Below are 57,671 nucleotides of genomic sequence, written 5' to 3' on the forward strand. Positions count from 1 at the left end.
ACGCCGTATCTTGACTTTTACGCAGGCATCGCCGTAAACAACGCTGGAAACAGAAACCCGAAAGTTGTTGCTGCAGCAAAAGAGCAGCTCGACGATATCATGCATACCTTCAACTATCCATACACCATCCCGCAGGCACTGCTTGCTGAGAAAGTCTGCGAGACCATCGGCATGGACAAGATCTTCTATCAGAACTCCGGTACCGAGGCGAACGAGGCCATGATCAAAATGGCAAGAAAGTACGGCATCGAGAAATACGGCCCGAACCGTTACCACATCGTAACCGCAAAGATGGGCTTCCATGGAAGAACCTTCGGTGCCATGTCTGCAACCGGTCAGCCGGGCAACGGATGCCAGGTTGGATTCGGACCGATGACCTACGGATTCTCCTACGCACCGTACAATGATCTGCAGGCCTTCAAAGATGCATGTACCGAAAACACCATCGCCATCATGGTTGAGCCGGTACAGGGCGAAGGCGGTGTTCATCCGGCAACGAAAGAGTTCATGCAGGGACTCCGGACGTTCTGTGATGAGAACGACATGCTGCTTCTGATTGATGAAGTACAGACCGGCTGGTGCAGAACCGGTGCGGTAATGTCTTACATGAACTACGGCATCAAACCGGATATCGTATCCATGGCAAAAGGTCTTGGCGGCGGAATGCCGATTGGCGCAATCTGCGCAACAGCTGAAGTAGCAAAAGCCTTTACCCCGGGATCTCACGGAACTACCTTCGGCGGCCATCCAGTCAGCTGTGCAGCAGCACTGGCAGAAGTCAACGAACTGATTGACCGCGACCTTGCCGGAAATGCAAAGAAAGTCGGTGATTACTTCGCAGAAAAATTAGCAAAACTGCCGCATGTCAAAGAAGTCAGACATCAGGGACTGCTGGTCGGCGTAGAGTTTGATGATACCATCAGCGGCGTAGAAGTCAAACATGGCTGCCTTGACCGCCATCTGCTGATCACCGCCATCGGAGCGCACATCATTCGTCTGATCCCTCCGCTTATCGTAACCGAGGAGGACTGCGACAAGGCAGTTGCTATCATCGAAGAAACCGTAAAAGCTCTGGAAAAATAAAGAATTCTTATAGAAACAAAGAAAATCTCATAGCGTGAAAAGAACAGGACAAGGACGTCAAAAAGCAAAGAACCATGCTTCGCCCCTGTCCTGTTTTTCTTTTCATTCTGTGAATCGGAAACAACAGGTAAAACAGAGAAATTAAATGTGAGAGGAAAACGGTATGGGACATCTGGTTATCACAATCGGCTGCGAGTACGGAGCCAAAGGAAATGCCATCGGCAGGAAAATTGCGGAGGATCTCGGAATTAAGTTCTACGACCGCGAGCTGGTGGATCAGATTATTGAAGAAGTCGGAATTCCGAAAGACATCATGAACCGTGTAGAAGAGGGCGGTACGATTGCCGGAAAAGGAGCCGAGGGCGATGTCCGTGGATCCTTCTCTAAATATGCGGACCTGACCGAGCGTGCGATTCATGTACAGAAGCAGATCATCCGGAAACTGGCAGAAAAAGAAGCCTGCGTCATCATCGGACGATCCGCGGATTACATCTTAAAGGACAGCAAAGATATCAAGCTCCTCCGGGCTTTTATCTATGCACCGGATGAGATCCGCATTCAGAATATCATGAAGAGCCACAGCCTTTCCGAGAGCGATGCAAAAATTCTGCTGCTCGAGAAGGACAAACGGTATCACAAGCGTCATCTGGCGCTGACCGGCAGCAATCGCGGAGACCGGCACAACCGAGACATTCTGATCAACAGTGCATTCCTTGGTGTGGAGGGCACAGCGGAATATCTCGAGGAACTGATTCAGAAGAAATACGGAAGCGGGGAGGAATAAGCCATGGAACAGAAAAAATCAGAATTTGACAAAGTATTAGGTGCATGGGATATTCTCGTCATCGCTTTCGGAGCCATGATCGGCTGGGGCTGGGTCGTATCCTCAGGAAGCTGGATTCAGAAAGGCGGCGTTGTCGGAGCTTCAATTGCGTTTGCGATCGGCGGTGTCATGATCTTTTTCATCGGACTGACTTACGCAGAACTGACTGCAGCGATGCCGCAGTGCGGCGGCGAGCACGTCTTCAGCTACAAGGCGATGGGCCCGAACGGTTCGTTCATCTGTACCTGGGCGATTATTTTAGGATACGTCAGTGTTACGTGTTTCGAGGCGTGCGCCTTCCCAACCATCATCACATATCTGTGGCCGGGATTCCTGAAAGGCTATATGTACAGCGTGGCAGGATTTGATATCTATGCTTCCTGGGTAGCCGTAGCCGTTATTGTAGCGTTCCTCATTACACTGATCAATGTACTGGGCGCAAAAACAGCAGCCGTTCTGCAGACGGTCCTTACCTGTATCATCGGCGGCGCTGGTATCCTTCTGATTGTGGCATCCGTGATCAACGGAGATTCCAGCAATCTGCAGGGACAGATGTTCGTCGGCGAGAGCACCGGAACGATGTTCCAGAACATCATCAAAGTTGCTGTTGTTACCCCGTTCTTCTTCATCGGCTTTGACGTTATCCCGCAGGCAGCAGAGGAAATCAACGTTCCGTTAAAGAAAATCGGTAAAATGATGATTCTCTCCGTTGTACTCGCTGTTGTTTTCTATTCCTGTGTTATCCTGGCTGTCGGCTATGTGCTGAACCCGTCCGAAATCCTGAGCTCGGAAGCAGGAACCGGACTTGTCACAGCAGATGCGATGGCGAAAGCGTTCGGTACAGCGGTTATGGCAAAAGTCATCATCGTCGGCGGTATGTGCGGTATCATCACATCCTGGAACTCCTTTATGATCGGCGGTTCCCGTGCTCTGTACTCTATGGCTGAATCCTACATGATTCCGCCGATGTTCGCAAAGCTTCATCCGCAGCACAAAACTCCGATCAACGCCCTGTTCCTGATCGGCGCGCTGACTATGCTGGCTCCGTTTGCAGGACGAGGCATGATGGTGTGGATCTGTGATGCAGGTAACTTTGGATGCTGTCTTGCCTACTGTATGGTATCTCTTTCTTTCCTGATCCTGCGGAAGAAAGAGCCGGATATGCCGCGTCCGTACCGTGTTCCGGCATACAAATTTGTTGGAACGATGGCAGTTCTGATGTCCGGATGCATGGTGCTTGTTTACTGCATTCCTGGTTCCGGCGGAACACTGGTATGGCAGGAGTGGCTGATGGTAGGCGGCTGGAGCCTCCTCGGTGTTGTATTCTTTGCAGTCTGCAAGTTCAAATATAAAGAGAAGTTCGGCAGCCTGATCGAGCTGATCTCCGACGAGGACGCAGCGTCCCTGATGCCGGAGGCAGACGATGCGGAACTCGACGTTGTTATCGATGCAGCAATCGACCGTGTTCTTGCCAAAATGGCTGGCTGAAGCTGAGATAGGATAAAACAAAGCGTGTCGGAAAGAAAAATTTTCGGCACGCTTTCTGAAAGAAAGGGGAAAAATAAGATGAATCCATTCGAATTTTCGATTCCACAGAATATTATTGTCGGAGCAGGAACGCTTGCCAAACTGCCGGAGTGTGCCAAGAAGATGGGCGGAACCCATGCGATGATTCTTTCCGGTCCTACCCTGAAAAAAATGGGCGTTGTGGATAAAGCAGCGGACAGCCTGAAAGCGGCAGGCATCGCAGCCGATATTTTCACAGATATTGAGGCGAATCCGTCTGTGACGACAGTAGAAAAAGCAACCGAGAGCTATCTTGCTTCCGGCGCAGACTTTCTCGTAGCACTCGGCGGCGGTTCTCCGATGGATGTAGCAAAGGCCGTCGGTGTGACGGCAAAATACGGCGGAAGCATTACGGAATACGAAGGCGCACACAAAGTGCCGGGAAAAATTGTCCCGCTGATTGCCATTCCGACGACTGCGGGAACCGGCTCCGAGGTGACCGCATTTTCCGTGATCACCGACCACAGCAGAGATTACAAGCTGACCGTATTTAGCTATGAACTTCTTCCAGAGTACGCGATTCTCGATCCGGAACTTTTAACTTCCGCTCCGGCATCCGTTGCGGCAGCGTGCGGTATTGATGCTTTTATCCATGCGGAGGAGGCTTATATTTCCACAGCCGCATCTCCGTTCTCCGATGCCATGGCAGAAAAAGCGATGGAATTGATCGGTAAAAATATCCGCCGTTTCGTGGCGCGCAGAACCGATCTCGAAGCCGCAGAGGCGATGCAGACCGGTTCGCTGTTCGCGGGTATTGCATTTTCCTACGCAAGACTTGGAAATGTCCATGCAATGAGTCATCCTGTGAGCGCCTTCTTCGATGTGCCGCACGGCGTGGCAAATGCCGTTCTGCTTCCGGTCATCGCAGAGTACAATGCACTGGCAGACCATGGAAGATATCTGAAGATCTACAACTACATCAGCGAAATCCCGGCATACGCCGATGAATTTGAGCCGATGATGCTGGTCGGCGCGATCCGCGAGCTGACCGCAGCCATCGGAATCCCGGCCAGCCTGACCGATGCGATCCGCCAGGCGGCAAAGGGAAAAGAAGTGACAGCAGAGGAGATCGAGAGCAAAATCGTGCCGATGGCGGTAGATGCGATGAAGAGCGGAAACATCGCCGTCAACCCGAGAGCGTCCCGTCAGCAGGACATCGAGGCGCTGTACCGGAAAGCACTGTAGGAGAGAAATCTAATATAGATATAGAAGAAACCGTAAAGGGCGATGCTGTGAAAAGTATGTACAGCATCGTCCTTTTTCTGCTTGTATTCCGAAAATATGTGCTGTAAAATAAATTTATCGTGCTGTTCTTACAAAACAGAGCAGCGAGGGGTGGATTTTTTTATTAAATCTTACTATTGGAGGAAGCAAAACATGGAAAATAATGTATTGCAGCAATTAAAAGAAAATATCGCAAAGGTCATGATCGGAAACGAGCGCACGATCGAGCTTGTCCTGACCTGCCTTGTTGCCAAAGGTCATATCCTGCTCGAGGATGTCCCAGGGACAGGAAAAACGGTCATGGCGAAATCCCTTGCGAAATCCGTCGAGGCAGAGTTCGGCCGCATCCAGTTCACACCGGACTTACTGCCGTCCGATGTTACCGGTCTCAATTATTTTGATGCCAAAAGCGGAGAGTTCGTCTTTTCGAAAGGCCCTGCCTTCTGCAACATTCTGCTTGCCGATGAGATCAACCGTGCAACGCCGAAGACGCAGAGCAGCCTTCTCGAGTGCATGGCTGAACGCCAGATCACCGTGGACGGTGTGACACGGCCGCTCGAGGAGCCGTTCCTCGTCATCGCCACGCAGAACCCGCTCGAGACGCTCGGAACCTTCCCGCTGCCGGAGGCGCAGATGGACCGTTTTTTAATGAAACTTTCGATGGAAGCATTAAGCCCGGCGGAAGAGACGCAGATGATCGCCCGTTTCCTGACCGAGGAGCCGCTCGCCGAGCTGTCGTCTGTCTGCCCAAAAGAAGAAATCCGTACCCTGCAGGAGGCGTGTAAAGAAGTCTACCTGCATCCGGAACTGGTACAGTATCTCGTCCGCATCGTACAGGAGACGAGAGTCAACAGCAAGATTGCAAGCGGTGTGAGCCCGCGTGGAACACTCGCATTTTTACGTGCCGTACAGGGCCACGCGCTGGTGCAGGGACGAAACTACGTTGTGCCGGAGGACTTCAAGACCGTGGCTGTTCCGGTACTCGCACACCGTCTCACCATGCAGATCGGCGCAGACGACGGAAGAGCCGCAGAATCGGTGATCGAGGAAATTTTAAACCGCATCGATCTGCCGACCGAAAACTGGTCAGGAAGGTAACGGACTATGCTTCTTTTATTACTATTTGGAATGGCGCTCGCCTGGTTTCTGCAGAAAAAGCTGTACCAGAAAAACTGGCAGAAAAATCTGAAAATCCAGGTCAGCTTCCAGGATTCCGCGATCTATGAGGGCGAGGAGAGTACGTTAAAAGAGGTCATCGTAAACGACAAACTGCTGCCGATTCCGGCACTCGAGCTTGGCATTTCGATGAGCCGCAATCTGGAATTCGACCGCGAGGCAAAAGCAAACGCGAGCATCACCGACCAGAGCTACAAACGCGATGTCTTTTCGTTCCTGTTTCATCAGCAGATCACGAGAACACTGCCGTTTCAGGCGAAAAAACGAGGATTCTACGAGATCACCGGTGCGCATGCCGTAGCGTACGATCTTTTTTTCCGGGAGGGTCTTTACAGCGATTACCCGCAGCAGACACAGATGTACGTTTACCCGCGCCAGGTCGATACTGCACGGATTCAGATGATCTGCCGTGCCGTGTCGGGCATGGTTCTGTCACGGAATCGCCTGTACGAGGACCCGTTTGAATTTTCCGGTATCCGCGATTACCGGAAAGAAGACCCGATGAACCGCATCAACTGGAAATCGTCGGCACGGATGGGAGATCTGATGGTCAACCAGTTTGACGCGACGACGAGCGTGGAAGTTACGGTGCTTCTCGATATCGAGGACGCCAACATTCTGCGCGAGGAAGCGCAGGTCGAGGAGAGCATCCGCATCACGTCTTCGCTTGCGGCGCGGATGGTGAAAAACAAGATGAATCTGTGGGTGAAGAGCAATGCGAAAGATGAGGAGACCGGCGAGGAGCTGCGTGTCCATCTGGCAGCGGGCGCCGGAAAAACAGCGGAGCTGAACCGGAAACTGGCGTGCGTGCAGCTTGGGGGCAATCTCACAGGCAGCGCGGAGTTTCTGCACAAAGAGGCGGAAAAAGAGCTCACCGGCCACACCTACGTTGTCGTATCCAAAAACAGAACCGATGAGGTCCGTGAGGCGCTTCATCTGCTCTCCGGTGCGCAGAACCAGGTGCTGTGGGTGATTCCGTATCTGCCGGGCGAAGAAGTTCCGTCGGAGCAGAACCGTGCGTACACCGCAATCGGCTGGGAGGTGAAACCATGGAAATAAAAAAGACACCGGTACAGATCCCGCTGACCTGGCTTCATGTCTGGCTTTTATTCGCCGGCATCTATGGCTTTGCCGCCGGTTTTCTGGAGCTGACGGGAAGGGAGGCGCTGTATTTCTGCGCCATATCCTTATTGCTGCTGATTCCGGCCGCCGCAAGCTGGATTCTGATCCGGAAAACGAAAGCACTCTGGCAGTTTCTGCTTGGCGGAATTGCGGTCTGCGCGGTGACGTATCTGGCAGCGAAATTTTTCTGTTCCCTGTTCAGTGTGCAGGCGGCAGCGGTAATTGAAGCGGCTGTGGCGGCAAACGATGGAAAAAACAAGTTTGAGAACGGTATTTCTCCTGCATTTCTGGAGAGCCTTTCCGGCGTGATGACGGGTCTTATGGCCGCTGTGATTTTCCTGATCCGCGGCTATGTCAGAATCCGCAAAGGCCAGTTAAAGAAAGCAGCGCAGGAACTGCCGGCCGGCTCAATGCCGCTGGCGGATATGGAAGTGTGGGAGATCCCGACGCTCCTCGATGAGCCAAAGCCCCTTCATTTTCTCTGGTTTATGATACAGTATGTGATCGGTGTGCTGATGAAAATGCCGTTCTACTGGCATCTGATCTACTGGTTTTTCTTTGCAGATGTATTCCTGTGCTTCTTCTGCCAGTACCTCGACGGCATGCACGGGTTCATCCGTGACCATCAGAAAATCGCCAATCTCCCGGTGGAGATGATGCAGCGGACGGGAAAACTGATCCTGAAAATTGCAGTACTCCTTCTGGTACTGTTCGTGCTCCCATCGGCGCTCTACGGAAAGGATCCGATTGCGGAGGCGATCGCAGGTTATGAGCCGAAAGAGCTGGAAAGCGATCTTACGATCGAAACACCGGAGGTCGAGGCGCCGCAGGGCATGGAGCAGGCCGATCTGTCCGATATGCTGGGGGACAAAGAGTACAAACCGATGCCGCAGTGGATCCAGAATCTTTTTACGGCGGTCATGTATCTTGTGATGGTTGCCGTCGGAATCGCGGTTCTGCGGGCGATTTACCAGAGCGTAAAAAATGCGGGAAAAGCCTTCTCAGAGGATGAGGAGGACGAAGTTCTCTTCCTGCATCAGGGAAACGACGAACGGGAAAATCTGCCGTGGCGGCGGGAAAAGAAAGAGGGCTATCTCTCCCCGAATATGCGTATCCGCCGGCAGTATAAAAAAACGATCAAAAAAGCCGGAAAATACCAGCCGACCGGAGCCGAAACCCCGGCGGAGCTGGAAGAGAGAAACGAGCTTTCCGGCGACAGCATGAGACGGCTGCACGACGGCTATGAAAAAGCCCGTTACAGCCGCGAGGGCTGCACAAAAGAAGAGGCGGAAGCGCTGCGGAACTGATTTAAAACCAGTTCCCGGCAGCGGTCCACAGCCAATAGAGAAAGCCGAGCAGCCAGCTTGCAAAGACACCGTACAGAATGACAGGTCCGGCGATGGTGAAAATTTTCGCACCGATGCCGAAGACCTGTCCTTCTTTTTTATATTCAATCGCAGGAGCTGCAACCGAGTTGGCAAAGCCGGTGATCGGGACGAGCGCACCGCAGCCGGCAAAGGTGACGATTTTCTGATAGATGTTGAGGCCGGTTAAAATCACACTGCTAAGGATCAGAATCAGCGAGCACCAGGAGCCGGCGTCATCTTTGCTGAGCGAGAACTGCGTTTTGCCGATATGGAGCAGAATCTGCCCCACGACACAGATCAGACCGCCGACGATAAAGGCTTTTGCCATATTGCAGAAGAGATTCTGCTTTGGCGTCACCTCTTTGACAAACTGTTCGTATTCTTTTTTTGCCCGTTCACTTTTTAAACTCTGCATCACATCTTACCTCCAGTTCTTATTGAAATCCATTTGCAAAATAATAGAGAGAGCCCGCGATTTTCCCTGCCGCCATGCAGAGAATTACAAACGACAGTCCGCGCGTCAGTCCGATCCGGCGGCAGAGGATCGAAAACAGGTTGACGACTTCGCCGAGCGCGATGATCCAGCTTCCCAGATAAATGCCCGCAAAAAGCCAGAACACACCGGCCGTCCAGGAGGGCAGGGAAAACGAGAAGGTGCCAAGCGAGAAAAGATCGCCGAACAGCGCCCCGGCCATACAGCAGCATTCGTAAAAACGCAGGCTCTCTGCTGTCTTTGTGATGCCGGCGTACCGTGTCACGATGCCAAGGCCGATCACAAGCGCGACAAGGCCGCTCGCGATGAAAAAGCCAAGGCTAAGACCGGCTGTGATCAGCAGGATCTCTGGCAGGATTCGCATGAAAAGCCTCCTTTCCTTTACCGGAGCGGTCGTTCTGTTCGATAATGGTCGTATCGATATCATCCTCGTAGACCCGCATTTCCACCTCGAGCGGCGTCGGGTCCTGCGTGAATTTCCGCCGTCCGAAATGGTTGAAATAGAGCACGACGCCAAGGCCGATGCCGATGGAATATGAAATTTCCAGCACCGAAAATCCGGGCGTCATCTGCGGGAGAAAACGGGTGTAAACATCCAAAAACAGCTCGCGGACGCCGATGTCGGTGTGGAAGGTCATAATGGAAAACGCAGTTCCGATAAACGTAAGGATGCCGACCAGAATCGTTTTGCACCAGCTGATCCAGGTGTTTTTCTGACGCGGATCCTCGTACGTTAAAATAAAATTCGGCTCGCCGATGTGGGTGACATCGACGTGCTCCTCGGCCTCCGTGACGAGGCGGACGAGGGTGGAGGCGGAGCAGACGTAGCGTCCGTATCCGTCATCGGGAAGATGCGCCACGCGGCGGACCTGATTGCGGGCGAGGACAGCGCCGTCTGAACAGGAAAGCTGCGCCACATCGCCGAGCGTCACGACGGGACTGGTGATTTTGATATTCCGCTCCGTCTGAAGATACAGCATTTCACTCATGAAAAACATTCCTCTAAAAGTTTCTGAAACAGGATTTTTGTGCTACAGCGTACAGAGTTCCCTAAAACAGGAAAATCATGCGTAAGAATGGAAAAAACGGAAATACTGAAGGTCAGAAATGGTAAGACGCAAAATAAGAAAACGGAGGAATTTGCCGATGAGACAGATGACAGGAAAGCAGAGCATCTCGTTTGCCAAAGCCGTCTATATCGAGGGCAGCGCGGCGATTGTAGGAGAAAAGGAAAAGGATGGACCGCTGGGCGAATACTTTTCGCACACGCTTTCGGACCCGATGTGCGGGCAGGAGAGCTGGGAGGAGGGCGAGAGTGAACTGCAGCTTGCCACCGCGAAGCTGGCAATGCAGAAAGCCAATGTGAGGCCGGAGCAGATCCGCATGATTTTTGCGGGCGATCTTCTGGCACAGTCAATCGCATCATCGTTCGGCCTGGTGGATCTGAACTGCCCGCTCTACGGCCTGTTCGGTGCCTGCTCGACGATGGGAGAGGCGCTTTCGCTTGGCGCGATGGCAGTCGCGGGAGGATACGGTGACCGGGTGCTGGCGGTGACATCGAGCCACTTTGGAACGGCGGAGAAGGAGTTCCGTTTTCCGCTCGCCTACGGAAACCAGCGCCCGCCGTCCGCGAGCTGGACGGTGACGGGAAGCGGCGCGTGTGTGCTTGGAAAAACGAAGAGCAGAGTGAAAATCACGGGCGCTACGACGGGAAAAATCATTGATTACGGGCTGAAAGACAACCAGAACATGGGCGCCTGCATGGCCCCCGCTGCGTGCGATACGATTGCACAGAACCTCGTCGATTTCAACCGGGAACCGGCCGATTACGACCGCATTGTGACGGGAGATCTCGGCGTTGTGGGGCGGGAAATTCTGCTGGAGCTGCTGAAGAAAAAAGGATACGATATCTCGGAACAGCACAGTGACTGCGGCATGCTGATCTTCGATCCGGCAAAACAGGACACCGGTGCGGGCGGAAGCGGCTGCGGCTGTGCGGCATCGGTGCTGGCGGAGTATCTGCTGCCGAAGCTGGAAAACGGAGAGTGGAAGAGGATTCTGTTTGTACCGACTGGTGCGCTGATGTCGAAGGTCAGCTTTCAGGAGGGCAGCAGCGTGCCTGGTATTGCACAGGCGGTTGTAATCGAGCGGGAGGAGGATGTGTAAAATGGGAACGTTTATGGAATATTTCAATGCCTTCTGGGTCGGCGGCCTCATTTGTGCCCTGTGCCAGATTCTGCTCGACCGCACGAAAATGCTACCGGGAAGAATTATGGTAACGCTTGTGTGCACGGGCGCGGTGTTGAGCTTTCTGGGACTCTACGATCCATTTGCAGAATACGCCGGGGCAGGCGCGTCGGTGCCGCTGCTCGGATTCGGGCATCTTTTGTTTCAGGGAGTAAAAGATGCCGTAAAAGAAAGCGGATTTTTAGGATTGTTCCAGGGCGGATTAAAGGCGGGGGCTGTCGGAACATCAGCGGCGTTGATTTTCGCGTATCTTGCAAGCTGGATTTTCCAGCCGAAGATGAAAAAATAGCAGGTGAAAAATTGCGCAGAAGCAGGCGGAATGATATAATAAAGAAAAATGCCGCAGAAAAAAGCAGAATCGCAGCGGCAGGACGAATACAGAAAAAGCGGGTGTTTTGCGGAAAAAACATCAAAACACCCGCGACAGGAAGAAAGGAAGTCTGCAATGAAGACAAGAGAAGAAGCGCTATCCTATGGCCTTTCCTTCCCGGACACATATCAGGAAGCGCCGTTTCACGATGACAACTGGCAGCTCATCCGCGTGAAAGGAAGCAAAAAGGCATTTCTGTGGGTCTATGAAAAGGACGGAATCATTCAGCTGAATGTAAAAGCAAACCCGGAATGGCGGGACTACTGGCGCGATGCATTCGCGTCAGTTATCCCGGGATATCATCAGAACAAAGAACATTGGAACACGATTCTCCTCGACGGAACCGTACCCGATGACGCTGTGCGTACCATGATCGCCGAGAGCTACGACATCATCACGGACAGCCCGACCAAAAGAATCTATGAGGCGGTAAAGCAGATTCCGCGCGGAAAAGTGGCGACATACGGCCAGATAGCAGCGCTTGCAGGCGAGCCGAAGATGGCGCGTGCCGTGGGAAACGCCTTACATAAAAACACAGATCCGGAGCACATTCCATGCTACCGTGTGGTAAACTCCAAAGGCGAACTGGCCGCGGAATTTGTCTTCGGCGGCGCCGGGAAACAGGCGGATATGCTGGAGGCAGACGGCATTGTGCTGGAAAACGGCCGCGTCAATTTAAAGAAGTACGGCATCAACGTGGAAGAGATGCTGGCACAGCGGGAGCTGGAGCAAAACTGAAAAAACAGGATGCACAAAACAGCGAAAGACCGGAACGGCAGAGGAAAATGTCCGTTTCGGTCTTTCATTATGTTTGGCTTATAAAATTAGAAAATACAATTATTTCGCATTGAATACATACTTATCCATACGGTCAAATGCCTCTTTCACAAGCACATGCGGCAGTGCCAGATTCAGGCGGATCGCATACGGTCTGTGGAACGGCCGTCCGTCCTGCCAGATCACGCCGACAGCAACACCGGCTTTCAGCAGCGTATCCATATCGGTATCATGCTCCTTGCACCACTCCTCGCAGTCGAGGTACAGCATGTACGTTCCTTCTGGTTTGGAAAGCTTCACGCCCTTGAAATGCTCGAGAATGTAGTTGTACGCATAATCCGCATTCGATTTCAGCACTTCGCGCAGTTCATCCACCCACTGGTATCCCTCCGGCCGGTAAGCGCCGATCAGCGCATGAACAGAGAGTACGTTCGGAGAATTGTAGTGAGAAAGGGACGAAGCCTTCTCCACACGGTCGCGCAGCAGGCGGTTGTAGATGATGTGGTAGGAGCCTACAAGGCCAGCCAGGTTAAAGGTCTTGGACGGTGCATAAAGTGCGATGGTGCGCTCGCGTGCATCCTTCGAAACGGACTGCGTCGGGATATGTTTGAAGCCCGGCAGTGTCAGGTCAGACCAGATCTCATCGGAGATGACAACGCATTCATTTGCTTTGTAAATTTCCATCGCCTTTTCAATTTCCTCGCGCTCCCAGACACGGCCTGTCGGGTTGTGCGGAGAGCAGAAAATCGCGAAATGAATGTTGTGTTCTTTTAACTTGCGGTCCATATCGGCGTAGTCCATACGCCATACGCCGTTCTCATCCTGAACAAGATCGGAGAGAACGATATTGCGTCCGCAGTTCTCAAGAACACCGGTAAAACCGATGTATGTCGGGGAATGCAGAAGAATGGATTCGCCCGGGGATGTAAAAGCGGCAGCAGCCGAAGCAACACAGCCGAGCACGCCGTTCTCATAGCCGATCGCCTCACGCGGCAGATCTTCCACACCGTTGCGCTCTTTCTGCCAGCGGATGATGCTGTCAAAATATGCATCCGGCAGATTAAAGTAGCCAAAATGCGGTTCGTTGACTCTCGCGTGAATTGCTTCCTGAATGGTCGGAAGAGACGGGAAGTTCATGTCGGCCACCCACATCGGGATGCGGGAGAAGCCCTCTTTGACTTCCGCACCCGGAATCGGGATCTGATCGACAGCGATCGAATCGTGGCCGCTGCGGTTCATCAGAGATGTAAAATCGTATTTCATTGGTAAAAACCCTCCTTTGTGTTTGCTGTGCTCTCGAAGTAAAACCAAAAGCACATGGAAAACCGGATGCAGCTTCCTTTCCTCGCTGAAAGAAAAACCTGCAGCCGGCTGAATACAAATATTATAACACGGAGGGGAATTTTCGTAAACAAAAGAATGCTTTATTCGGCACCATTTATTCCGCGCCGATCCAGTTATCGCGGTTGATTGCTTCCGTGTGGCTGGTGCTTTCGTTCATGATTTTCTGCAGATCCGGCCGGTCATAGTTGACAATGCCCTTTCCGAGATATTCATGGCTGCCGCGCCGGAAGACGCTGACGACATCGCCTTTCTTAAAATCGCCTTCGACTGCCACGATGCCTTTGGGAAGCAGGCTCTTTGCCTGAACAGCAAGTGCTTCTGCGGCACCCTCATCGACGTAGAGGTTGCCCGCACTCGGCGCATAGAATGCCATCCACTGCAGACGCGTTTTCATGTTGTGGCCGCTGGCGGTAAAGTACGTTCCTTTTGCGGTTCCTTTCACCGCACGCACAATGTTGTTTTCCTCCGCCGAGGAGCAGATCAGAACCGGCACACCGGCTCTTGTGGCAAGCGAAGCGGCGGAGAGCTTCGTTGTCATGCCTCCCGTTCCGTTGCCCGATCCCGCACCGCCTGCCGCAGCAGTGAGCTCCGGCGTGATCTCATTTACCACGTCGATATGGCGCGCATTCGGGTCACTCTTTGGATTGGCAGTGTAGAGCCCGTCGATATCGGTCAGCAGAATCAGAAGCGATGCATGCAGCATCGCAGCCACCTGGGCGGAGAGCGTGTCGTTGTCGCCGACCTTCAGCTCCTCAATCGCGATCGTATCGTTCTCATTGATGATCGGAATCGCACCGCGCCCGAGCAGGACGGAGAGGGAGCCGAAGATGTTTTTATAGCGGCGGCGGTCCTCAAAGTCACTGCGGTTCAAAAGAATCTGCGCACACGGAATCTGGTACGCCATCAGATTTTTCGTGTATTCCTCCATCAGAAGGCCCTGGCCGACAGCAGCGGCAGCCTGTTTATCGGCAATTTTCGTCGGCCGTTTTTTAAAGCCGAGACGGGAAAAGCCTGCGGCGATCGCACCGGAGGAAACGAGAATCACATGGTGGCCTGCCGTCTGCAGCGCGGCAAGCTGGGTCGTAATGTTCCGTATTTTTTCAGCATCCATGGTTCCGTCTGAGAGTGTCAGGGAGCTGGTGCCGACTTTCACAACTATCGTCTGTTTTTCCATCATGAAAACCTCAAATGTAAGAAATGATAAGAAACGTTGTTTACGGGTGACAAAACATCAATTACAGACACTTTAACACAGTACTGTGTGAGAGTCAAGAAGATGCGGAATGGTCGTTACATTTTTCGTGAAAGATCTGCAAAAAGATAGAAATTTGTTGCTGGAATTCTGAAAAAGTATGGTAGAATAGAAAACGAGAAAAAGGTGTGTGCAGAAATACATTTTTCCTGAAAAACAAAAGAAGCGGAAAGAAGTCCGGCACACGACGGAGGGAGTCAAAGATGGAGGAAAAAACAGAAGAAAGAGGCAGAGGCTGCATGACAACGTTGTGCTACATCGAAAAGGATGACAGCTATCTGATGATGCACCGCACGGTGAAAAAGAACGATGTCAACAAGGACAAGTGGATCGGCGTCGGCGGCCATGCGGAACTTGGCGAAAGCCCGGAGGAATGCCTGCTGCGTGAAGTAAAAGAGGAAACCGGCTACACGCTGACGAGCTGGCGTTTCCGCGGTCTCGTTACCTTTGTGACAGAGGCAGAAAACAGCAAAACGGTGGAGTACATGGAGTATATGTGTCTCTACACGGCAGACGGATTCACGGGAGAACCGACTGCATGTGATGAGGGCGAACTCGCCTGGGTGAAAAAAGAGGACGTCCTGCACCTGAATCTGTGGGAGGGAGACAAAATCTTTTTCCGCCTTCTGAATGAAGACGAGCCGTTTTTCTCCCTGAAGCTGCGGTATGTGGGCGACACGCTCGCAGAAGCGGTGCTGAACGGAAAACAGATGGAACTTTTTGAGGAGCGCTCAGGCGACGGCACGCCGACCGGAACCATCGTAGAGCGCGGCGTGGCGCACAGTGAGGGACGGTGTCACGGAACGGCACATATCTGGATTGCACGGGCGAATGAGAAGAGCGGCTGTGAGGTACTGCTGCAGAAAAGGAGTGCCTGGAAAGATTCGAATCCGGGCTGCTACGATATTTCAAGCGCCGGCCATCTCTCGGCGGGCGATACGTATTTGGAAGGGGCTCTGCGGGAAATCGGCGAGGAGCTCGGCATCCACGCAGAGGCAGAGGAGCTGAGGGATCTTGGCCTGCTGGAAAAAGTATCACACGGTGTTTTTTACGGAAAACCGTTCCACGATCATGAGGTCAGCGCCGTGTATCTTTACACGAAGCCGGTCGAGGCGGAAAAACTGCATCTACAGGAGTCGGAAGTAGAAGCAGTCCGCTGGATGGATCTCAAAGAGTGCCAGAAGGCGGTAAGAGAAGGAAGCATTCCCAACTGTATTGATATACGGGAACTGGAAATGATTGAAAAAGCGTGGTTCGCCGGAGAAAAAACAAAAGATGAGGCAGAAAAAGAGGCAGCAGCCACCGCTGAAAAATAAAAAGAAATGCATGAAAAAAGTCACCGGTTCGAAATAGAACATGGTGACTTTTTTAGATATCGCGTAAATGAAATTTGTTTTTTTATTTCGCTGCTGCCTTTACCTGGCTAAACAGTCCGGATTTCTGAAGAGCCGGACGCAGTGCCATGTAGATGACAACGGAAGCGATGGTGGAAAGTACGGCGTTGATGGAAGTTGCCGCTACGTTCCAGCTTAAGGTAACCTCTGCTGCCGGTTTTCCAAGAAGAACCAGTTTGTAGAAGTAACCGATGAGCGGATCGAAGATCACATTGAACAGAAGTCCGCCGATGGCTGCAAGCAGTGCCCATTTGAAGATCTGTTTCTGATCGGTCTGCTCGTTGATTTTACCGATTTTGTGTGCGATCAGTCCTGCGATGAGGCCGATGCAGAATTTTAAGATGAAGGTCTTTGGTGCGTATACCACATAGACCGGATCGAGAAGATCTCCGATGGTCATGCCGATCGCACCGCCGATTCCGCCGTAAACACCGCCGAGAATCAGTGCACCGAGCACACAGACAGCGTTTCCGAAATGGATCGAGGTGGCATCTCCGCCTGGCAGCCAGATTTTGAACTGCAGGAAGGTGAAGACAACGTAGGAAAGGGCTGCAAAGACACCTGTCATTGCGATTTTCCAGACTTTTTCATTTTTCATAACAACTCACTCCTTTGGTATCTGGAACTTTCGTTCCTTGATTGCACCCTATTATAGGGAGTGGTGGCATGAAGAAAAAGTTCCAATTCCGGATTTTTTGACCAGACCAGTTATTTCCGGTACGATTTCATTTTTTCGTGTTCTTCTTTTAATTCTCTGTAGAGCTGCAGCGAATTCCACGCCTGGTTCTGCGTTGTGACGATGGCTTTGAGGGCGATCGGCGGCACTTTTTTCCGGCGCATTTCGGTGAGAAAAAGATCGAGTTTCCGCTCGGAAAAGCCGGCCATGACCATCATTGGTTCATCAAATCCGGCGCCGTCATAGGCTTCGGGGGATTCTGCAAATGCTTTATTTCCGGCAAGAAATCCGATCGACTGGAGATACTGTTCCGGTTCCACAATGCGCACGCGGATACCGAGCTTTAAGAGAACCGGCTTTAAAAGCACAGCTGTTTTCGTTCCTTTGATCTGATATAAGAGTACGGTTTCCATGAGAAAAATCCTTTCCACGGGCAGATTTCCGGATCAAATGCGCGGATGCCCAGAACTATGATATAAGAAATGTTTTGGAAAAACAATACTTTTATGGTATCATAGGAACGTACAATTCAGAACACGATAAATTTTGAGATAAAAGAGAAAGGAAACCAATAAAATGTGGATAGCAGATGGATGGAAAGATTATGAAGTGCTGGATACGTCCGGCGGAGAAAAACTGGAGCGGTGGGGAGATTACCTTCTGGTAAGACCAGACCCGCAGGTCATCTGGAACACGAAAAAAGAAAATCCGGGCTGGAAAAAGAAAAACGGTCATTATCACAGAAGCAGCAAGGGCGGCGGAGAATGGGAGTTTTTCCATCTGCCGGAGCAGTGGGAGATCAACTATAAAGACCTGACCTTCCGCCTGAAACCGTTCAGCTTCAAACACACCGGCCTTTTCCCGGAGCAGGCAACGAACTGGGACTGGTTCGGCGATCTGATCCGCCGTGCCAACCGCCCGATTAAAGTGCTGAACCTGTTCGCCTACACGGGAGGCGCAACGCTCGCAGCGGCCGCAGCAGGCGCAAGCGTCACACATGTCGATGCATCCAAAGGCATGGTCAACTGGGCAAAAGAGAACGCTGCCGTGTCCGGCCTTTCGGACAAGCCGATCCGCTGGCTTGTGGATGACTGCACCAAATTTGTCGAGCGCGAGATCCGCAGAGGTAACCACTACGACGCGATCATCATGGACCCGCCGTCCTACGGAAGAGGACCAAAGGGCGAGATCTGGAAAATCGAGGAGTCGATTCATCCGTTCATCAAGCTCTGCACGCAGCTCTTAAGCGATGACCCGCTGTTCTTCCTTGTGAATTCTTACACGACAGGACTTGCACCGGCTGTCCTGACGTACATGATTTCCCTGGAATTAAAACAGTACAAAGGCCACGTAGAAGCACAGGAAATCGGCCTTCCGGTCAAGTCGACCGGCCTTGTTCTGCCGTGCGGTGCATCGGGAAGATGGCAGTCTGACAACGTTTAAAACATCTTTTGGCAGCGGACGTATGTCCGTCATACGAAAAACATTTGGCTGAATTGCAGGAAATGAAGTATAAAACTGCAAAAAGTGGGATAAAATGCCGAAAAGTGCATAAAACATGCAAGTTCTCCTTGACAGAAACTCATGATCTGGTAAAATGGTCTTTAGTTGAGCAAGAAACCTGAAAAACGGGTAAGGAAAGTACAAGGGAGGACATTTCATGAAACCGTATATCGAATGGACCAAAGAAGAATTAGTTGCCGAGAAAGCCAGACTGGAGCAGGAATTTGCAGATGTAAAAGCAAAAGGCCTCAATCTGAATATTTCCAGAGGAAAACCTGCAGCAGCCCAGTTAGATCTCACGGAAGGAATGCTTACCGTTCTCTCGAAAAATGAAGACACCTTCGCAGAAGATGGAACCGACTGCCGGAACTACGGCGTGCTGACCGGTATTCCGGAAGCAAGAAAACTGATCGGAGATATCTGTGAGGTTCCGGCGGAAAACGTCATCGTTTACGGAAACGCCAGCCTTACCATTATGTTTGATACCGTAGCACGTTCGTTCCTGAAGGGCGTTGCAGGCTGCACTCCGTGGAACAAGCTGGACAAAGTAAAATTCCTCTGTCCGGTACCGGGCTATGACCGTCACTTCGGTGTAACCGAGTACTTCGGCGTTGAGATGATCAATGTTCCGATGATGCCAGAAGGACCGGACATGGACATGGTAGAAAAACTCGTTGCAGAAGATGACGCCATCAAGGGAATCTGGTGTGTACCGAAATACTCCAACCCGCAGGGCTACACCTACTCCGATGAGACTGTCAGAAGATTTGCAAACCTGAAACCGGCAGCCAAAGACTTCCGTATTTTCTGGGATAATGCTTATATCATCCATCACCTGTATGATGACAGACAGGATCACCTGCTGAACATCATCGAGGAGTGCGAGAAAGCCGGAAATCCGGATATGGTCTATGAGTTCGTATCCACCTCGAAAGTAAGCTATCCGGGAGCCGGAATTGCAGCTCTCATTTCTTCTGAGGCAAACATCAAAGAGGCACAGGAGTACATGAACTTCCAGATCATCGGTCATGATAAACTGAATCAGCTGCGCCATGTAAAATTCTTCCAGAACCTGGACGGCGTGATGAATCAGATGAAAAAGCATGCTGAGATCTTAAGACCGAAATTCGAGGCAATTCTGCAGGTAATGGATCAGGAGCTGAGCGGCCTTGGCATCGCTTCCTGGACAAAACCGAACGGCGGATACTTCATCTCCTTCGATGCGATGGAGGGATGCGCAAAGAAGATCGTTGCAAAGGCAAAAGAGGCCGGTCTTACCATGACAGGCGCGGGCGCAACGTATCCATATCACAACGATCCGCAGGATTCCAACATCCGTATTGCACCGTCCTTCCCGACACCGGAAGAGCTGGAAATCGCAGGTCAGGTATTCGTGCTGAGTGTCAAACTGGTCAGCGTGGATAAGATTCTGGAAAGCAAATAACAGATAAGTAAAAATACAAAAGCCGGATTCTCCCGGGGGACACAGTTTTTGTGAACTCTGGTGTGGGAGTTCCGGCTTTTTTCTATATAGAAAGTTAAAAAGAAATTTTCTATGGGACAGAAAGGAAAAACATGAAAAAGAAAGTAATAGGAATTGCCGCAGGACTCATACTCCTTGCGGCCGCAGGCGGTTACGCGGGCGTGGGGCATTACTATGCATCCCACTTTTTCCCGAAAACCGCGATCAACGGACTGAACTGCGCAGGGCTGACCGCAGAGCAGGTCAAAGAGGAAATTCAGAAGCACATTGTGGATTATACACTTGGCATTACCGAGCGCGGTGGAAAAACAGAGACATTAAGCGGCACGGAGATCGGCCTCACGTATGTGGACGACCACGCGGTGGAAAAACTGCTGGAGTCCCAGAATACTCTTGCATGGCCTGCATTCTATTGGAAAGAGAAAGAAAACCAGGTGGCGGCGGACTCTGTCTATGACAAAGAAATGGTGCAGGAAAAACTGCAGACGATGGAAGGGTTTCAGGAAGAACAGCAGGAAGCGCCGACGGATGCGTATCTGACGGATGACGGAACCTCGTACGTCATTGTGCCGGAAACAGAGGGCGCGCAGGTGGACTATGAGAAGGCGGAGCAGGCTGTCATCGAGGCGCTGGATGCCGGAGCGGCGAGCGTGGATCTGGAAGAAAAAGATGTTTACCGGAAACCGGGCATTACGCAGGATGATGAAGCATTGAATAGGGAAATGGCGGAACTGAACCACCTGACAGCGGCGCGGATCACGTATGCAATCGGTGAAAACAGCTATGCCATAGACCGGGCAACCTTACAGAGCTGGCTCGTACAGGGGGAAGATGGAACCTACACGATTTCGCAGGACGAAGCGGCAGCTTTTGTGCGCCATATGGCGTATGAGACGGACACCTTCGGGCTGGCGCATACCTTCAAAACGAGTCTTGGCGCGACCATTAACCTGAATGCGGGCGGCGATTACGGCTGGTGCATCAATAAGGAGGAGACGATGCAGGCACTTCTGCAGGCGATCGAGGACGAAACACAGGGAAATCTCGACCCGGTTTACCTCTATACGGCCAATGACCGCTCGGCAAATGATATCGGAAATACATACGTCGAGGTGTGCATTTCCCAGCAGAAAATGTGGTGCTACAAGGATGGCGTTCTGGTGACGGAAACACCGGTCACAACGGGCAATCATGCGACGGGCTATGATACACCGGCGGGCAGCGTCTGGGCAGTGGATGCGAAGAAAAGTGACTGTGATTTCAAGCTCTATCCGAGCCATGTCATGTTCTGGCTTCCGTTTAACGGCGACGTCGGAATCCACGATGCGAGCTGGCGTACCGAGTACGGCGGGGACATCTATCTGACGAACGGATCCCACGGATGTGTGAATACTCCATACACAGAAGCAGAAAAAGTGTTCAATGCTATTGAAATTGGTGACCCGGTTATCGTATACTATAGCCTGGACGATGTAACAGGGCCGCAGCCCACACAAAAGAACAGTCTATAAAGATAAAGGAGATTAAAATAGATGAAGATAGTAGTATTAGCTGGAGGAACCAGCACAGAACGTTCGGTATCCATCACTTCCGGAACTATGGTATGTAAGGCACTCCGCGAGAAAAATCATCAGGCAGTTCTTGTTGATATTTTCTGCGGGATCGAAGTGAACGGAAATCTGGAAGAGGCATTTGCAGAAGAGAACTATGATGTAGACAAAGCAGCAGAGTACATGCACAGCTTTGATGAAAAATTAGATGAGATGATCGCATCCCGCCGCAGATTCTTTGGCAGAAACGTGCTGGAGCTCTGCGAGGCAGCAGACGTTGTTTTCCTTGCCCTGCACGGCGCAAACGGAGAGGACGGAAAGGTACAGGCAACGTTTGATCTGCTCGGCATTCCGTACACCGGAACCGGCTATTTAAGCAGTGCCCTTGCGATGGATAAATCCATCACCAAACAGTTTTTCCGTGCACACAACGTGCCGACCCCGAACGGCGTTACCCTGAAAAAAGGCCAGGAGAGCGAGCCGCTTTCCAGCTTCGGACTGGAGCTTCCGGTTGTTGTAAAACCGTGCTGCGGCGGATCCAGCGTCGGTGTTTATATCGCGCATACGAACGAGGAATACTGGCAGGCCATGAAGGATGCTTTCTCCTATGAGCCGGAAGTTGTTGTTGAGGAATATATTGAGGGAAGAGAGTTCTCTGTCGGTGTTGTAGACGGAAAAGCATATCCGATCATCGAGATCGCGCCGATCGAAGGCTTTTATGATTACACGAACAAATACAAAGCCGGAGCTACTGTTGATACCTGCCCGGCCGTACTGACGGAGGAGCAGACGAAAGAAATGCAGAAGCACGCAGAGGACGGAGTAGCTGCCCTTGGTATCGAAAATTACTGCCGTCTTGATTTTATGATGCGCAAAGACGGAAGAATGTACTGCCTCGAGGCAAATACCCTCCCGGGCATGACGCCGACGAGCCTTCTGCCGCAGGAGGCGCAGGTACTCGGCATTTCCTATCCGGAACTCTGCGAGCTGCTGATCCAGCTTTCTCTCAGAAAAAGAGGTAACAACGCATGAAAAATATGACACTTGCGCACATCACAGAGGTGTGCGGCGGAATCTACTTCGGACCGGAAGAAAAGAAAACAGCGGAAGTCACGGATATCGTGACGGACAGCCGGAAAGCGGGAGAGGGAAGCCTCTTCGTTGCAATTCCGGGTGAGCGTGTGGACGGCCATAAATTTATCCCAAATGTGGCTGCTCAAGGCGCACTTGCTGTCATTTCCGAGCAGAAACTTGAAACACCGCCATGCCCGTATATCCTCGTGAAGGATTCCATGGAGGCCATTAAAGCAATGGCAGAATACTATATGCAGCAGCTCAATATTCCGGTTGTCGGCATTACGGGAAGCGTTGGAAAGACCAGCACAAAAGAGACGATCGCGTCGGTGCTGGCGCAGAAATACTGTGTGCTGAAAACGGATGCGAACTTTAACAATGAACTGGGACTGTCACTTACTGTTTTCCGCCTGCGCGAGGAGGATGAGATGGCGGTTCTCGAGATGGGAATCGACGATTTCGGCCAGATGCACCGTCTGGCGAAGATCGCGCGCCCGGAGACTGCAGTCATCACGAATATCGGCTGGTGCCATCTGGAAAATCTGAAGACGCGAGATGGTATTTTACAGGCAAAAACCGAGATCTTTGATCATCTGCGTGAGAACGGGCACATTATCATCAATGGGGACGATGATAAGCTGTCTACTGTTGGAACGGTTCACGGCATCAAGCCGGTTCATTTCGGATTGGATGAAAAGAACGAATATTATGCCGATGAGATCGAGAGCCAGGGCTTCCGCGGCATTTCCTGCCGGATTCATACCCCGCAGGGGAGCTTTTCTGCACTGATTCCGATTCCGGGACGCCATATGGTTTACAATGCGCTGGCCGGAACCGCAGTCGGATGCATGTACGGGCTGACGCTGGAGCAGATCAAACAGGGAATCGAGACACTGCAGTCGGTGAGCGGAAGATTCCACATCATCGAGACAGGAAAATACACCGTTGTCGATGACTGCTACAACGCAAACCCGGTTTCGATGAAGGCATCTCTCGATGTTCTGAAAGAGGCGAAGGGAAGAAAAGTGGCCGTGCTCGGCGATATGGGCGAGCTCGGAACCGATGAGGCAGCACTCCACGCCGAAGTCGGCACACACGCCGGAATCTGCGGCATTGACGCCCTCTACTGCGCGGGACCGCTCTGCGAATACCTTGCGAAAGCAGCAAAAGAGGCAGACCCGCAACTGGAAATCCGCCACTTCGCGGACCGCGAGAGCCTGATGGCAGAACTGCCGAAGCTCTTACAGGATGGAGATCAGATCCTTGTGAAGGCATCGCATTTTATGGAATATGGAAAGATTGTGGAGATGCTTGAAACAGCACAGAAATTATGATAAAATTTTAAATTGGAAAGTACCCATGACAGGGTGGTAGCCTCCCGAGCCAATGAATACATAGGAAGGGAGGTGGCGTAAATGACAGCATACGAAATTATTATGGTTTTTCTGGGAATCTTAGCTTTACTGATTTCCTTCGGAGGCTTCATCATTGCGTTGCTTACCTTTCTCGATAAGAGAAATAAGCGAAAATAAAAATGCCTACCCCGTCGGCAAACGGGATAGGCGGTGTTCGTAAGAACATTTAACCATTTTCTCGAGAGCATCCACTTTGGAGTGGGTGCTTTCTTTTTATATATTTATTATATCGCAGGGGTCTGGCATTTTCAAGCATTTTCTTTCAATTGTTCTAACAGAATATTTTTCGTATAATTTCCAATTTCTTTCTTTTCTTCCTTCGTAAGCTCACCCGGAATAATCGGTTTTCCGTATGTCACGGTAACGTGTGTACCGCGGATCTTCGGGAAATGTGATTCCAGAATTTCTCTGGATCCGGAAATCGAAAGCGGAATGATCGGGCAGCCGGTTTTCATTGCCATCTTGAATGAACCGTTGTGGAACTCGCCGAGCTCCAGCTCGCTCTCCGTCTTGCCGCGGGTGCCCTCCGGGAAGATACAGATGGAAGTGCCGCTCTTGATCTCCTCACATCCGGAGAGAATCATCTGCAGACCCTGCTTGATGTCGGAACGGTCGAGAAACAGGCAGTGGATGAGATCCATCCAGTTCTTTAAGAGCGGAATGCGCGCCAGCTCCTTTTTCGCTACGAATCCGCAGGAACCCGGAACCGTTGTGTAGGTTACGAGAATATCAAAATAGCTGCGGTGATTGCCGATGTAGAGAACGGCACGATCCTTCGGAACATTTTCCTGCCCTTCCACTGTGACCTTCGTGCCGGCGAAAAACAGAATCACGCGGAAAATCCAGCGGATCAGCGCACGGCTTACCTTGTCACAGACCTCCGGCTTTTTCTTCCGGATCAGAAGCAGAACAAGAAGCACCGGGATCGACAGAATCAGATACAGAAAAGCGGTCAGAATGACCAGAATAAAACGAAGCATGAATCTTTTTCTCCTCTTGGTAAAAATAGTGATATTCAGTTATTGCGTACTTTTCAGTATACGTCATATATGGGGCGGGTTGCAATAACTTTCGTCTTTTTCGGAAAAAGATTTTGCGTCATAGAAGACTGTGGCCCGTCATACAATGGATAGAAAGAGCAGGAAGCGGCGTTTGGAATGATGAAGAAAAAGAGACGGGGAAGAGTTCTTCTGGCGGCGGTGATTCTGATGCTCCTGGCATCGTGCCGGATCACAGATGTGAGCGAGGGCGAGCGGAAAGAACTGTCGTATGCGATTGTAAAGCCGGGCGATTTTCCGCCGGAAATCGATCAGATTTTGCGCAGGAAAAAAGAATCCGCGTTCCAGATGGCGTACGAGAGCGGGGACGATCTCTACATACTGCGCGGCTACGGAAAGCAGAAAAGCGGAGGCTTTTCCATACAGATCGAAGAAGTATCGAAATCGGAAAACGCCGTTTTCGTGCGGACAAAACTCGTCGGACCTGCCGCAAAGGAGGAGCAGAAAGGCGCCGCCTCCTGCCCTTACGTCGTGCTGAAAACGAAAGCGGCGGCGGGAATCTCAGTCGTATTTGAGGATTAGAGTGGGAGGAGCCTTATGGATTTTGTAAAAAAGATTCTGCATCAGATCAGCAGAAAAAGCGAAGCGGTGTCACAGATTACGTTTGATGAGGACTACAATGTGCCGGACGCACGGCCCGATGTGGGGCGGATGATTCAGAAAAAAGGCGAGGTGACGATCGGGGATGTGCAGATTTCGGAAGGAAAAGCGCGTGTATTCGGCGGCCTCACCTTTCATCTGCTGTACGTCTCCGACGGCGAACGGCGCCGGATCTGCCAGCTCTCCGGCGAGCTTCCGATCGACGAGACGATCCATCTCGATGGTCTGACAGGGGGCGACAAGGTCTGCATCACCTGGGAAGTGGAAGATCTGAACCTGCATCTCATCAACTCGCGGAAGCTGGGCGTGCGCGCGATCGTCACGCTGCACGCGTGGATCGAGGAACTGTGCGACCTTGCCGTGCCGATGGAAATCCGCGGGGAGAGCGACGTCGCGGTAAAAAGGCAGGAATACCGCGTGGTTGAGCTTGCAGTGCAGAAAAAAGATGTGCTGCGTGTCAAAAAGGAGCTTACGATTCCGTCCGGCAAGCCGGAATTGCACGAGATTCTCTGGCAGGATCTGGAAGTGCGCGGTCTCGATCTCCGCTCTGAGGAGGGGCGGGTCAGTGCGCAGGGAGAACTCTTTGTCTTCTGCCTGTACAGCGACGGCGAGGAGGATCACCCGCTGCAGTGGGTGGAGCAGGCGCTCCCGTTCCAGGCAGAAGTGGAATGCCAGGGCTGCATCTCCGAGATGATCCCGCGGATCGAAAGCACACTCGGCCAGACCACACTCGAAATCCAGCCCGATTCCGACGGCGAGGAGCGGGTCCTGCAGGCGGAGGCCGTACTCGAACTTGACATCTGTCTGTATCAGGAAGAAACCGTATCACTTCTGCAGGACGTTTACCATCCGCACCGAGAATGCATTCCAAAAGTGCAGGAGGAGACTTTGGAGAGCCTTCTGATCCGCAATTCCTCCAAATGCCGCCTGACCGACAAACTGCAGATGCGCGTGCCGAAAAATAAAATTCTGCAGATCTGCCACAGCGACGGCAAAATCAAGATCGACGAGGAAAGAATCGTAGAAAACGGCATCGAAGTAACCGGTGTGGTGGAACTCAGGGCGCTCTACGTGGTCAGTGACGACGAAATGCCGTTCTACGCCGCCGAAACCGCCATACCCTTCCGCCACACCATCGAAGTCCCGGAAATCGGACCGGACTGCCGCTACGAACTCCAGTCCTCCATTGACCAGCTCTCCACAACCATGCCGGACAGCAGCGACATCGAAGCCAAAGTCGTACTGAACCTGAACGCCCTCGTATTCCGCCGTAGAAAAGAGATGGTAATGCAGTACGTCGAAGAAAAAGACCGAGATCCGGAAGAACTGCAAAGCCTCCCGGGCATCACCTGCTACTTCGTCAAGCCGGGGGATACCCTGTGGGATATCGCAAAGAAATTTTATACGACAACGGAAAAAATTCGGGAACTGAACGACCTTAAAACCGAAAATCTTACGCCGATGCAGCAGCTTTTAGTAGAGCGGGTATAGTAGGAAAAGACAGCCTCCTGCCTTAAGAATGGAGTCAATCCATCAGGCAGGAAGCTGTCTTTTTGTGAGTTAACGAAATTACAATATTTTGATATGAGAAGCTTTTAAATCAATCAATCTTTGCGCATAGCCCGTAATCCGTGATATCTGCTCTGAGGTATAGCCCGCAGAAAGATATTCTGAGAAAGTGTCATCAGGCAGGAGCAGCTCAATGGCAAAGGTATCAGCTTCGGTTTCATATTCTGCCGTTTTTAAATGAGTTCTGGTATCCATAAAGATGGCATTTGCCTTTTTATGGAGAAACAAATGCCCAAGTTCGTGTGCCAGAACCAGTGTGCGCTCCTGCTCGGAAAGAGTTTCATCGAGATAGATGATATGGTTTCTCTGAAAATACTGATAAAAACCACGGACTCCGCTTAAAGGAGCATCCACGAGAATCACATTCAGTCCACGGACAATTTCAAAAGGATTCCGTGACTGGAATCGGTGAGCGATCTGATTCGCTCTTTTTTTTATGTCCATAGACATCAGTCCTTTTTATATTTTTTCGGTGTGTATTTTTCTTTGTTCTTCTTTTTTGCGAGTTCCATACCGATCTGCATTGCCGAAAGAATGGAATCGATGGCTTCCGGGGAAGCGGGATCGCCGTCAAACATCAGCCCCTCCTGAGAAAGAAGCTGTTCTTTGGTGCGGGCGAGGATTTTTTCAATATCCCGTTCGTCACGGGAAGTCAGTACCGGATCTGGTGCAGGTTCCTCTCCGTACATCAGATATTGAGGGGAAAGACTCAGATAGTCGGCAATTTTGGAAAGACGCTCAGCGGGGAAGGATCCTTTTTTTAGCTGACCGACATAACCGTTGGAAAACCCAAGGTCTTTTTCCAGCTTCGATATTGGAATTTTCCGCTCTTTACAGATTTGCTTTACACGTTCTACGCAGTTCATAACATACCTCCAATAAAAAAAATAGATAAAAGCCTAAAAAATGTATTGACAAAATAGAGAATACTCTATATAATGAGATCAAATTTAGAGAAAAACCTAAAGATAGAGAAGATTATATTTCTATATTAGAGTTTCCATAGAGAAAAGTCAATAGGTGATTCTCTAAATTTAGAACTTTATCAGAAGCGCGCAGATAAAGTATTTACGAAACCAGAAACAATACAGGATGAAGAAAAAGGAGAAATTAAAATGAGTCAGAAAACAGATCGCGTAATCGCGGAAATTTTACAGAAACGAGACCGTTTTACCAAAAACTTCCGAACAGAAAATCATGGCGGTGCAGCCGTCATTTACGGATACCCGGTTCATTATAAAGAAGGAGAAGAGTGGAAGGAAATTGATAACAGACTGGAAAAAACAGAAAACGGTTATCAGAACCATGCATCCCGGGTAAAAGTCCATTTTGCAGAAAGCAGTAATGCAAATGAAATGGTTACTATTGAAAAAACGGGAAGAAAACTGAGCTGGGGATTTCTGGCAGAAAAGCAGAAAAAACAGAACATCCGAAGCCAGGCGGCAGTACAGGCACAGAAGCGTGAAGCTGTATTTCAGCCGGAAAATCTCTATCCGACAGAAGAAGGAATGCAGAACAGAGCCGCAGTGCAGAAAACAGAAGAAAAAAGCGTGGAGCAGGAAAATCAGGAAAAAATGAGTGTTCCGGGTCTTGTGGCTGCCGGACATTATGCAGAGATTGCAGAGAATGTAGATCTCGAATACAAAATCATCGGAGAACAGGTAAAAGAAAACCTGATCTTAAAATCGGTAAAAGCAGCAGCTCTTGAATATTCGTTTTCCCTGCAGTTCCCGGGGATGATGATTGTCATTCGGGAAGACGGAGGAATTGACCTGATTGATGAAGAAACAGAAGAAGTTTTTTATTATTTTGCCCCGCCGTGTATGTACGATGCAGCCGGAAATTATTCGGAACAGGTACACTATGAACTGGAAACCGATGCGGAGCAGCATTGCAGTATTTTAAGCGTCGTACCGGATCAGACATGGCTTCAGGACGAAAACCGAGTATATCCGGTTGTGATTGATCCATCGGCAGAAACCTCGAAAACAAATAGGGCAATTGACGATACGTTTGTCCGAGAAAAAAGTCCGGACAGCGCGGTGGTAGCTTCTTATGGTTCTTTTACCGTAGGCCATAACCGGGAATATGGAAAATGCCGTTCTTTCCTGAAATTTACCAGCTTGCCTGCAATGGAACCTGGAGCGGTTATCTACGATGCAAAAATCTATGTATGGCAGTACCGGTATTCTTCGGACAGCAACCAGCCGTTTTTTATTACCGCCCATAAAGTAACGGGAGGATGGAATCCGGGATCAACCACATGGAACAATCAGCCGGCATATCAGTCGAATGTACTGGATTACTGCAGTGTAAAGCAGGTACAGTCCGGTAATACAATTACCGTTACACCGTGCGGATTCAACGTAACAAAACTGGTGCGTGAGTGGTACAACACAGGGGTAAATCATGGAATTGTTATCACGGCACAGAATGAGACACCATATCAGGAAGCCGTTTTCATTTCTTCTGATTATCCATCCAATAACTCTTATGGAATTACTTCCGAGTATTTCCCGCAAGGAATCTTTTATTACCGTAGTACAACAGGACTCGAGGACTATTACAGCTACCATGAGCAGGATGCCGGACGCGCAGGCCATGGCTATGTTAATGACTTCAATGGAAACCTTGTATGGGTGCATGAAGATGCGTCAACCAGCGGTGGGCTGCTGCCGATTCATATCCGTCATGTGTATAATCTGTCAGAACGGAGTAAAAACAACCGTATGGGAAAAGGCTGGAGAATGAACTTCATCCAGGAAATGGAAGCCACAGGAAACGCAAACTTCCCGTATGTCTACACAGATGGAGACGGAACCCGACATTACTTTTATAAAGACACAGCGGATGGAAATAAATTAAAGGATGAAGATGGCTTTGGATATGAGCTGACGCAGACAAGTTCTTCTGACGGAGATTCTTATTACATCATGAAGGACAAAAACGGCTGGGAATATGCGTTTGGTCAGGACAAATACATGCGGAGTATCAAGGATTCCAACGGAAATCTGCAGAAAGCGCAGTATGGTCCGTCCACAGCAGGTAACTATCTGGCATATCTGATTGATCCTACCGGTGCAAGAATGGACTTCAGATATGGAAAAGATAATAATCTGGGCAATCTGAATGCGAATGGAAGAAGCATTTATTTTTCCTATGACAGTGCAGGACATCTGACCAGAATTAGTTATCCGGATAATAAAAGTACGGAATTTTTCTACGATGGAGATATTCTGGTGAGCGTACAGAATAATGATGGGCGACAGATTTCATATAAGTACCAGGATGACTGCGGAGTAAAACGAGTGTCAGAAGTTTTTGAACATACAGGACCACAGAATGGGCAGAGAATGAAAATTTCCTATCGAAATGGAAATACTACGGTGTTTGAAACACAGGGATTGGATGGAGAAATCAGTCGGACAGGTGATAATCGAAAGTTTACCTACCACTTTGACAATTTCGGCTGCCCGGCGGATGTGTCGGATGAAGATGGTGCTGCAAACAGTTATCAGTTTTTACGGGAAGGACGAAAGAATAACAAGCTGAGCATGACAGGAACTTTACAGAAAGCCGTCAGGAACCGAATGGATCCAGAACCATTTTTATTACAGTGGAATCAGATTAACACAGGAAATGAAAATGCAGTTATTGGATTTAGAGCGTTAGGGGGATTCCCTTCGGGAACTTTTTGTACAATAAATAAAGATACCGTAAATGGTAGATATGGATACTCTAAAACGTATACGTTAGAAAAAGGAACTTATACTTTTTCCTGTTATGTTAAGGTTGAAAAATGTGTACCAGATCCGGAGAAAAAGCGTTCCGAATGCGGTGCCGGAATTTTACTTTCTTCCGGAAATACAGAGAAAATGGATCTGGTAACAGAGGTGAAAGATACAGATTCGGATGAATGGACTCGTGTATCGGTAACTATTACGATTGCATCTCAGACGGAGGTAACTACCGCGTTTTTCTTGGATAATATGCAGGGATGGGCTTGTTTTTCCTGTTTCCAGTTGGAAAAATCAATGGCAGCAAACAAATTTAACATGCTGCACGATGCATTTTTCGAAGATACATTTGACACAACAGGGGAATATGGCTGGAAATTAAGTCAGGGAGAAAGTGCAGACCAGATTGTAACAGATTCAGTTAAAGGTAAATGTGCAAGATTACGAGGTAACTTGTCCAAAGATAAGAGCCTGATGCAAACCGTAAAGGTGAGCGGAAAAGAAGGCGATGTATTTGTGCTCGGATGCAGTGTGAAAGCAGACGCCATTCCGGGCCGAACCTTCCGTGTTCGTGCAGTGGTTCATTTTACCGACAAAACAACGACAGAGACAATTGTGAACTGCAATCCGTATGTGACAGAGTGGCAGTTTGTCAATGGCGTAATCCTGACCAGGAAAGATGGTTCCACAACAAATAAGACCTACGAATCCATTCAGATCTATCTCGAATACCAGAAACAGCAGAATGATGCATTCTTTACCGGCTTACAGCTGATCCGTGATGATGCGGAAAGTTACGTGTATGATGCAAATGGAAATATTGTAAGTGCCAAGACAGCAGCGGAGCAGAATGCATTTATCTGCAACAAAACAGACCTGCTTTCCAAAATGGTTAAAGTGACCGGCTCTTCGTTTGAGTATGAATATGATGGAAAGAAAAATATGACAGCGGCAAGAAATTCAGAGGGAGTTCAGTACCGTTATACCTATGATAACAAGGGAAATCCGCAGGACGTAGTGATTCATCATGACAGGGTAAGTACGTCGGTAATGGCTGGCAGAAGTTATTATATTCGCCACAGAAAATCTGGTAAGTATATCGATGTAAAAGATGCATCTAATAAAGATGGAGCAGCAGTTCAGCAGTATGAGTTTTCGGGAAGTTCGGAGCAGAAATGGCGTATTGAGGATGCCGGAGAAGGATATATTATTTTCAAAGCATTTGACGGAAATGAGACATATGTACTGGATATCGGAACGGATGCAAATGGGGCAAAGGCGAAGTTAGCTGCATACGCAAACAAAGATTCACAGAAATTTCGTATCAAACCAGTAGGAGAAGGAATGTATTTGATCACAAGTAAAATTTCTAAGGACAAAAAAGCGATTGATCTTCCGAGAGCACAGCTTGATAATTCGATTCAGTTACAGATTTGGGATCAGTCAGAAACACATCCGAATCAGCAGTGGTATTTTGAGCCTGTTGCATATGAACGAAAGAGTGACCAGCCGATTTCCGGCGGGATTTATATGATGCGTCTTGGATACAGTGGACAGTATATGCAGGTAAATGGAACAACAGCGGGATCAACAGTTGTTCAGAATCGGTATTTAGGAAAAGAAGCACAGATGTTTCTGATTCATGGAGATGAAACAGGTGGATTTTTCCTGGAACCGGCCAATGCAGAGGGAAAAGCACTTTCTATGGCTTCGGATGGAACACTCACGCTGCAGGTGAAAAATACATCGGACAGCAAACAGAAATTCTGGTTTGAAGTGAGTGAAGAGGATAAAAATAATTATTGCATCAAACAGAACAGCCGGTATTTTATGATTCCAAGTCTCTCACATGAAGAGAATACAGCAATTAACGGAGCATATCCAACAGTAGAAGCCATGAGTCCACAGGAATTTATTTTGGAGAAATGCAGCGAACGTATGACGGCGCAGTATACCTACACGGCAACCGGCCGAAATGTAAAAACACTGACAGATGCCAGAGGATTTGTAACAACAAACGAATACGACAGCAAAGAACGCCTGCTGACGGGAGTTACCGATGCAAAAGGGAATAAGGTAACGTATACGTATGATACCAAGAATGACCTTCTGACCGGTGCGACGGCTTCTGATGGAACAAATACGGTAAAACTGGGTTATACGTATGATGAAGGTGACCGGTTAAAAACGATTGCCCACAATGGATTCGAGTATACCTATGAATATGATTTCCTCGGAAATCAGACCAGAATTCTGGCAGGCGGAAATGCACTGGAAGAATACGATTATCTTCCGTCGGACGGACCGCTCAGCGAAGTAAAGTATGCGACAGGAGAAGTGCTGAAAAACAGCTATGACAAGTACGAGCAGATCGTGGAGCAGAAGTGGAATGGAACGACAGTCTTCCGAAATATCTATGATGACTATGGAAATGTATTTTACCATGAGGATCTGGAAAACGACAGAAAGATTTTCTTTGACTATGACATGATCCAGAGAATGGCAGGATACCGCACAACAGATGGAGAAACGGCGCGCATTCAGTATGACAACAAGAACAGACGCACAGGCATGGTACATCAGATTGATGACAGCAAAATTTCAACATCGTGCGTATTTGGAGAGGTTGGAAAAGCACAGGCACCGGATGTGATTTATCAGATCAAGGTAAATGATGCAGTCAAAATTTCGTATACCTTTGACACGTTATGTCGTGTTACCAGAAAAACCATTCATCTGAAGGACAAAACATATCCGGTCGACTATACCTTTGTGCCGGGAAGAAAAGCGGGAATTACAACCTTGCTTCTCAAAGAAATCAACAATAACGGAAAGAAACTGTCCTTTGTTTATGATGCTGTGGGAAATATTGTTACGATTTCCGAGAATGGTGTTCAGAAAGTAAAATATACGTATAATGCTTTGAGTGAACTGACCCGTGTGGATTCTGCATGGGAAAATAAGAGTATTACGTATACCTACGATGCCGGAATGAATATGACGTCCAGAAAAGAGTATTCCTATACAACGGGAGCACTGGGCAATGCGGTAAAGACAGATCTGTTTACCTACCGTGCTTCAGGATGGAAAGATCAGCTTATTTCCTATAATGGCAGCAGCATTTCCTATGATGCGGTCGGCAACATTACAGCTTATCAGGGAAGAACACTGACCTGGTACAGAGGAAGCCTGCTGCAGAGTCTGACCTTAAACGGAAAGAAAGCAGTTTACCATTACGACAGCGAAGGACACAGAGTCCAGTGGAAAGACCTGAACGGAATCAGCCATAAGAACTACTGGTGCGGAAACAAACTGATGGGAACGAAGTATGGAGATGTACTGGTTCAGTTTGTTTACGGTGCGGATAAATCCCCGCTGATGCTGAAAAAGGGAGAAAAAGAGTATTATTACTTGTACAACAGCCAGAATGATGTCATAGGACTGATTGACAGCGATGGAAAACAGGTAGTAAACTATTCTTACGATGCATGGGGAAAACAGACTGGTCTGACCGATATCAGCGGAGAAAATATCGGAAAACTAAACCTATTCCGTTATCGTGCTTACTGCTACGATGACGATACCAAACTCTATGTCACCGCCAGCCGTTATTATGATCCGGAATTGTGCAGATTCCTTTGTGCGGACAACTTTGATGCTGTAAAAGCGAAAATGTTTAGCATGAATGGAAAGAACCTTTATGTGTACTGTTGCAACAATCCGGTGAATGCGGTAGATGATGATGGTGATTTTGGAATTTTAATGCTGGCATTCCCAGGAATCGATCCCAGAAAAGTAGCATGGAATATCTTAAAAGATGTATTTGTATATGCGGTACAGTGCGGAATGGCGAATGAGAAAGTAACCTTAGAAGGAATTGCAGAGGTGGCCATAGAAAGTGCAATCAGTAGTGTTTTGGGAGATAGCCAAGGAATTATCTTTTCAGTAGTAGTAAGTGGTTTGAAAGGAGGATATTTAGAGTATCAGGAATCAGGAGATATGGCAAGAGCAATGGGGGCAGGATTTTACGATGCTATAATGACCTTGTTAGAACCTAAAACGTATAACGCATATGTAAAAAATGAAACTATTGAGAATGCATTGGGTGCTTTTACAGACTTTTTTCAGTCTCCATTACTGAGCTATCCCAAAAGCGGTGTTTTGGATGGAGTGTTTGGAAAACCCAAGAAACAGGCAAATAAAAATGGATCAACACTTAAGAAAAACAGCAACATCAACTTTAGTACAAAAAAAGTTGGGGGGAAAAAGAAGAACTGGCAGAGTAATAAGCCTGCAATTTCCAGAAAAATGCAAAATATAGGACTTCCAGCGCTTAGATAGAAAAGTTTTAAGATGCCTTTGCGCGAAGAAAAATAGTTTTGTACAAAGGCAAAGCGTAAGAAATAACGAGGAGAAGATTGTATGAAAGTAGTATGGGGAAAATTTGGTACCGGCGTAGACCTGATTGTGTGTGCTATTAGTAGTTATTGGTGGGTGAGCCTGTGGGTAAATGAAAAAGATGCGTTCCACGCCTATTCATTAAAAACAAGTATCATAGTGTTTCTAGGAATAATGTTCTTTTTAAGCATAGCAGCTTATGGAACTGTGACATTTCTACTAAAACGAATTTATATTTATGAATGGGGAATAATGTTATCTTTTTGGGGCTATGAAAAAAAGATAGAATGGGAAGATTTTACTGTGATACAAAGATACAATGATCATTTTTTCTTCAACATATCGAAACAGAAAGATGACAGTTTGTTCTGGTGTACCTATCACCCATTTACCAGTATCATGATATTCGACAAGTTCCGCGGACCGGGCTGGGGAATCATACCGCTCAGCGCCGACGAATTTTGTGAACTCCTCACTTCATACGGTGTCAAGTATACGGAAAGTAAATAACATACAAAAAGAGTGGAAGTGGCCGTAAGATCCACGAATTACCAGCCACTTCCCTTTTTATATGCAAATTTAGAAAAAGAAAGAAGGAAATGCCAATGAAATCAATTTATCGCACGATCCTTGCCGCAGCAGGCAGCTTCCTTGCGGCACAGTTTGGAGGCTGGGATGCTGCGCTGGAAACGCTGGTCTGCTTCATGGCAATTGACTGGATCACAGGAGGTGTTCTGCTTCCTGTTGTTTTTAAAAAGAGTCCGAAATCTGAAAACGGAACGTTGGAGAGCCGTGCGGGATGGAAAGGGCTTTGCAGAAAAGGGATGATGCTGTTCTTTGTGCTGGTCGCGGAAAAACTGGATCAGCTCACACAGACGAATTATCTGCGGGATGCCGTCTGCATTGGATTTATTTTAAATGAAGCGGTTTCAATCTTGGAAAATGCAGGGCTGATGGGTGTGAAAATCCCTGAGGTTCTGCGGTCAAGGATTGATGTGCTGAGAAAGGAGGAGCAGAGTAAATGAGGGTTGACAGAAGCTATTGTAGCAACCAGAATACATGGTCGGAAAATCATCCGCAGTGTATTGTGGTACACAATACAGACAATTTTGCCGCCGGAGCCGATGCCCGCGCGCATGCAAGAGCGCAGTACCAGGGAAATTTTCAGATTATGTCGGCGCATTATTACGTAGATGACGGGGAGATCGCTTATCAGGCTGCGCCGCACAGCAGAGGATGCTGGCATGTCGGGAGAAATTATGGAAGTAAAAATCTATTCGGCAGATATGGAAACCGGAACAGCATCGCGGTTGAGATGTGCGTGCAGAAAGGATATGATTACGAAACCGCATTTTTACATACGGTGGAGCTGGTGAAAAACCTGATGAACGAGACGGGGATTCCATCAGATGCAGTTTACCGGCATTACGACATCTGCAGCAAAAACTGCCCGTCCCAGATTCAGAAGCGGGGAGACTGGGAGCGGTTCCAGCGTCTGATTCGGGAAACAGAAGACGGCAGTGAGAAAAGTGAATACAATCCCGGCATCTACCGTGTAACAGACCCGGCGCTCAACATCCGCACAGGTCCCGGAGTAGAATACCCGGTGGTGGGAGTCATCAAAGACCAGGGAAGCTATACGATCACAGAAATCAGAAACAAAAGCTGGGGCAGACTGCTGTCGGGAGCGGGATGGATCAACTGCCATAAAGCATATTGTTTTTACGGGGGAAGAGTATAAAATCCCATCTTTGCAAAACGATGTCATCGGACGGATTGACAGCGATGGAAAGCAGGGAGTAAACTATTCTTACGATGCAGGGGGAGAACTGGTAAATACCATGGATACAAGTGGTGCGAATATTGCACAGTCGAAAGAAATAACGAGGAGAAAATTGTATGAAAGTAATATGGGGAAAATTTGGTACAGGTGTAGATTTGATTCTGTGTGTTATTATTAATTACTATGTGGTGAGTATATGGGTAAATGGAAAAGATGAGTTCCATGCATATTCATTAAAAACAAGTATTATATTTCTAATAGAGGTAATGCTCGTTTTAAATATGGGGAAAACAGACCGGTCTGACCGATACCAGCGGAGAAAATATCGGAAAGCTCAATCCATTCCGCTATCGTGCTTACTGCTACGATGACGACACCAAGCTCTATGTCACCGCCAGCCGCTATTACGATCTGGAATTGTGCAGATTCCTTTGCGCAGACAACTTTGATGTTGTAAAAGCGGAAATGTTCAAAAAGTTAAATTAGTAGGTGGCAAATATGAAGGCAGGATATCGTAAATTTTATAAATATTTTAGTATATTGGTATTTATGGGCTGCGGATACCTTATGCTGAATTTTTGGGAAGAGGGAAAAGGTCAAATTAGTTCTTATAACATGCAAGATAAAGCACTTATGATATTGTGGTTTATGATTTATACTTTTGGTACGGCTGCTGGAATTATAAATACTTTAACCAGTATTTACATTTATGAATGGGGAATGCAGATCTCATTTTTGAAATATAAGAAAAAAATCGAATGGGAAGAATTTTCTGTTATACGAAGATATCATAATCATTTTTTCTTCAATATGTCAAAACAAAAAGATGCAGGTCCGTATTGGGCAATGTTTCATCCCTTTACCAGTTTTGTAATATTCGATAATTCGCGAAATCGTTCTGTTCATACCATGCCGCTTAACGCCGACGAATTTTGTGAACTGCTCACTTCATATGGTATTCAGTACACGGAAAGAAAATAAAGATCGAAGGAATTAAAGAGAAAATATGAGAGCAGGATATCGTAAGTTTTTTATGTTTGCACAAGTTGCTACATTAATAGGCATCGGGTATCTTATGACAAGATTTTGGGAAGATGCAAAAAATCAATGTGAATTATATAATTTGCCTCAAAAGCTTTGGGTAATATTTGGAATAATGTTTATTTGTGGGATAGTGTCATGGGGAAGTGTAGATGCTTTAACACGTATTTACATCCATAAGTGGGGAATGGAACTTGCCTTTTTGGGATATAAGAAAAAAATTGTATGGGAGGATTTTTCCGTTATACAAAGATATAAAAATCATTTTTTCTTTAACGTATCAAAACAAAAAGATAGTGGTCTGTTTTTTTCAACATATCATCCATTTACTAGCTTTGTGATATTTGATAAGTCACAATTTAGTTGTGTCCGTACTATGCCAATCAGTGCCGACGAATTTTGTGACCTCCTCACTTCATACGGTGTCAAGTATACGGAAAGTAAATAAAGCATGAGAAGAGTGGAAGTGGCCGTAAGATCCCACGAATTACCAGCCACTTCCCTTTTTATACGCAAATTTGGAAAAAGAAAGAAGGAAATGTTTTAGAATTATAGTTCGTTGGATACCAGTGAACTATAACAGAAAGTGTTCTGCTTCCCTGTTGTTTTTACGGAGAAAAGAGTGTAAAATAAATACAGACATCATTACATTGATGGAGGATAAACAGTTGCTTGAATGGATTAATGTTTTTAAGGTAAATCGGAAAATTAAATCCCGTCTCTGGCCGTGGATCAAGATTATTTTAAGTATTGTTCTTTTCTTTGCGGTATTTTACGGCGACATCTATGTTCATATTCTGGATGGAACAAATCTGGGACGAATTGTGGAAGCAATGATTCTGGTTGTGTTTTCGTTTCTGGACTATCTGATCTGCTTCATTTCCGTAGCCGAAATGGACTGTTTGAAAGACCGGCGGTATGCGGCGGCGAAAGAGAGCGGTGAATTTTACACGATTTCCCAAATCGAAAGCTCCCTGTTCAACTACGTGCCGCGTACCTATACGATTTATTACCGGCGGGGAAGCAGAAGACTTACCTTCGGCGTACGGACAAGAACGACAGGAAATCTGCTGGAAATGGGCAGCAGAGAATATTTCATAGGACCGACAGGAAAGCGCGAGCAGATTGTGAAAGACCTCGATACGCTGATGAAAGAAGTAAAAAAATACGCAAGATTTGACAAAGTCCTGGTACAGGCAATCAATGGAGAACCGGTAAAGAAATGATGCCGGTTCTTCTTGCTTTTACGTAAAAATGCAGGTAAGATAAAAACAGCATGAGTGTAATACACATGCGTGAAAAATCATCAACAGAGAAGGTATGAAAATGGAGGAAACAAAAGATGAATTATCTGAAGGAACGGGATGGTGACCTGTTCTCCAATGCGGATCTGAAACGGCTGATTGTGCCGCTTCTGATTGAACAGCTTCTTGCCATCGCAGTCGGCATGGCGGATTCAATTATGGTATCCAGTGTCGGCGAGGCGGCGGTGTCGAGTGTGTCGCTGATTGATACAATCTTTATTCTGCTGATCAACATGTTCACCGCGATTGCAACCGGCGGAGCCGTCGTGTGCGGCCAGTATATCGGAAAGAAGCGGCCGCATAAAGCATGTGAGGCAGCTGACCAGCTTCTGCTGGTGACAACGGCGCTGTCAGTTGTGATCATGGCGGCGGTCTATCTTTTAAAGCCGTTTATTCTGCATGTTGTGTTTGGAAACATTACGGCAGAGGTAGAAAGAAACTGCAATATTTATCTGATGATCGTAGCGGCCTCCATTCCGTTTCTGGCGGTTTACAACGGCTGTGCGGCCATTTTCCGTGCGCAGGGTGATTCGAAAACGCCGATGAAAATATCCATCGTCATGAACCTGATCAATATTTCGGGAAATGCGCTTCTGGTCTATGCGCTGAAATTCGGCGTGGACGGCGTTGCGATTCCGACGCTGCTTTCACGTATGTACGCGGCTGTGGCAGCATTTGTTCTCGTACATAATAAGCGGTATCTGGTGCGGTGCTCTTATCCGGTGAAAGTAAAACCGGATTTCCATATGCTGAAAAAAATCCTTGGCATCGGCATTCCGAACGGCCTCGAGAACAGTATGTTCCAGCTCGGCAAAATCATGGTCTTAAGTATGATCACACAGTTCGGAACAGCGTCGATCGCGGCAAATGCGGTGTCCAACACGATTGCTGTCTTCCAGACACTGCCCGGTATGGCGATCGGAAATGCAGTGCTGACCGTAAGCGCACAGTGCGCGGGAGCGGGAGACTATGAGCAGGTAAAATACTATGCGAAAAAGCTGCACATCATCATTTATGGACTGATGATCGTCTGCTGTCTCGGTGTCATCGCGGCACTTCCGGCAGTGCTTCACGTTTACAGTCTGTCTGCGGAGGCAACTGCCATGACGGAAGATATCATCGTTTACCATGGTATCTGCTGTATGATAATCTGGCCAATTGCCTTCACCCTGCCGAATGTACTCCGCGCGTCCAATGATGTGGCATTTTGTATGATTCTCTCGATCCTTTCCATGTGGATCTGCAGAATCGGCATGAGCTATGTGCTCGGTGTGCGTATGGGATTCGGTGTCTTTGGTGTCTGGGTCGCCATGACGATGGACTGGGTTGTTCGTGCTATTTTCTTTGTCCTTCGCTATCGAAGTGGGAAGTGGCAGCATCAGATGTGATGAAAAATACGGAATGTTTTGGGGAGAGAGAAAAAACGATACATCTGGAGGAAGTTATTATTATGAAAAACGCAAAGAAACTGATTCCCGGAGCAGCGATTGCGCTGGTGATTGCGGTTGCAGCGAAATTCCTGGAAAGCCTGGAGGAGAGCGCCGGACTGCACTTTATCGGGGCGTCGGTCATCGCCATGTTTATCGGTATGATTGTGAATGCCCTTTACAAGCCGAACAGCGTGACAGCGCCGGGAATTAAATTTACATCGAAGAAGATCCTGAAATTTGCGATTATTCTGCTCGGAGCGAGCCTGAATATCCGCACGGTACTGACGGTCGGAAGATTTTCCCTGACGGTTATGGTATTTACCCTGGCAACGTGCTTTGGCCTCGGCGCACTGATCGGAAAAGCACTTGGACTGAACTGGAAGACGAGCAGCCTCATCAACGCCGGCACGGGTATCTGCGGCGGTTCCGCGATCGCGGCAATCGCGCCGGTCATCGAGGCGACCGATATGGACATTGCCTATGGCCTCTCCGCAACGTTTTTATTTGATACGGTCATGATCGTCGTATTCCCGATCCTCGGTCACTGGATGGGCCTTTCGGATGCCGCGTTTGGCCTCTGGGCCGGAACTGCGGTCAACGACACATCAAGCGTCGTTGCCACCGGTTACGCATTCAGCGAGGCCGCCGGTGATTTCGCAACCATGGTAAAACTGACACGGACCCTCGCCATCATTCCGGCCGTCCTGGCATTCGCCGCCATCAACGTACATCTGAAACGGAAGGCGCAGGCAGCAGAAGGAACCGCCGTAAAGGTAAGCATCAAATCCATTTTTCCATGGTTTATCTTAGGTTTTCTCGCCATGTCAGCACTGACCTCCTTAGGTCTTATCCCGGCAGGCACAGCAGCCGCATTAAAAACCATCAGCAAATTTCTGATGGTAGCCGCCCTTGCGGCCATCGGCCTGAACACCGATTTCAAATCCCTCTGCCGCTCCGGCGCAAAGCCGATGCTGCACGGATTCATCATTTCGCTGCTGGTAGTCCTGGTAGCGATTGCAGTCGAATTTGCGATCGGCATTGCGCCGCATGGGGTACTGTAAAGAAACAGAGAATTAAAAATCCAGGCATCCGTATAGGATGCCTGGATTTTTTAAATCAAAACGGGTTTGTCGTTTCCTTCAAAAACGTTTTCAAAACCTGCAGCACCCCGTTCTCCCAGTACGGCGGGCAGGTGTGTTTTACTGAGGCGATGACTTCCGCTCGGGCGTTGGAGACGGCGTAGCTTTCGCCGGCGTTCTGAAGCATTTCGATGTCGTTCAGGTTGTCGCCGAAGCAGCAGACTTCGTCTGGGGTAAGGCCAAAGTAGTTCATCAGAAATGAGAGACCGGTCCATTTGCTGACGCCGCGGGCGTTGCAGTCCAACCATTCCTTACCGGCGACAGCGAGTTTTGCCTGATGCTTCCACGCCGGGATGAAATTTGGGGAGCAAAGCTCTTCACAGGAGGTTGGATGGTAGATCGTGAATTTGATAATGTCCTCGTTTTCTACCTTCGACAGATCCGGTACTTCGCGGACATCGAAGCCGTAGGAGTCGCGGAGCCAGTGAAACATGCGGCTTCCGGCATCTTCGGCGAGGCAGTAGTCCGGGGTGGCGGCAAAGCAGTTGCAGGACGGAAGTTCGTCATATACCATGCGGCACATGGATTTCCAGAGTGCCGTTTCCATCGGATATGTTTTCAGAATCTTTTCCGGTGTGCGCACGACAGTTCCGCCATCGGAGATGTAGAGCAGGCGGTCCTTGATCGGAGCGAAAAGCTTCTGTTCACTGGAAAACTGGCGGCCGGAACAGACAACAAAATGGATGCCCTGGTCGACAAGCCTGGAAACAACAGTCATATATTCCGGGTCGATCAGAAGTGTGCCGTCTTTGACGAGCGTTCCATCGACATCGGTTGCAATCAACTTTATCATAATAGAAAATCTCCTTATCTTGTCACAGAAAAAATTCAAACTATAGCAAGACCAGAAAATAACGCAAAAAAGGCAGTGCTGCAGGGCGCGAATTACAAGGAACGGATTTGAAGGCGTACCGGGGTACGACGAAAATCCGTGACGCAGTAATTCACGTTCTGCAGTGCTGAATTTTTTGCATTATTTTCTGGGATTGCTATAAACAAGATTATATCGTGAATTGCTTCGGGGTGCAAGCCGGAACCGGAGGAACGCAAAACTCCACGTTGACGAAATGCGGAAATAAGGCGTAAAATAAAGAAAAATATATATCCACAGGGGGATTTTTATTATGGCATTTATTCAGGTAAGCTTCATGTCAAAAACTTTAATGCGCACCGTACCGCTGCAGGTTATTCTGCCGGTCGACAAATTTACCTTTGGGCAGCCGGAGCGCGAGGAAAAACCGTTTAAAACGCTGTATTTGCTGCATGGCATTTTTGGGAATGAGACAGACTGGGTTCATGGAACCAGAATCCAAAGATGGGCAGAGGAGAAAAACCTTGCCGTTGTCATGCCGGCCGGCGAGAATGCGTTTTATGTGGATCAGCCGTCCATCGGTGCCATGCACGGACAGTTTATCGGAGAAGAACTGGTTGAGATTACAAGAAAAATGTTTCCACTGTCCAGAAAAAGAGAAGACACCTTTATCGGAGGTCTTTCCATGGGTGGTTTTGGCGCACTCAGAAATGGCCTGAAATATCACGATACCTTCGGGGCTGTGATCTGCCTGTCCGGTGCACTTCATGTGCTGGAAAATCCGGAAGAGAGCAGAGCGGACAGCTTTGCACATGAAGAAGGTTATTTCGGAAATCTGGTCGAAGCAGCAAAGAGTGACAAAAACCCGGCTGTTCTTATCGAGCAGTTAAAGGAAGCACGGAAAAAAGATCCGTCTGTCAATGTGCCGACCGTATTCCAGGCGTGCGGAACAGAGGACGGACTTCTGGAAGTAAACCGTCTCTACCATAAACGGATGGAAGAGAGCGGCATGGACATTGTCTACTATGAGAGTAAGGGTGGCCATGAATGGGATTTCTGGGATGAGTGGATCAAAAAGGCACTGGACTGGCTGCCACTTGAGGAAAAGACGGAAGGCCTGAACAGCGGAAACGTAAATGTTTAAAGGAAAAAGGGAGACAGGCAATGCCAGAAACGAGAAATGACGAATTGTACCGTGCGTTAAAACACAACGGTTACCCGGACGACTTCTGCCGGGAAATTGCATACCGCCAGATGAACACCGATTTTACCGCCACGCGGATGCTCGGCTATCTCTACCGCGTCACAAGCCCGCGCGCCGAGGACGTTGTCGATGAGATGCTGGCTATCCTGAGTGACCGCAAAGCATGGATTGAGAAAAAACAGTCTGAGGAAGCCCAGGCGGCGATCAGCAGAATGTACCGGGAAGGCCTGTAACCTGGGCGGGCGTTTATGCAGAAAAAGCAGAAGGAACGGGCTTGCATTCTTTTCCGGTTTCTGCTACAATCAGTGCAGTGAAAAAGCGAAGAAAAGAAACAGTAGCGACAGAGCGCATTCAGAGAGAAAGCGGCAGGTGAAAGCTTTTTGCAGAATCTATCGTGAACCGGTCTTGGAGCTGTGCACCGAAGAGAAGAAAATCCATCAGGAAAAATTTATTTCGTAGGCTGCACCGGGATCTCCCGTTACAGAGAAGGTACAGAGAGCAGAGATCACGCGTATTACAAAATACAAAAATCGTGGGGTACAAATGTTCTGTGTCAGAGTGCAGGAGTTTTCCTGAATTTAGGTGGTACCGCGGATAAAAAAATTCGCCCTAAACTGCAGCTTGCGGTTTAGGGCTTTTTTTCTGTTTGAAAACTGCGCATCGCATTCTCGTTACTTCAGTGATGAGTTAGATGCGTAAAATGTTGACTAAAAGCTTAAAATCGGACAGGCTGGAATGTTCTCGCGTCTGGAAGACTTCAGATGTTGAAAACCCAAAGAATAAGGAGGAAATCAGAAAATGAAACTTGAAAAATTAGTAGGAGAACGCTTCAAAGAAAGACCTGCTGACTGTGTCATCGACAGCCATGCTATTATGGTAAAAGGCGGATACATCAAATATATGGCAAACGGAATCTATTCTTCCTATCTGCCGCTGCGTCGCATTGTGCGCAAAATCGAGCAGATCCTGCGCGAGGAGATGGACAAAATCGACGGCCAGGAAGTGCAGTTCCCGGTTGTCATGCCGGCTTCTCTGTGGGATGAGTCCGGCCGTTACGATAGCATCGGCGATGAGCTGCTGCGCTTCACAGACCGCAACAATGCCAAAATGGTACTCGGCATGACCCACGAGGAGGCAGCCGTACACCTTGTACGCGAGTATGCACAGAGCTACACCAAATATCCGTTTATGATCTATCAGATCCAGACAAAATTCCGTGATGAGGCCCGTCCGAGAGCTGGACTGATCCGTGTGCGTGAGTTTACGATGAAGGATGCTTACTCCTTCCATACCAGCCAGGAAGATCTGGAGCAGTATTACGAGAAATGCCACGCAGCATACGAGCGCATCTTCGAGCGTGTCGGCGTGCCGGAGGTGGTATCTGTCAAATCCGATTCCGGTATGATGGGCGGAAATATCTCCCACGAGTTCATGCTTCTGACTCCGGTCGGAGAGGATTCCATCGTTCTGTGTGATTCCTGCGATTACAGAGCCAACATGGAGGCAGCTGAGAACATTTCAGATATCGCAAGAGACGCAGAATCCGCTGCACTCGAAAAGGTTTATACACCGAACGTCCACACCATTGAAGACGTCTGCAATTTCTTCGGAGACGAGACAAAGAACTCCTGCAAAGCCGTTGTTTATCAGCAGAATGTTGATGATAAATACGTTGTCCTTTTCATCCGCGGCGATCTCGAAGTCAACGAGACGAAGCTGGTCAACTTCCTCGGCGAGCAGGTTCACGCAGCCGTGATCACCGAAGAATGCGGCCTGAACGCAGGCTACATCGGACCGGTGAACCTGAAGGTGAACGGAGATGCCGTTGTCCTCTACGATAAATCCCTCGAGGGAAGAAATAACCTTTCCTGCGGAGCCAACGAGGCAGAGCATCATTACAAAGGACTCGACATGGAGCGCGACGTTCCGAATGCCGAGTATCACGATTTTGCAAAAATCCAGGAGGGCGGCATCTGCCCGAAATGCGGCAAAAAGACTGTGAAGATCTCCAGAGGTATCGAGGTCGGAAATATCTTCCAGCTTGGAACCAAATATACAAAATCCATGAATATGACCTATGTCGATGCAAACGGCGAGAGCAAGACCCCGATCATGGGATGCTACGGTATCGGTGTCGGCCGTCTGGCAGCATCGGTCTGCGAGGCACATCACGATGAGTACGGCCCGATCTGGCCGAAAGCTATCGCTCCGTGGCAGGTACACCTCTGTGCAGTCCGCGTCGATGACGAGGGAGTCAGAGCATATGCGGACAAGCTGTACGAGGATCTGCAGAATGCAGGCATCGAAGTGATCTACGACGACAGAAGCGTCAGAGCCGGCGTAATGTTTGCCGATGCCGACCTGCTCGGCATTCCGCTGCGCATCATCGTAAGCCCGAAAAACATGAAACAGGGCGTTGTCGAGGTTGCATCCCGCGATAAGACTCTGAAAACACAGATTCCGCTGGAAAATGTGATGGAAGAGATTAAACAGTATCTGTAATGATTCAGAACCATGCGAAAGGGAAGAAAAATCGCGATGGGGCTCGGAAGAAGTTCGACAGGAGAAAACACGATATGGAACTCTGGGATATCTATGATGAAAACAAACAGCCGACCGGCCGCACGATGAAGCGGAATGACTGGCATATGAAGCCGGACGAATTTCACCTGACGGTGCTCGGCGTAATCGCAAGACCGGACGGAACCTTCCTTATCACAAAACGTGTCATGACGAAAGCCTGGGCACCGGGCTGGTGGGAGGTTTCCGGCGGCGCGGCACAGGCAGGAGAGAGCTCTTGGGAGGCCGTGCGCCGTGAGGTCAGAGAGGAAACCGGACTCGATGTGAGCAAGGCAGACGGCGGCTACCTCTTCACTTACCGGCGTATCAACCCGGATGAGGGAGACAACTACTTTGTCGATGTCTATCGCTTCGTGATGGATGTCAAAGACGAGGATCTTCACCTTCAGGAGGAAGAAACGGACGGCTACCGTTTTGCTACGTTGGACGAAATCAAAGGATACGCCGCAGAAGGAAAATTCCTGCATTACGACAGCATCCGCCAGGCATTTGAACTGTAACAGAGAAATGAGATAAGAAAAACGCGTTCCCGCCGGAAACCACAGGGGTTTCCGAAAACGGGAACGCGTTTTCTTAGCCTTAGAGCGTGTCTGAAAAAGGCTTTTCGCAAGCAGTTAATTGCAGTTAATTGCGATTGAATACTTCGCGGTTGAGCGCCTTTTCCTGATGGCTGACAATCGTTGTGCAGACAGCATCGCCTGTGATGTTGACGGCGGTACGCAGCATATCGAGAATACGGTCGATACCCATGATAAGAGCGATACCCTCCGTTGGCAGTCCGACGGAATTCAGTACCATAGCCAGGGTAACAAGTCCGACGCTTGGGATACCGGCGGTACCGATGGAAGCCAGTGTTGCGGTAACAACAACCGTTGCGAGGTTTGCCGGAGTCAGATGAATACCGTACGCCTCTGCGATGAAGATGACAGCGACACCCTGCATAATGGAGGTACCATCCATGTTGATGGTTGCGCCGAGCGGAATGGTGAACGAAGAAATCTGCTTCGAGACACCCATCTTTTTGTTCAGCGTATCAATCGACATCGGGATTGTCGCGTTGGAGGTTGCGGTGGAAAATGCAAATCCCATAACCGGAAGGAATTTCTTCACGAATTTAATCGGATTCAGCCGTGTGAATACGAACAGAAGAACCTGATAAATGACGAAGCACTGCAGTGCCAGCGCCAGTGTTACATTTCCCATGTATTTCAGCATCGGTGCGAACGCAGAAAAGCCGACCGTTGCAAAGGTACGTGCAATCAGACAGAAAACGCCGACCGGGGCCACCTTCATGACCGTCATGGTCATTTCCATCATGACATCGTTAAACTGGCTGATAAAGTTGGAAACGACCGAAGCGCGGTTTCCGAGCTTTGCCAGCATTACGCCGACAAACAGGGCGAATACGATGATGGGAAGCATATCGCCGTTTGCCATGGAACCAATCGGGTTCTTCGGGATGATGTTGAGCAGTGTATCCACCAGGCTGACGCTGGAATCTGCTGCTGTCGAGGACAGGTCTGCTTTCTGAACCGCACCCATGTTAAGTCCGAGACCCGGGTGAATGAGCAGGGCGGTTCCAAGTGCGATGCAGACGGCAAGTGCTGTGGTAACAAGGTAAAAGCCGATCGTTTTTACGCCGACCTTTCCGAGGGTTTTGCTGTCTCCGATGGACATACTTCCGCAGACGAGGGAGCAGAAGACAAGCGGTACGACAAGCATCTGCATCAGGCGGATAAAGCCCTGTCCGATGACATACAGCACACCTTCTACGATGACGGTGTCCTTGATATAGCTGGACGGGATCCAATAGTGAATCACCACGCCGAGCAGCGCACCGGCCAGCAGGGCAATAAAAATCTGGGTGGAAAGCCCGGGCTTCTTTTTTGACTTTTCCGTTGTTTCTTTTCTGTTTCGGACCATTATTCGATTCCTCCGGTTTCTTCGAGATATTCTTTCAGTGCCGTTTTCCAGTCGAGCGGCTCAGGAATACCGGTCAGGCGGAGCATCATGTTGTCCAGAACAGAATAGGTTGGGCGGACATCATCGCGTGCGACAACCGGGTAGAGATCAAGATCACCGGTTTTTCCAGTATACTCGAGGATGGTTCTTGCAAACTCATAGCGGCTGCAGCTTCCGGGGCAGACAACGTGGTACAGACCATACTCCTCGCTGTCGATAAAGTGGCAGATCACGCGTGCAAGCTCAAAAGCACTGGTCGGAGCCGCATACTGGTTGTTTGGAACCTCCATCGTGCCGCCTTTTGCCGCATTGCGGAGTACTTCATCCACAAAATCGCGGCCGATCCCGTAAATCCAGGAGCTTCGGATGATGACAAAGCGGTTCAAAAGCTGTGTCAGGATTTTCTCTCCGGCCTCTTTTGATTTTCCGTAGATCGTACGCGGATGCACGGTATCAAACTCGTTGTACGGGATGCGGGATTCCTTGTCGAAAACATCATCCGTTGAGATCTGAATAACCTTTGCGTCGATATCATTGGCGGCAAGCGCTACGTTGCGCACACCGATGGCATTGACACGATAGGCTTCGTCGATGTTTTTTTCACACTCGGCAACGTCGGTCATACCGGCGCAGTTGATGATAACGTCGGGACGGTTGACATAAACGAACTGTGTGACTTCATCGATTTTGGTAATATCAACCTCGTGAATATCCGTCGGAAGAAGCTGATATTCCACACCCTCCAGCAGTTCCAGAAGGGCAGTACCGATGTGGCCTTCGGCACCTGTAATCCATATTTTTTTCATAGGTTCTCTCCTGTCCTTGATTTATATACAGAAAAACTGTAATTGTATTTATTTTACCTGTGGACTTTACAGAAGTCAATAAATTATGGAAAGTCTCTGTGCAGAACCGGAAAAAAGTGGTATCATTTCTGTATATGTCTGCGGTGTAAGACTGCATATCTGCTACAAAAGAAGGAGGAGTATTTTTGAAAAAGAACAAATATGAAATCGACATGTGCAACGGCACGATTATGGACAAGCTGATTTCCTTTTCGCTGCCGCTGATGGTGTCCGGCATTCTGCAGCTGATGTTCAACGCGGTGGATATCATCGTCGTCGGACGGTTCAGCGGAAGCCAGGCGCTTGCGGCTGTCGGATCGACAACGGCGCTCATCAACGTGTTCATCAACCTGTTTATGGGAATCTCGCTCGGTGCGAATGTGCTTGCGGCGCGGTATTATGCAGCGGGGCGCGACTGGGAGATGTCGGAAACGGTACATACATCGATCATGCTGGCGCTGATCAGCGGCGTTGTGATGGCGTTTGTGGGCGTATTTTTTGCAAAAGGCGCGCTGGAGCTGATGGATACACCGGCGGATGTCATTGATCAGTCGGCATTGTATATGAGAATTTACTTTATGGGAATGCCGTTTTTCATGCTGTACAACTACGGTGCGGCGATTCTGCGTGCCGTCGGCGACACGAAGCGGCCGCTGTATTTCCTGATTGTATCGGGTGTGATCAACGCTGGTCTGAATATGTTCCTCGTGATCGTGTTCAGTCTCGGCGTGGCAGGTGTGGCGATTGCAACGATGGTTTCGCAGGCGATCTCCTGCGTGCTGGTTCTGCGGTGCCTCTATAAGAGCGAGGGAAGTTATCAGCTCCGGTTCTCGAAGCTGTGCCTGAAAAAGGATTACATCATCCCGATTTTCCAGGTCGGCATCCCGGCGGGTATTCAGAGTACCGTTATCAACTTCTCGAACGTGCTGCTGCAGTCATCCGTCAATTCCTTCGGTTCGATTGCAATGGCAGGCTACACGGCGGCCAACAATGTGCTGGGATTTTTATACACCTCAGTCAACTCCGTCACCCAGGCGTGCATGAGCTTCACAAGCCAGAACTACGGTGTCGGAAAATACAAACGAATGGATAAGGTGCTGATCGACTGCCTGATTCTCTCCAGCGGCATCGCACTGGTGATGGGTGGCGGCGCGTATCTGTTCGGTACGGAAATCCTGCAGATTTACACTGGGGACCCGGAGGTTATCCGCTGCGGTATGGAAATTCTGTCGATCACGACGGTTCCGTATTTCCTCTGCGGCATCATGGACCTCTTCCCGGGAGCCCTGCGCGGTATGGGATGCTCGGCGGTGCCGATGATTCTGTCCGTCATCGGAACGGTCGGAACGCGAATCGTGTGGATCTTCGGCATTTTCCCGCAGCACCGCTCGCTGTATGTGCTGTTCATTTCGTATCCGGGATCGTGGATCATCACGATTATCATGCAGGTGATCTGCTATCTGATTATGCGGAAGAAAGTCTACAGCCGGGCAGCAGCCGTATAAAAAAGAGAAAAAAGACAAAAAGCCAGAAAAACCGCGGATAAATCCATTTTTAGGTGGAATTATCCGCGGTTGTGTGATAAGATGGCTGTATGCGAAGAGGCAGGTAGAAGATACAGGGACACCTGCCTCTTACTCTGTGAAAAAGGAGAGAAGAGAGAACATATGAAAAAGTTTTATGCATGGTATCAGAAGCATATTACAGGTGCGATCTTTACCGGACTGCTTCTCGGTATCTTAACCGGACTTCTTCTGGCGGACCGCTTTACGCCGATTCTGACCGTAACCGGCGTCATCGGCGGCATCTACATGAACGCCTTGAATATGATGATTTTCCCGATGGTATTCTGCTCAATTGTCATGGGCATCTGCAGCATCGGAAATGCAAAAACGACAGGTAAGATCACCGGCTACTCGATGATTTTCTTCCTGTGCACCACCGCGATTGCAAGTGCAGTCGGCATTATCATTCCAAGACTGATCCGCCTCGGAAAGGGAGTCCATTTTGAGATGGCAACTTCCGATATCCAGGCGACCGAGATGACCAGCATCCTCGACACGATCAAAAACCTGATCCCGTCCAACCCGGTGAAAGCATTTGCGGAGGGCAACATGCTCCAGGTACTCGTGTTCGCTGTCGTTGTCGGCTTTACGCTGATTGCGGTCGGAGAGAAGGGACAGCCGCTCTTAAACGTGATCGACTCCCTGAATGAGGTCTGCTTAAAAGTCATCAGCACCGTTATGTACTTCACCCCGATCGGTGTCTTCTGTACGATCGTGCCGGTTGTCGAGGCAAACGGAACCAAAACCATCGTTTCCCTGGCAACCCAGCTCATCATTCTGTATGTGGCATTCTATGGATTTGCGATCGTCGTCTACGGCGGCGCTGTAAAACTCATCGGAAAGACGAGTCCGGTCAAGTTCTTTAAGGCGATCATGCCGGCAGCCCTGAATGCATTCGGAACATGTTCCAGTTCCGCGACGATCCCAATCAGCAAGCGCTGTGTCGAGAAAGAACTCGGCGTTTCGAACCAGATCAGCAGTATTGCAATCCCGCTCGGTGCCACCGTCAACATGGATGCGGTATCGATCCTGATGTCGTTTATGATCATGTTCTTCGCAAATGCCTGCGGCATCAACGTCAGCATTTCGATGATGGTGATCATTCTGCTTGCCAACGTCCTGCTTTCTGTCGGAACACCGGGTATTCCGGGCGGCGCGATCGCATCATTCGCAGCACTCGCCACGATGGCAGGTCTTCCGGCCGGCGTCATGGGCGTTTACATCAGCATCAACACACTGTGTGACATGGGTGCCACCTGCGTCAACGTCATCGGCGATATGGCAGGCTGCGTTGTGCTGCAGGAGAAAATCAAACTGGAAGAAAACTAAAAAATGTTACATAGAAAAAGAGGGATTCCTTTCACGGGAGTCCCTCTTTTGCAATGCGTAAAATAAATTAAATATAGTCCGAAACATATGGAATATGGTGGAAGAGCAGGTCATCCAGGCATTCCACAGTCTGCGGCGTTGTTTCGATGCGCGCCATCTCATACAGCTTGGAAGCCGTCTTGTAGCCGAGCAGCAGTGTCGTGAGCGATGCGATCGTCATTTTCATCACATGGTCCGGCTCGCGGTCGGTCGGCACACAGTGTCCTTTTTCAAAGAAGAATGTGAAGCTGTCATTGTTCCACGGAAGCAGCTCATCCTCGATCTCAAAACGGATACACACATCCGGCTCGTCCGGGTCGCAGGCGTAATGTTCCATAAACTGCACGACATCGATGATACGCCCCATCGAGTACGGGCGAATCGTTTCTTTGATATCGCTGTCCTCAAGCTCGAACGCGATGGGTTCACTGTAGTAGTTATTTCCTTTGACCTCATCGATCATGGAATCGTGCGCATGAATATACTCCCAGAGTCCCAGCTGTGCTTCGCGGTTCAGATAGATCATCTCTTTGATATGCATGATATCGGAGCTGATCAGATAGACCATGTAGCCGTACGGCACATCATCAGCGGAATAGTAGATCGCAACGACGGTATCATCCTCATCCCAGCGGAAATATTCTTCCCACGCCAGATTGTTGCGGTAGAGGCAGCCGTGCGTCTTCGAAGCAAATTTGGTATGTAGTTCCTTAAAATCCTTGTCATCCCATGCCACGCGGCGCACATAGCCAGGGGCTTTGAGTTTCCGCGGCACCTGCGTGTCCTTGATGGTGTACGTCATCTTATTGGAAATGATTTCCCATCCGAGATTCCGGTAGAGCGGAATAGAGTAGGGATAGAGAAGCGCAAAGGAACGGTGGTTTTCCCGCATGCGCGTGAGACTCCGGATCATCAGCTTTTTCATGATGCCCTGGCCGGTGTATTCCGGGTAGGTGCAGACGCTGGTGACAAAACCGACGGGATAGCGGACACCGTAGATATTCATGTCCAGCGGATAAACCGCGAACTGTGATACCAGATCCTCCTCGCAGAAACAGCCGAGCACATCGGCACGGACGAGAACCGGGAATTTGGACTGCTTGATTTCATCGTCTTTCCATCCGCTTTCGGAAAGCTCCTGCTCTGTAACCTGAAAGGCGTAGCGCAGAAGTGCATTGTACTGCTCTGCGTCGTCGATGGTCAGCGGGCGGAAGGTTAAGTTCGAATCTTTCGTTTGAATCATGGATTACTCCCTCATTTTATTGTGAATCAAAGTATAGTGAATCAGATACTTTATTTTTTCGTAAATATTCTATCATAAGAAATGGAATTTGTGCAGTTAAAAATAAAGCCCATTCCGCAAATTTGGTAAAAAGATCAAAATAGTGTTAGAAATCGGATAAAAACTTCAAGAAACAGACAAAAAAATCTAATAAAATGAAAAACATACAGGGATAGTCTGCGCGAAAAAGTAGACATACGATTTCCAGGGTGACTGCGTTGAGATCGACGTGTTCAATCCGGAGACAAGAAAATATGTCTGGGACGTATGCAAGAAGAACTACTACGATTACGGCATCAATGCTTTCTGGCTGGATAACTCCGAGCCGGATTACGGTGTTTACGATTTCGATCATTACCGCTATATTGAAGGACCGGCGCTCTCCTGCAGCAACATCTATCCGCAGTTATACAGCCGTGTCTTCTATGATAAGAAGAAAAAACCGACCGCGTAAAACCGGTCGGTTTTTTTGAATAAATTTCCATTACAGGACGGTTTTTGTACACTTTTTTCTTGACGAAACGGGAAACAATCGTTACACTATTATGTATAACTGTAATTAAAATGGGAAAATGTAGCAAAACGCGGAAGCACACAAAGGGGTAATGAAGTTTTGTGTGTACCGGGGAGAAGAGAGGGAAACAGATGAATCAGACCGAATTGCCGGAATGTGAAAAAATAAATAAGAAAGAGCCTTCTAAGGATGTTCAGATGACACAGAAACAGGCAGAACGTCTGGTGGAACATCTGAAGAATATTTTCATGTATGTGCGGGTTCTCCGTCCGGATGAGATCGGAGATTTTATTATCGATGAAGAGAATGGCAAGCTGTGTGAATGCTACGCAGTATGGAACAAAGCGATGCCGTGCCTTAACTGTATTTCCGAAAAAGCCCTGCGGGAGAAATCGCAGAAATCAAAACTGGAATGCATTGCGTCGAATGTGTATCAGGTCATTGCAAGATACGTGGAGATCGAAGGAGAACCATGCGTGATCGAGATGATCAACCGTCTCGACGATGAAACACTGATGGACTCCGAAGGACGCCAGAATCTGGTAAGCAAGCTGAACAGCTACAGCGAAGAGCTGTATCGTGACGCGCTGACCGGAGTATTCAACCGCCGCTACTTCGAAGACCAGATCCGGGACGCCAGCTTTTGCTGCGGCGTAGCCATGATCGATCTCGATGATTTCAAATTATACAACGATACATACGGCCACAATGCCGGAGATATGGCGCTTGACACCATTGTAAAGACCGTCAACCGCTGCACCCGACGTACCGACCGTCTGATCCGCTTAGGAGGAGACGAATTTCTGCTGGTTCTGCCGGAGATGGATGAGGAAAACTTTGTACAGAAATTAAAACAGATTCAGTCACAGATCCATGAGGCACAGGTGCCGGGCTACTCGAAGATGCGTCTTTCCGTCAGCGTAGGAGGTGTTCTGACAAGAGATGAGACGATCGGCGAAGCTGCGATGCGTGCCGACCAGCTGATGTATCTTGCAAAACAACGGAAAAACATGGTTGTCACCGAGAAAGACCAGATCCTGGGTTGTCAGGACGATGTTGTCCGTCAGGAAAACCGCAGAGAAAAACAGCGCATCCTGATCGTGGATGATTCCGAGATGAACCGTATCATCCTCTCGGAGATTCTGCAGGATGAATACGATATCATCGAGGCTTCCACCGGCGAAGAGTGCCTGCGTCTGCTGGAAGAATACGGAACAGGCCTTGCGCTGATCCTTCTGGATATCGTCATGCCGGGCATGGACGGTTTCGGAGTGCTTGACTACATGAACCGCAACCACTGGATCGAAGAGGTTCCGGTCATCATGATATCGAGCGAGGATTCCACCGCATTTGTGCGCCGTGCGTATGAGCAGGGTGTATCCGATTATATCAGTCGTCCGTTTGATGCAAAAGTTGTTTACCAGCGTGTCTTCAACACGATCAAATTATATGCAAAACAGCGCCGTCTCGTGACGCTCGTCACCGAGCAGATTTACGAAAAAGAGAAAAACAATCAGATGATGATCAGTATCCTGAGCCATATCATGGAATTCCGGAATGGCGAGAGCGGACTTCATGTCCACCACATCAACGTTCTGACCAGTATGCTCCTCGAGCGTCTGGTACAGAAGACAGACCGCTACCACTTAAGCTGGTCCGATCAGCTGATGATCACAACGGCATCCGCACTGCACGATATCGGAAAGATGGGCATTGACGAGAACATTTTAAATAAGCCGGGAAGGCTGACGAAAGAAGAGTTCGAGGAGATGAAGAAACATACCCTGATCGGAGCGTCCATGCTGAAGAGCCTGGAACTGTATCAGGACGAGAAGCTGGTACAGATTGCGTACCAGATCTGTTGCTGGCATCATGAGCGGTACGACGGAAAGGGTTACCCGGACGGCTTAAAAGGTGAGGAGATCCCGATTGCAGCCCAGGTTGTATCGATTGCCGATGTTTACGATGCGCTGACAAGCGAGCGTGTCTACAAATCGGCATACACGCACGAGAAAGCCATCGAGATGATCCTGAACGGCGAGTGCGGTACCTTCAGCCCGCTGATGCTCGAGTGTCTGCTCGATATCAAAGATGCCATCTGCGAGGAGCTGAACACCATATCCGAAGAAAAACAGACTTCGATTCAGATTGAAAAGCTGAAAAAGAATCTGAAGTCGGGGGGGGGCAGAGCTGAGTTTTCTGAACTCTGATGAAAAGTTATCCACAGAAGATGCCTGGGAGAACAGGTGTCATGCGGATTCGAAAGACGATCTTAAATAAAAATATACCAAAACCCATGGATTTCTGAAAAGATTCCATGGGCTTTTCGCACCTTTGTGCAAATTTTTGTTGTGATTCCGGAGGACAACTGCTATAATAACAGAAAATGTCAAAAAATACGACAAAAATACCGGAAGAGGGCTGTGCGAACAAGTACACACAAGTCTGGAAAGGATAAAAACATGAATCAGTTGGAAGTATTACGAGAGAGCCTCGGACAGTGCGATGAGATTATTCTGGATGCGCTGCTGATGAGAAACCGTATTGTCGAGGACATTATGGTATATAAAGAAGCAAATAACGTGCCGATTCTCCAGCCGGAGCAGGAAGCAAAACAGAAGGAATGGCTGGAACGCCGGATGCAGGAAAAACGCCATAAAAACGAAGTTGCGGATGTTTTCGAGAGCATCACAAGAAACAGTAAAAAGATTCAGGCAAGAAAGCTGTTCAATTATAATATTGTACTGATTGGCTTCATGGGAGCCGGAAAGAGCACCATTTCCGATTATCTCAAAACCGTGTTTGCCATGGATATCATCGAGATGGATCAGATCATCGCAGAGCGTGCCGGTATGAGCATCTCCGATATTTTTGAGACTTACGGCGAACAGTATTTCCGTGACTGCGAGACGAATCTTCTGATTGAAATGCAGTCGAGAACAAACGTTGTCATTTCGTGCGGCGGCGGAACTCCGATGCGTGAGTGCAACGTTGCGGAGATGAAAAAGAACGGCCGCGTTGTTCTTCTGACTGCAAAGCCGGAGACGATTTTAGACCGTGTCAAAGACAGCCACGACAGACCGCTGATCGAGAACAACAAAACCGTTCCGTTTATCGCAGATCTGATGAGCAAGCGCCGTGAGAAATATGAGGCCGCAGCCGACATTATCATCGAGACGGACGGAAAGAGCGAGCTGGAGATCTGTGAGGAGCTGATCCACAGCCTGCGGCAGATGGATGCAAAAGCGGAATAAAAGAGAAAAAGTAAAGAAAAAGAAGAAGGAGAATGCTGTGTGTGACGGCAGCCTCCTTCTTTTAAGTTTGATACCGAATTGTTGCGCACTTAAAAAATACAAGATCTGTAGGAAAAAGGATTGACAAAAAAGGTATTTCTCGATATTCTGATAAAAGTTGGGCTAAAATCACGTGAAAAAAGTGAAAAAACAAGGTATTATTTCGTGCTATTGTCCGAATAAGAGAAAAAATTCAGGATAATTATATGAAAAACAATGGCCCGTGTGCAGACATAGCCGGATCAGCCG

At 49.0% G+C, this 57,671-nt stretch carries 51 protein-coding genes, 1 pseudogene and 1 other annotated feature (1 of these 53 cut by a window edge); of the genes and pseudogenes, 38 read left to right on the top strand and 14 right to left on the bottom strand.

The genetic code is table 11. The annotated features are described in order from the left end of the window. The 7 genes from DWX26_RS05700 to DWX26_RS05730 form a co-directional block, all read left to right on the top strand. Positions 1–1,083 carry the 3' portion of an aspartate aminotransferase family protein gene (locus DWX26_RS05700; RefSeq protein ID WP_118601049.1) on the top strand. 135 nt of this gene lie to the left of the window's left edge, so 1,083 of the gene's 1,218 nt are visible here — the last part of the coding sequence; its start codon lies beyond the left edge, outside the window; the stop codon is at positions 1,081–1,083. A 163-nt stretch (positions 1,084–1,246) separates the two neighbouring features. Then, on the top strand, positions 1,247–1,867 hold the full coding sequence (locus DWX26_RS05705) for a cytidylate kinase-like family protein (RefSeq protein WP_055219997.1): 621 nt from the start codon (positions 1,247–1,249) through the stop codon (positions 1,865–1,867). A gap of 3 nt (positions 1,868–1,870) precedes the next feature. Continuing rightward, positions 1,871–3,394: an APC family permease gene (locus DWX26_RS05710; RefSeq protein ID WP_055219995.1), complete on the top strand. Its 1,524-nt coding sequence runs from the start codon at positions 1,871–1,873 to the stop codon at positions 3,392–3,394. 78 nt (positions 3,395–3,472) lie between these two features. Further along, positions 3,473–4,657 (top strand): iron-containing alcohol dehydrogenase family protein, encoded by a 1,185-nt coding sequence (locus tag DWX26_RS05715; RefSeq protein ID WP_117509895.1) that lies wholly within the window; start codon positions 3,473–3,475, stop codon positions 4,655–4,657. A gap of 192 nt (positions 4,658–4,849) precedes the next feature. Beyond that, a complete protein-coding gene (locus DWX26_RS05720; RefSeq protein WP_117509836.1) occupies positions 4,850–5,794 on the top strand; it encodes an AAA family ATPase in 945 nt (314 codons plus the stop codon). Positions 5,795–5,800: 6 nt separating this feature from the next. Beyond that, a complete protein-coding gene (locus DWX26_RS05725; protein WP_117802355.1) occupies positions 5,801–6,931 on the top strand; it encodes a DUF58 domain-containing protein in 1,131 nt (376 codons plus the stop codon). Continuing rightward, positions 6,922–8,301 carry a DUF4129 domain-containing protein gene (locus DWX26_RS05730; protein WP_118601050.1) on the top strand — a complete coding sequence of 460 codons (1,380 nt, stop codon included), beginning with the start codon at positions 6,922–6,924 and terminating at the stop codon, positions 8,299–8,301. Before DWX26_RS05725 ends, DWX26_RS05730 begins: the two co-directional genes overlap by 10 nt. 1 nt (position 8,302) lies before the next feature. Here the strand turns inward: DWX26_RS05730 and spoVAC are convergent, their stop codons facing one another. The 3 genes from spoVAC to DWX26_RS05745 are packed head-to-tail and all read right to left on the bottom strand — an operon-like array spanning position 8,303 to position 9,843. Further along, positions 8,303–8,776, bottom strand: a complete 474-nt coding sequence (gene spoVAC / locus DWX26_RS05735; RefSeq protein WP_022461770.1) for a stage V sporulation protein AC — start codon at positions 8,774–8,776, stop codon at positions 8,303–8,305. Between the two features lie 19 nt (positions 8,777–8,795). Then, positions 8,796–9,218 (bottom strand): stage V sporulation protein AB, encoded by a 423-nt coding sequence (locus DWX26_RS05740; RefSeq protein WP_243030554.1) that lies wholly within the window; start codon positions 9,216–9,218, stop codon positions 8,796–8,798. Further along, on the bottom strand, positions 9,175–9,843 hold the full coding sequence (locus DWX26_RS05745; RefSeq protein WP_055219984.1) for a stage V sporulation protein AA: 669 nt from the start codon (positions 9,841–9,843) through the stop codon (positions 9,175–9,177). The genes DWX26_RS05740 and DWX26_RS05745 overlap by 44 nt, the downstream gene beginning before the upstream one ends. A gap of 157 nt (positions 9,844–10,000) precedes the next feature. Here DWX26_RS05745 and spoVAD point away from each other — a divergent pair, with 157 nt between their 5' ends. From spoVAD to DWX26_RS05760, 3 genes are all read left to right on the top strand, one after another. Further along, the gene (gene spoVAD, locus DWX26_RS05750) at positions 10,001–11,020 is read left to right on the top strand and encodes a stage V sporulation protein AD (RefSeq protein WP_055219982.1); all 1,020 of its coding nucleotides are present in this window, start codon (positions 10,001–10,003) and stop codon (positions 11,018–11,020) included. Between the two features lie 13 nt (positions 11,021–11,033). Further along, a complete protein-coding gene (locus tag DWX26_RS05755) occupies positions 11,034–11,390 on the top strand; it encodes a SpoVA/SpoVAEb family sporulation membrane protein (protein ID WP_055220161.1) in 357 nt (118 codons plus the stop codon). Positions 11,391–11,546: 156 nt separating this feature from the next. Continuing rightward, the gene (locus DWX26_RS05760) at positions 11,547–12,209 is read left to right on the top strand and encodes a methylated-DNA--[protein]-cysteine S-methyltransferase (RefSeq protein WP_055220159.1); all 663 of its coding nucleotides are present in this window, start codon (positions 11,547–11,549) and stop codon (positions 12,207–12,209) included. Positions 12,210–12,308: 99 nt separating this feature from the next. Here the strand turns inward: DWX26_RS05760 and DWX26_RS05765 are convergent, their stop codons facing one another. Continuing rightward, positions 12,309–13,511, bottom strand: a complete 1,203-nt coding sequence (locus DWX26_RS05765; protein ID WP_118601051.1) for a MalY/PatB family protein — start codon at positions 13,509–13,511, stop codon at positions 12,309–12,311. Between the two features lie 175 nt (positions 13,512–13,686). After that, entirely contained in the window at positions 13,687–14,769 is a 1,083-nt protein-coding gene (proB, locus tag DWX26_RS05770) for a glutamate 5-kinase (protein ID WP_226906324.1), read from the bottom strand. Positions 14,770–15,047: 278 nt separating this feature from the next. Between proB and DWX26_RS05775 the strand changes: the two genes are divergently transcribed. After that, entirely contained in the window at positions 15,048–16,160 is a 1,113-nt protein-coding gene (locus DWX26_RS05775) for an NUDIX domain-containing protein (RefSeq protein ID WP_082424949.1), read from the top strand. Between the two features lie 82 nt (positions 16,161–16,242). Here DWX26_RS05775 and DWX26_RS05780 read toward each other — a convergent pair whose 3' ends face one another. Both DWX26_RS05780 and DWX26_RS05785 read right to left on the bottom strand, forming a co-directional pair. Beyond that, the gene (locus DWX26_RS05780) at positions 16,243–16,836 is read right to left on the bottom strand and encodes an ECF transporter S component (protein WP_022461779.1); all 594 of its coding nucleotides are present in this window, start codon (positions 16,834–16,836) and stop codon (positions 16,243–16,245) included. Positions 16,837–16,946: 110 nt separating this feature from the next. Further along, positions 16,947–17,327 (bottom strand): DUF3783 domain-containing protein, encoded by a 381-nt coding sequence (locus DWX26_RS05785; protein ID WP_055219975.1) that lies wholly within the window; start codon positions 17,325–17,327, stop codon positions 16,947–16,949. Positions 17,328–17,490: 163 nt separating this feature from the next. On the opposite strand from DWX26_RS05785, the gene DWX26_RS05790 reads away from it, so the two are divergent. The 6 genes from DWX26_RS05790 (at position 17,491) to DWX26_RS17095 (ending at position 24,056) form a co-directional block, all read left to right on the top strand. Continuing rightward, entirely contained in the window at positions 17,491–18,357 is an 867-nt protein-coding gene (locus DWX26_RS05790) for a class I SAM-dependent methyltransferase (RefSeq protein ID WP_022461781.1), read from the top strand. Between the two features lie 217 nt (positions 18,358–18,574). Further along, positions 18,575–19,861, top strand: a complete 1,287-nt coding sequence (locus DWX26_RS05795; protein WP_118601052.1) for an aminotransferase — start codon at positions 18,575–18,577, stop codon at positions 19,859–19,861. Positions 19,862–19,992: 131 nt separating this feature from the next. Then, positions 19,993–21,411: a L,D-transpeptidase family protein gene (locus DWX26_RS05800; RefSeq protein WP_118601053.1), complete on the top strand. Its 1,419-nt coding sequence runs from the start codon at positions 19,993–19,995 to the stop codon at positions 21,409–21,411. 21 nt (positions 21,412–21,432) lie between these two features. Then, positions 21,433–22,482 (top strand): D-alanine--D-alanine ligase family protein, encoded by a 1,050-nt coding sequence (locus DWX26_RS05805; RefSeq protein ID WP_118601054.1) that lies wholly within the window; start codon positions 21,433–21,435, stop codon positions 22,480–22,482. Beyond that, positions 22,479–23,858 carry a UDP-N-acetylmuramoyl-tripeptide--D-alanyl-D-alanine ligase gene (locus DWX26_RS05810; RefSeq protein WP_118601055.1) on the top strand — a complete coding sequence of 460 codons (1,380 nt, stop codon included), beginning with the start codon at positions 22,479–22,481 and terminating at the stop codon, positions 23,856–23,858. Before DWX26_RS05805 ends, DWX26_RS05810 begins: the two co-directional genes overlap by 4 nt. Positions 23,859–23,939: 81 nt before the next feature. Continuing rightward, complete coding sequence (locus tag DWX26_RS17095) at positions 23,940–24,056, top strand: putative holin-like toxin (RefSeq protein WP_226906323.1); 117 nt, start codon at positions 23,940–23,942, stop codon at positions 24,054–24,056. Positions 24,057–24,187: 131 nt separating this feature from the next. Here DWX26_RS17095 and DWX26_RS05815 read toward each other — a convergent pair whose 3' ends face one another. Further along, on the bottom strand, positions 24,188–24,919 hold the full coding sequence (locus DWX26_RS05815) for a lysophospholipid acyltransferase family protein (RefSeq protein ID WP_118601056.1): 732 nt from the start codon (positions 24,917–24,919) through the stop codon (positions 24,188–24,190). A 177-nt stretch (positions 24,920–25,096) separates the two neighbouring features. Between DWX26_RS05815 and DWX26_RS05820 the strand changes: the two genes are divergently transcribed. Together DWX26_RS05820 and DWX26_RS05825 are read left to right on the top strand one after the other, a co-directional pair. After that, on the top strand, positions 25,097–25,519 hold the full coding sequence (locus DWX26_RS05820; RefSeq protein ID WP_022461788.1) for a protease complex subunit PrcB family protein: 423 nt from the start codon (positions 25,097–25,099) through the stop codon (positions 25,517–25,519). A gap of 15 nt (positions 25,520–25,534) precedes the next feature. Further along, positions 25,535–27,088, top strand: a complete 1,554-nt coding sequence (locus DWX26_RS05825; protein ID WP_118601057.1) for a DUF3794 and LysM peptidoglycan-binding domain-containing protein — start codon at positions 25,535–25,537, stop codon at positions 27,086–27,088. A gap of 78 nt (positions 27,089–27,166) precedes the next feature. On the opposite strand, the gene DWX26_RS05830 is transcribed toward DWX26_RS05825, so the two are convergent. Together DWX26_RS05830 and DWX26_RS05835 are read right to left on the bottom strand one after the other, a co-directional pair. Beyond that, entirely contained in the window at positions 27,167–27,610 is a 444-nt protein-coding gene (locus tag DWX26_RS05830) for an ImmA/IrrE family metallo-endopeptidase (protein ID WP_055219960.1), read from the bottom strand. A gap of 5 nt (positions 27,611–27,615) precedes the next feature. Continuing rightward, positions 27,616–28,032 carry a helix-turn-helix domain-containing protein gene (locus DWX26_RS05835; protein WP_055219958.1) on the bottom strand — a complete coding sequence of 139 codons (417 nt, stop codon included), beginning with the start codon at positions 28,030–28,032 and terminating at the stop codon, positions 27,616–27,618. Between the two features lie 249 nt (positions 28,033–28,281). Here DWX26_RS05835 and DWX26_RS05840 point away from each other — a divergent pair, with 249 nt between their 5' ends. The 10 genes from DWX26_RS05840 to DWX26_RS05885 all read left to right on the top strand — a co-directional run bounded on the left by DWX26_RS05840 (position 28,282) and on the right by DWX26_RS05885 (position 41,920). Then, positions 28,282–35,244, top strand: coding sequence for a DNRLRE domain-containing protein (locus DWX26_RS05840; protein WP_118601058.1), 6,963 nt, complete (start codon positions 28,282–28,284; stop codon positions 35,242–35,244). Between the two features lie 81 nt (positions 35,245–35,325). After that, positions 35,326–35,811 (top strand): hypothetical protein, encoded by a 486-nt coding sequence (locus DWX26_RS05845; RefSeq protein ID WP_055219954.1) that lies wholly within the window; start codon positions 35,326–35,328, stop codon positions 35,809–35,811. A 95-nt stretch (positions 35,812–35,906) separates the two neighbouring features. After that, positions 35,907–36,326 carry a phage holin family protein gene (locus tag DWX26_RS05850; protein WP_055219953.1) on the top strand — a complete coding sequence of 140 codons (420 nt, stop codon included), beginning with the start codon at positions 35,907–35,909 and terminating at the stop codon, positions 36,324–36,326. Then, positions 36,323–37,042, top strand: coding sequence for an N-acetylmuramoyl-L-alanine amidase (locus tag DWX26_RS05855; protein WP_055219951.1), 720 nt, complete (start codon positions 36,323–36,325; stop codon positions 37,040–37,042). The genes DWX26_RS05850 and DWX26_RS05855 overlap by 4 nt, the downstream gene beginning before the upstream one ends. Positions 37,043–37,200: 158 nt before the next feature. Then, positions 37,201–37,455, top strand: coding sequence for a hypothetical protein (locus DWX26_RS05860; RefSeq protein WP_055219949.1), 255 nt, complete (start codon positions 37,201–37,203; stop codon positions 37,453–37,455). 127 nt (positions 37,456–37,582) lie between these two features. Next, positions 37,583–38,065, top strand: coding sequence for a hypothetical protein (locus DWX26_RS05865; RefSeq protein WP_055219947.1), 483 nt, complete (start codon positions 37,583–37,585; stop codon positions 38,063–38,065). A 25-nt stretch (positions 38,066–38,090) separates the two neighbouring features. Then, positions 38,091–38,573 carry a hypothetical protein gene (locus tag DWX26_RS05870; RefSeq protein ID WP_055219945.1) on the top strand — a complete coding sequence of 161 codons (483 nt, stop codon included), beginning with the start codon at positions 38,091–38,093 and terminating at the stop codon, positions 38,571–38,573. Positions 38,574–38,793: 220 nt separating this feature from the next. Beyond that, positions 38,794–39,351, top strand: a complete 558-nt coding sequence (locus tag DWX26_RS05875; protein WP_055219943.1) for a hypothetical protein — start codon at positions 38,794–38,796, stop codon at positions 39,349–39,351. 116 nt (positions 39,352–39,467) lie between these two features. Further along, a complete protein-coding gene (locus DWX26_RS05880) occupies positions 39,468–40,817 on the top strand; it encodes an MATE family efflux transporter (protein WP_055219941.1) in 1,350 nt (449 codons plus the stop codon). A 62-nt stretch (positions 40,818–40,879) separates the two neighbouring features. After that, positions 40,880–41,920 carry a YeiH family protein gene (locus tag DWX26_RS05885; protein WP_055220157.1) on the top strand — a complete coding sequence of 347 codons (1,041 nt, stop codon included), beginning with the start codon at positions 40,880–40,882 and terminating at the stop codon, positions 41,918–41,920. 55 nt (positions 41,921–41,975) lie between these two features. Here the strand turns inward: DWX26_RS05885 and DWX26_RS05890 are convergent, their stop codons facing one another. After that, positions 41,976–42,791, bottom strand: a complete 816-nt coding sequence (locus DWX26_RS05890) for a Cof-type HAD-IIB family hydrolase (RefSeq protein ID WP_055219939.1) — start codon at positions 42,789–42,791, stop codon at positions 41,976–41,978. A gap of 331 nt (positions 42,792–43,122) precedes the next feature. On the opposite strand from DWX26_RS05890, the gene DWX26_RS05895 reads away from it, so the two are divergent. The 4 genes from DWX26_RS05895 to DWX26_RS05910 all read left to right on the top strand — a co-directional run bounded on the left by DWX26_RS05895 (position 43,123) and on the right by DWX26_RS05910 (position 47,093). Then, entirely contained in the window at positions 43,123–43,953 is an 831-nt protein-coding gene (locus tag DWX26_RS05895; protein WP_055219937.1) for an alpha/beta hydrolase, read from the top strand. Positions 43,954–43,973: 20 nt separating this feature from the next. Beyond that, entirely contained in the window at positions 43,974–44,246 is a 273-nt protein-coding gene (locus tag DWX26_RS05900; protein WP_022461797.1) for a hypothetical protein, read from the top strand. Between the two features lie 79 nt (positions 44,247–44,325). Further along, positions 44,326–44,628, top strand: a binding site (T-box leader). A gap of 183 nt (positions 44,629–44,811) precedes the next feature. Further along, positions 44,812–46,515, top strand: a complete 1,704-nt coding sequence (locus DWX26_RS05905; protein WP_118594868.1) for a proline--tRNA ligase — start codon at positions 44,812–44,814, stop codon at positions 46,513–46,515. Positions 46,516–46,589: 74 nt separating this feature from the next. Further along, entirely contained in the window at positions 46,590–47,093 is a 504-nt protein-coding gene (locus DWX26_RS05910) for an NUDIX hydrolase (RefSeq protein WP_117802374.1), read from the top strand. Positions 47,094–47,217: 124 nt separating this feature from the next. Here DWX26_RS05910 and DWX26_RS05915 read toward each other — a convergent pair whose 3' ends face one another. Both DWX26_RS05915 and rfbD read right to left on the bottom strand, forming a co-directional pair. Continuing rightward, a complete protein-coding gene (locus tag DWX26_RS05915) occupies positions 47,218–48,516 on the bottom strand; it encodes a dicarboxylate/amino acid:cation symporter (RefSeq protein WP_118594869.1) in 1,299 nt (432 codons plus the stop codon). Continuing rightward, positions 48,516–49,361 (bottom strand): dTDP-4-dehydrorhamnose reductase, encoded by an 846-nt coding sequence (rfbD, locus tag DWX26_RS05920; protein WP_117509864.1) that lies wholly within the window; start codon positions 49,359–49,361, stop codon positions 48,516–48,518. The genes DWX26_RS05915 and rfbD overlap by 1 nt, the downstream gene beginning before the upstream one ends. A gap of 212 nt (positions 49,362–49,573) precedes the next feature. Between rfbD and DWX26_RS05925 the strand changes: the two genes are divergently transcribed. Next, positions 49,574–50,905: an MATE family efflux transporter gene (locus DWX26_RS05925; RefSeq protein ID WP_118594889.1), complete on the top strand. Its 1,332-nt coding sequence runs from the start codon at positions 49,574–49,576 to the stop codon at positions 50,903–50,905. Positions 50,906–51,067: 162 nt separating this feature from the next. Then, positions 51,068–52,294: a dicarboxylate/amino acid:cation symporter gene (locus tag DWX26_RS05930; RefSeq protein WP_118594870.1), complete on the top strand. Its 1,227-nt coding sequence runs from the start codon at positions 51,068–51,070 to the stop codon at positions 52,292–52,294. A 67-nt stretch (positions 52,295–52,361) separates the two neighbouring features. Here DWX26_RS05930 and DWX26_RS05935 read toward each other — a convergent pair whose 3' ends face one another. Further along, positions 52,362–53,576 (bottom strand): GNAT family N-acetyltransferase, encoded by a 1,215-nt coding sequence (locus DWX26_RS05935; protein WP_022462381.1) that lies wholly within the window; start codon positions 53,574–53,576, stop codon positions 52,362–52,364. A 256-nt stretch (positions 53,577–53,832) separates the two neighbouring features. Here DWX26_RS05935 and DWX26_RS05940 point away from each other — a divergent pair. From DWX26_RS05940 to DWX26_RS05950, 3 genes and pseudogenes are all read left to right on the top strand, one after another. Beyond that, a pseudogene (locus DWX26_RS05940) lies at positions 53,833–54,069 on the top strand (TIM-barrel domain-containing protein); the annotation flags it as partial. A 191-nt stretch (positions 54,070–54,260) separates the two neighbouring features. After that, positions 54,261–56,339 carry a diguanylate cyclase gene (locus DWX26_RS05945; protein ID WP_330422987.1) on the top strand — a complete coding sequence of 693 codons (2,079 nt, stop codon included), beginning with the start codon at positions 54,261–54,263 and terminating at the stop codon, positions 56,337–56,339. 252 nt (positions 56,340–56,591) lie between these two features. Continuing rightward, positions 56,592–57,383, top strand: a complete 792-nt coding sequence (locus DWX26_RS05950; protein WP_117761637.1) for a shikimate kinase — start codon at positions 56,592–56,594, stop codon at positions 57,381–57,383. Positions 57,384–57,671: the final 288 nt, after the last annotated feature.

It is taken from the genome of Blautia sp. AF19-1, from assembly GCF_003479155.1.
Taxonomy (GTDB): domain Bacteria; phylum Bacillota; class Clostridia; order Lachnospirales; family Lachnospiraceae; genus Fusicatenibacter; species Fusicatenibacter saccharivorans.

Coding starts and splice junctions, on each gene's coding strand:
- DWX26_RS05905 (WP_118594868.1), top strand. CDS start 44,812: ATGAAACTTGAAAAATTAGTAGGAGAACGCTTCAAAGAAAGACCTGCT.
- spoVAC (WP_022461770.1), bottom strand. CDS start 8,776: ATGCAGAGTTTAAAAAGTGAACGGGCAAAAAAAGAATACGAACAGTTT.
- DWX26_RS05945 (WP_330422987.1), top strand. CDS start 54,261: ATGAATCAGACCGAATTGCCGGAATGTGAAAAAATAAATAAGAAAGAG.
- DWX26_RS05870 (WP_055219945.1), top strand. CDS start 38,091: ATGAGAGCAGGATATCGTAAGTTTTTTATGTTTGCACAAGTTGCTACA.
- DWX26_RS05765 (WP_118601051.1), bottom strand. CDS start 13,511: ATGAAATACGATTTTACATCTCTGATGAACCGCAGCGGCCACGATTCG.
- DWX26_RS05930 (WP_118594870.1), top strand. CDS start 51,068: ATGAAAAAGTTTTATGCATGGTATCAGAAGCATATTACAGGTGCGATC.
- DWX26_RS05915 (WP_118594869.1), bottom strand. CDS start 48,516: ATGGTCCGAAACAGAAAAGAAACAACGGAAAAGTCAAAAAAGAAGCCC.
- proB (WP_226906324.1), bottom strand. CDS start 14,769: ATGATGGAAAAACAGACGATAGTTGTGAAAGTCGGCACCAGCTCCCTG.
- spoVAD (WP_055219982.1), top strand. CDS start 10,001: ATGAGACAGATGACAGGAAAGCAGAGCATCTCGTTTGCCAAAGCCGTC.
- DWX26_RS05855 (WP_055219951.1), top strand. CDS start 36,323: ATGAGGGTTGACAGAAGCTATTGTAGCAACCAGAATACATGGTCGGAA.
- DWX26_RS05800 (WP_118601053.1), top strand. CDS start 19,993: ATGAAAAAGAAAGTAATAGGAATTGCCGCAGGACTCATACTCCTTGCG.
- DWX26_RS05825 (WP_118601057.1), top strand. CDS start 25,535: ATGGATTTTGTAAAAAAGATTCTGCATCAGATCAGCAGAAAAAGCGAA.
- DWX26_RS05950 (WP_117761637.1), top strand. CDS start 56,592: ATGAATCAGTTGGAAGTATTACGAGAGAGCCTCGGACAGTGCGATGAG.
- DWX26_RS05890 (WP_055219939.1), bottom strand. CDS start 42,791: ATGATAAAGTTGATTGCAACCGATGTCGATGGAACGCTCGTCAAAGAC.
- DWX26_RS05815 (WP_118601056.1), bottom strand. CDS start 24,919: ATGCTTCGTTTTATTCTGGTCATTCTGACCGCTTTTCTGTATCTGATT.
- DWX26_RS05785 (WP_055219975.1), bottom strand. CDS start 17,327: ATGGAAACCGTACTCTTATATCAGATCAAAGGAACGAAAACAGCTGTG.
- DWX26_RS05835 (WP_055219958.1), bottom strand. CDS start 28,032: ATGAACTGCGTAGAACGTGTAAAGCAAATCTGTAAAGAGCGGAAAATT.
- DWX26_RS05820 (WP_022461788.1), top strand. CDS start 25,097: ATGATGAAGAAAAAGAGACGGGGAAGAGTTCTTCTGGCGGCGGTGATT.
- DWX26_RS05725 (WP_117802355.1), top strand. CDS start 5,801: ATGCTTCTTTTATTACTATTTGGAATGGCGCTCGCCTGGTTTCTGCAG.
- DWX26_RS05780 (WP_022461779.1), bottom strand. CDS start 16,836: ATGAAAAATGAAAAAGTCTGGAAAATCGCAATGACAGGTGTCTTTGCA.
- DWX26_RS05775 (WP_082424949.1), top strand. CDS start 15,048: ATGGAGGAAAAAACAGAAGAAAGAGGCAGAGGCTGCATGACAACGTTG.
- DWX26_RS05895 (WP_055219937.1), top strand. CDS start 43,123: ATGGCATTTATTCAGGTAAGCTTCATGTCAAAAACTTTAATGCGCACC.
- DWX26_RS05880 (WP_055219941.1), top strand. CDS start 39,468: ATGAATTATCTGAAGGAACGGGATGGTGACCTGTTCTCCAATGCGGAT.
- DWX26_RS05740 (WP_243030554.1), bottom strand. CDS start 9,218: ATGCGAATCCTGCCAGAGATCCTGCTGATCACAGCCGGTCTTAGCCTT.
- DWX26_RS05710 (WP_055219995.1), top strand. CDS start 1,871: ATGGAACAGAAAAAATCAGAATTTGACAAAGTATTAGGTGCATGGGAT.
- DWX26_RS05865 (WP_055219947.1), top strand. CDS start 37,583: ATGAAGGCAGGATATCGTAAATTTTATAAATATTTTAGTATATTGGTA.
- DWX26_RS05830 (WP_055219960.1), bottom strand. CDS start 27,610: ATGGACATAAAAAAAAGAGCGAATCAGATCGCTCACCGATTCCAGTCA.
- DWX26_RS05715 (WP_117509895.1), top strand. CDS start 3,473: ATGAATCCATTCGAATTTTCGATTCCACAGAATATTATTGTCGGAGCA.
- DWX26_RS05755 (WP_055220161.1), top strand. CDS start 11,034: ATGGAATATTTCAATGCCTTCTGGGTCGGCGGCCTCATTTGTGCCCTG.
- DWX26_RS05860 (WP_055219949.1), top strand. CDS start 37,201: ATGAAAGTAATATGGGGAAAATTTGGTACAGGTGTAGATTTGATTCTG.
- DWX26_RS05810 (WP_118601055.1), top strand. CDS start 22,479: ATGAAAAATATGACACTTGCGCACATCACAGAGGTGTGCGGCGGAATC.
- DWX26_RS05745 (WP_055219984.1), bottom strand. CDS start 9,843: ATGAGTGAAATGCTGTATCTTCAGACGGAGCGGAATATCAAAATCACC.
- DWX26_RS05720 (WP_117509836.1), top strand. CDS start 4,850: ATGGAAAATAATGTATTGCAGCAATTAAAAGAAAATATCGCAAAGGTC.
- DWX26_RS05760 (WP_055220159.1), top strand. CDS start 11,547: ATGAAGACAAGAGAAGAAGCGCTATCCTATGGCCTTTCCTTCCCGGAC.
- DWX26_RS05900 (WP_022461797.1), top strand. CDS start 43,974: ATGCCAGAAACGAGAAATGACGAATTGTACCGTGCGTTAAAACACAAC.
- DWX26_RS05845 (WP_055219954.1), top strand. CDS start 35,326: ATGAAAGTAGTATGGGGAAAATTTGGTACCGGCGTAGACCTGATTGTG.
- DWX26_RS05795 (WP_118601052.1), top strand. CDS start 18,575: ATGAAACCGTATATCGAATGGACCAAAGAAGAATTAGTTGCCGAGAAA.
- DWX26_RS05885 (WP_055220157.1), top strand. CDS start 40,880: ATGAAAAACGCAAAGAAACTGATTCCCGGAGCAGCGATTGCGCTGGTG.
- DWX26_RS05910 (WP_117802374.1), top strand. CDS start 46,590: ATGGAACTCTGGGATATCTATGATGAAAACAAACAGCCGACCGGCCGC.
- DWX26_RS17095 (WP_226906323.1), top strand. CDS start 23,940: ATGACAGCATACGAAATTATTATGGTTTTTCTGGGAATCTTAGCTTTA.
- rfbD (WP_117509864.1), bottom strand. CDS start 49,361: ATGAAAAAAATATGGATTACAGGTGCCGAAGGCCACATCGGTACTGCC.
- DWX26_RS05850 (WP_055219953.1), top strand. CDS start 35,907: ATGAAATCAATTTATCGCACGATCCTTGCCGCAGCAGGCAGCTTCCTT.
- DWX26_RS05790 (WP_022461781.1), top strand. CDS start 17,491: ATGTGGATAGCAGATGGATGGAAAGATTATGAAGTGCTGGATACGTCC.
- DWX26_RS05935 (WP_022462381.1), bottom strand. CDS start 53,576: ATGATTCAAACGAAAGATTCGAACTTAACCTTCCGCCCGCTGACCATC.
- DWX26_RS05840 (WP_118601058.1), top strand. CDS start 28,282: ATGAGTCAGAAAACAGATCGCGTAATCGCGGAAATTTTACAGAAACGA.
- DWX26_RS05705 (WP_055219997.1), top strand. CDS start 1,247: ATGGGACATCTGGTTATCACAATCGGCTGCGAGTACGGAGCCAAAGGA.
- DWX26_RS05925 (WP_118594889.1), top strand. CDS start 49,574: ATGTGCAACGGCACGATTATGGACAAGCTGATTTCCTTTTCGCTGCCG.
- DWX26_RS05805 (WP_118601054.1), top strand. CDS start 21,433: ATGAAGATAGTAGTATTAGCTGGAGGAACCAGCACAGAACGTTCGGTA.
- DWX26_RS05730 (WP_118601050.1), top strand. CDS start 6,922: ATGGAAATAAAAAAGACACCGGTACAGATCCCGCTGACCTGGCTTCAT.